Origin of the sequence: Plasticicumulans acidivorans (genome assembly GCF_003182095.1) — a bacterium.
Taxonomy (GTDB): domain Bacteria; phylum Pseudomonadota; class Gammaproteobacteria; order Competibacterales; family Competibacteraceae; genus Plasticicumulans; species Plasticicumulans acidivorans.
In genome coordinates, this window is sequence record NZ_QGTJ01000008.1 from 1 (window position 1) to 54573 (window position 54573).

A 54573-nucleotide genomic window follows, 5' to 3' on the forward strand; every position below is an offset into this window, starting at 1 on the left:
CACCTGGCGGGCATGAAGGACTCGAAGGTGATCGTGGCGGTCAACAAAGACGAAGAAGCGCCGATCTTCCAGGTGGCCGACTACGGCATCGTCGGTGACCTGTTCCAGGTCGTGCCGGAACTGTCGAAGGCCCTGGGCTGATTAGGGAAGCACGGCTCCCGTGTTGAACGGTTTTGATGTTTGACCCCCCCTTGGTCCGCATTCCCGCTGCCCCGGCGCGGGTTTGCGGATCATCTTTTTTCAGAACAATGCACCGCGCGGCACGGCAGTGTTCGTGCTCGCGACAATGAGAGAAGGAGAGGTTGATGAGCACGTATACCGCACCTATTCGTGACATGCTTTTCGTCATGACCGAGCTGGCCGGTCTCGATACCGTGGCAGCCCTGCCGGGCTTCGAAGAAGTACCTGACTTGGCCGAGGCGGTGCTCGAAGAAGCTGGCAAGCTGGCGGGCGAAGTGCTGGCACCTCTCAACAGCGACACCGGCCACACCGGCGCGCAGTGGACGGCCGACGGCGTCATCGCTGCCGAAGGCTTCAAGGATGCCTACTGGCAGTTCGTCGAAGGTGGCTGGAACGGCCTGTCCTGCCCGGCGGAGTTCGAAGGGCAGGGGCTGCCCGAGCTGCTCGGCACCGCCACGCACGAGATGTGGCAGGCGGCGAACATGTCCTTCGCGCTGTGCCCGATGCTGACGATGGGTGCCATCGAGGCGATCCACCATCACGCCAGCGATGAACTCAAGGCCGCGTATCTGCCGAAGATGGTCAGCGGCGAGTGGACCGGCACGATGAACCTGACCGAGCCGCAGGCCGGTTCCGACCTCTCGGCGGTGCGCTCCAAGGCCGTGCCCGAGGGGGATCACTATCTCGTCTCCGGGCAGAAGATCTTCATCACCTGGGGCGATCACGACATGACGGAGAACACGATTCACCTCGTGCTCGCCCGTCTGCCCGATGCGCCGGAAGGCGTCAAAGGCATCTCGCTGTTCGTCTGCCCGAAATTCCTGCTCGATGCCGACGGTGCGCCGGCCCAGCGCAACACCGTGCAGTGCGTGTCGATCGAGCACAAGCTCGGCATCCACGGCAGCCCGACCTGTGTGCTGGCCTTCGAAGACGCCGTCGGCTATCTGGTCGGCGAGCCGAACAAGGGCCTGGGCTACATGTTCACGATGATGAACGAGGCCCGCCTGAAGGTCGGTCTGCAGGGCCTGGCGATCTCCGATCGTGCCTACCAGCTGGCGCTTTCCTATGCCAAGGAGCGCGTGCAGGGGCGTCCGGCGAATGCCAAGGCCGGTGACCGCACGGCGATCATCGGCCACGCCGACATCCGTCGCATGCTGCTGACGATGAAGTCGCAGACCGAGGCGATGCGGGCGATCGCCTACACCACCGCCAGCTACATGGACATCGCCCGCCACAGCGAAGATGCGGCCACCGCCGCTGCCGCGCAGGCCCGCGTCGACCTGATGATCCCGATCGTCAAGGCCTGGAGCACCGAGGTCGGCCAGGAAGTCACCTCGCTCGGCGTGCAGGTGCACGGCGGCATGGGCTACGTCGAGGAGACTGGCGCGGCGCAGTTCCTGCGTGACGCTCGCATCACCACGATCTACGAAGGCACCACGGCGATCCAGGCCAACGACTTCGTCGGCCGCAAGGTGGCTCACGACGGCGGCGCGGCGCTCGGCGTCCTGCTCAATGAGATGAAAGCCACGCTGGAAGAGCTCGCTGCGGCCCCCGGCGACGATCTGGCGGCGATCCGCGCCTCGCTGACCGAAGGCGTGCGGGCGTTGGAAGAGCTGGGACAGTGGGTCGTTGCCAACTTCAAGCCGAACATGGTCGACGTGCTCGGTGAAGCGGTGAACGCGGTGATGCTGGCCGGTTACGTCTGCGGTGGCTGGCAGCTGGCGCGCGCTGCGCTGGTCGCCAATGCCAAGCTCGCCGCCGGTGAGGACCCGGCCTTCTACGAGGCCAAGGTGCTGACTGCGCGCTTCTACGCCGAACAGCTGCTGCCGAAGGCCAGCTCGCTGCTGACCACGGTGAAGACCGGTGCCCGCACGATGATGGCGCTGACGGAAGAGCAGTTCTGATCACGCGTGCCTGAGCCGCGGCCGGTTCTGCCGGCCGCTGTAAAATAGGTACTTTTAAAAGGCGGTTCCTTCGGGAGCCGCCTTTTTTTGTCCGAGACAGTGCGAACGGAGCTGCGCTACCGGCGATGCGGCAGATGGGTTTCCGTGTTCGGCATGCATGACGGTCCGCCGTCAGCGATGGTCGGATGGCGGCCGAACCGTTCAGAAAATTTGTCCGATTCGACTGTTGCTTTGCTGGAGCCTGACTAGACTTGCTCCAGATCAATGACGCCGCGACCGTACAGGCAGGCGCATTGTGTCGCGACCTACGACGAAGAGTGCACAGAACACTCTCGCGGCCGTATCCCCGGAATGCTCGGCACTCCGGTGGCTCGGCAACCACCGGAGGAATGGCATGAGCGAGGATTTCGTTCTCGAAACCCGCGGTCTGGTCAAGGAGTTCCGTGGCTTCGTCGCTGTCGACCACGTCGATCTGCGCATTCGCCGCGGTCACATCCATGCGCTGATCGGCCCCAACGGCGCCGGCAAGACCACGGTCTTCAACCTGCTGACCAAGTTCCTGACGCCGACGCGCGGCGAGATCCTGTTCAACGGCGACGACATCACCTATGTGCGGCCGGCGCAGATCGCGCGCCGCGGCATCGTGCGTTCGTTCCAGATCTCGGCGGTGTTCCCGCACCTGACGGCGCTGGAAAACGTGCGCGTGGCGCTGCAGCGCAAGCTTGGCACCAGTTTCCACTTCTGGCGCTCGCAGCGTTCGCTGGAAGTGCTCGATGCGCGCGCCGCGGAACTGCTGGAAGACGTCGGCCTGGCGCAGTACCGCAATACCGTCACCGTGGAAATGCCCTACGGCCGCAAGCGCGCGCTGGAGATCGCCACCACGCTGGCGCTCGAACCGGAACTGATGCTGCTCGACGAGCCGACGCAGGGCATGGGCCACGAAGACGTCGACAAGGTTGCCGAGCTGATCCGCCGGGTGTCGGCGGGTCGCACCATCCTGATGGTCGAACACAACCTGAGCGTGGTCTCGCGGCTGGCCGATCGCATCACCGTGCTGGCGCGCGGCGCGGTGCTGGCCGAGGGCGACTACGCCGAGGTGTCCCAGAACCCGCAGGTGCGCGAAGCCTACATGGGGCGCTCCGACGATCAGCCAGCCGGAGGCGTAGCCGGATGACCAGCGCATTCCGTCCCGATTTCGAGGCGCTGCAGGTCAGCAACCTGCACGCGTACTACGGCGAGTCGCACATCCTGCACGGCATCGAATTCGAAGTGCGCCGCGGCGAGCTGATCACGCTGCTCGGGCGCAACGGTGCCGGCAAGACCACCACGCTGCGCGCAATTCTCGGCCTCACCGGCCGGCGCAGCGGTTCGGTTAACCTCAATGGCCAGGAGGTCATCGACTGGCCGACGCACCGCATCGCCCATCTCGGCGTCGGTTACTGTCCGGAGGAGCGCGGCATCTTCGCCAGCCTCTCGGTCGAGGAAAACCTGGTGCTGCCGCCGCAGGTGCGCTCCGGCGGCATGAGCGTCGAGGAGCTCTACGCGATGTTCCCCAACCTCGCCGAGCGGCGCAAAAGCCAGGGCACGCGGCTGTCGGGCGGCGAACAGCAGATGCTGGCGATGGCGCGCATCCTGCGCACCGGCGCCAATCTGCTGCTGCTCGATGAAATCACCGAGGGCCTGGCGCCGGTGATCGTGCAGAAGCTCGGCGACGTGCTCGGCGCGCTCAAGACGCGCGGCTACACCGTCATCCTCGTCGAACAGAACTTCCGCTTCGCCGCACCGCTGGCCGATCGCCATTACGTGATCGAGCACGGCAAGGTCGTCGAATGCATCAGCCGTGAACAACTACCGTCCCGCATGGACGCCCTGCATCAGCGACTGGGTGTCTGAAGGCCAGACGGCGGACCACCGCCGCTCAACCACCGAGGAGAACATCCGATGAACTTTGCACGTAAGGCCGGCTACGCCGCCGTGCTCGGCGCCCTGGCAGCGGGTGCGGCACAGGCTGAGATTTCCGACGGTGCCGTCAAGATCGGCGTGCTCACCGACATGTCCGGCACCTATTCCGACCTCGCCGGCCCCGGCGTCGTCGCCGCTGCCGAGATGGCCATCGCTGACATGGGCGGCAAGGTGGCGGGCAAGCCGATCGTGATGCTCAGCGCCGACCACCAGAACAAGGCGGACATCGCTGCCAACAAGGCGCGCGAATGGGGCGATGTCGAGAAGGTCGACGCCTACGTCGATCTGGTGACCACCAGCACCGCGCTGGCAGTGATGGAGATCGCCAAGCAGACGCACAAGGTGGTGCTGATTTCCGGTGCTGGCTCCTCGCGCATCACCAATGAGGACTGCAATCCGACGGCGATCCACTGGACCTACGACACCTACGCACTGGCTAAGGGCACCGGCTCGGCGATGGTGAAGGAGGGCGGCAAGACCTGGTTCTTCCTGACCGCCGACTACGCCTTCGGCCAGAATCTGCAGAAGGACGTCACCGCCGTCGTCGAGGCCAATGGCGGCCAGGTGCTCGGTGCCGTCAAGCATCCGTTCCCGGCGACGGATTTCTCCTCGTTCATCCTGCAGGCGCAGTCCTCCGGCGCGCAGGTCATCGGCCTGGCCAACGCCGGCGCCGACACCACCAATGCGATCAAGGCCGCCAACGAGTTCGGCGTCGTGCAGAGCGGGCAGAAGCTCGCCGGCCTGCTGGTGTTCATCTCCGATGTGCACAGCCTCGGCCTGCCGGTGGCGCAGGGCCTGACGCTGACCACCGGCTTCTACTGGGACTACGACGACAAGACCCGCGCCTGGTCGAAACGCTTCTTCGAGAAGACCGGCAAGATGCCGACGATGGTGCAGGCCGGCGTGTATTCCTCGCTGATGCATTACTTCAAGGCGATCGAGGCGACCGGCTCGGATGACGGCCCGACCGTCGTCAAGCAGATGAAGGCCACGCCGGTCGAGGATTTCTTCGCCCGTCACGGCAAGATCCGCGAGGACGGCCGCATGGTCCACGACATGTACCTCGCCGAGGTCAAGAAGCCCGCCGAGAGCAAGCAGCCGTGGGATTACTACAAGATCCTGCGCGTGATCCCGGGCGACGAGGCCTATCTGCCGCTCAGCGAGAGCAAGTGCCCGCTGGTGAAGAAGTCCTGATCCAGCCGCCGGTCGGCGGCCGGCTGCATGCCGGTCGCCGGGGTCGCCTCTGCGCCGGAGCCTACGCATGGATTTCCTGAACATTCCCTTGCCCGCCATCCTCGCGCAGCTCGTCGTCGGACTGATCAACGGATCGTTCTACGCGCTGCTCAGCCTCGGCCTGGCGATCATTTTCGGCCTGCTCAACATCATCAACTTCGCGCATGGCGCGCAGTACATGCTCGGTGCCTTCGTCGCCTGGTTCGGTGTGCAGTACCTCGGCGTCAACTACTGGGCGGCGCTGATTCTGGTGCCGCTGACCGTCGGCGCCTTCGGCATGCTGCTCGAACGCACACTGCTGTCGCGCCTGTACCGCGAGGACCATCTCTACGGCCTGCTGCTGACCTTTGGCCTGGCACTGATCATCGAAGGCGTGTTCGTGCAGCTCTACGGCGTTTCCGGCAAGCCCTACGCCACGCCCGAGTCGCTGCGCGGCGCGCTCAACCTCGGCTTCATGTTCCTGCCCAAGTACCGCGCCTGGGTCATCGTCGCCTCGCTGGTGGTCTGCCTCGGTTCCTGGCTGATCATCGAGCGCACCAAGCTCGGCGCCTACCTGCGCGCCGGCACCGAGAATTCGCAGCTGCTGCAGGCCTTCGGCGTCAATGTGCCGCTGATGATCACGCTGACCTACGGCTTCGGCGTGGCGCTGGCGGCCTTTGCCGGCGTGCTGGCGGCGCCGATCTTCCAGGTCAGCCCGAAGATGGGCTCCGACTTGATCATCGTCGTCTTCGCCGTCGTCGTCATCGGCGGCATGGGCTCGATCCTCGGCTCCATCGTCACCGGTCTCGGCCTCGGCCTCGTCGAAGGGCTGACCAAGGTGATCTGGCCGCAGGCGTCGGGCACCGTCATCTTCGTCATCATGGCGATCGTGCTGCTGATCCGGCCCGCGGGCCTGTTCGGCAAGGAAAAGTGAGGGGCCGCCGCTATGTATCAACGTACCCTCTACTTCGTGCTGTGCGTCTGCCTGCTGCTGGCACCGCTGGCGATCTACCCCGTCTTCCTGATGAAGATGCTGTGCTTCGCGCTGTTTGCCTGCGCCTTCAACCTGCTGCTCGGCTACGTCGGCCTGCTGTCGTTCGGCCACGCCGCCTTCTTCGGCCTGGCCGCCTACGTCACCGGCCACGTGCTGAAAGTGCTGGAGCTGCCGACCATCGTCGGCCTGCTCGGTGGCACGCTGGCGGCCGGTCTGCTCGGGCTGGCGGTCGGCCTGCTGGCGATCCGCCGCCAGGGCATCTACTTCGCGATGATCACGCTGGCGCTGGCGCAGATGGTCTACTTCTTCTTCCTGCAGGCCGACTTCACCGGTGGTGAAAACGGGCTGCAGGGCGTGCCGCGCGGCAGCTTTCTCGGCCTCGATCTGCAGGACGACCTGAACCTGTATTACTTCGTGCTGGCGATCTGCATCGGCGGCTTCGTGCTGGTCTACCGCACCGTGCATTCGCCGTTCGGCCAAGTGCTGAAGGCCATCCGCGAGAACGAGCCGCGCGCGATCTCGCTCGGCTACGAGGTCGACCGCTACAAGCTGCTCGCCTTCGTGCTTTCGGCGAGCCTGGCCGGGCTGGCCGGGGCGCTGAAGTCCGTGGTGCTGCAGCTCGCTTCACTCAGCGACGCGCACTGGCATGCCTCCGGCGAGGTGGTGCTGATGACGCTGCTCGGTGGCATGGGCACGATGCTCGGCCCGGTGGTCGGCGCCGGTACCGTCGTCGCGCTGCAGAACTACCTGGCTTCGAGCCCGGTCGGTGTCTGGCTGCCGGCGCCGGTGGTGCTCGGTGCGATCTTCGTGGTCTGCGTGCTGGCCTTCCGCCGCGGCTTCATCGGTGAGCTGCAGGCGCTGGCGAAGAAGTCCTTCAACCTGTCCTGATCCCTGTCGGCGCCGTTCCGGAGATTCCCGTCATGCGTGCTCGTAGCCTGTGCTGGGCGCTGTTACTGCTGTTGTGCAACGGGCTGGCGCTGGCGCAGGAAGCGCCGGGGACCAAGCAGGAGGCAGTGGCGCTGGTCGGTCGCGCACTGGCGCACGTGCGCGAGGTCGGGCTCGAACAGGCGCTGCAGGACATCAACGCCCCGGACAGCGCCTTCCGTGATCGCGATCTGTACGTCTTCGTCTACGACTTCAACGGCACCAACCTCGCCAACGCCGCGCCGACCGCGACACCCGGCAGCAACCTCAAGGACTACCGCAGCGAGGACGGCAAGCTCGTCATCCAGCAGATGATCGAAATGAGCCGCACCCACGGCGGCGGCGCCTTCGAATACAGCTGGCTCAACCCGCAAACCGGCAGGCCGCAGCAGAAGATCAGCTACTTCAAGCGCATACCCGATGCCAACGCCTTCCTCGGTGTCGGCTACTACAAGCCGGAATAAGCGCCTGACTGGCTGCCCGCGGAGGCTTTGTTGTATGCTCCGCGTCCCGCTGCAGGGGCGGCCAGGCGAACCCGGCCCGCCGTCCCGAACCATCTTTAGGAAGAGTGGCAGAGCGGTTGAATGCACCGGTCTTGAAAACCGGCGATGGGCGACCATCCGTGGGTTCGAATCCCACCTCTTCCGCCAATTTTGCCAGTTTTACTGGGCTTCCCGCAGGGTTCTGATGGCGCACCCGCCTAAAAACCCGCCTATCCCGAAGTGATGGGATGCGATGGGGTAAGGCCCTGTGAGACGATGAAAAAAGCCGCCCTCGGGCGGCTTTTTCTTTCTGGCTCCCGCGTTCCGATCACAACGCGAGTTCGGCCTGCCTGCGGAAGTCCTCGATGCTCACGGACTCGCCCGCCACAATCCGGTCGTACAAGGCCTGCATCAGCTCCGGGCTCACGCTCTTGTCGAGGAAGCGGAACGACGATGCAGCGACGTACTCCGGCAATGCCTCGAAGGCCATCCAGCGCCGTCCCTCCGCCTCTGCTACCTGCCCCGTAGTGTTCGAGCCCCCGAAGATGTCCACAACGAGGTCGCCCGGGTCTGTGAGCATCCGAATGAAGAACTCAGGCAGCTTCGCCGGGAAGCGCGCGGGGTGCCCCTTGATCCCTACCGCCTTGCAGCCGGACAGGTACTGACCGTTGGACTCGGAGTTGGAAATCTGTAGCAGGTTCGGCGGGATCGCTCCGCCGTTGTCCTTGGCGAACCCCTTGCCGATGTCGTGCCCAGAGGGGCGGACCTTGGGCGTGTAGAACTTGTCCGGGTCCTCGATCAACTTCTTCATCCGGTCGCTGTACGGGGCCAGAACCTTCGTGATGTCCGACTTCGGCCACTCGGTCTTGCTGAACCACCATACGGTGTTGATCGAGTCCTTCACGCGCAGCTTGCGCTTGTTCACCCACTCAATCGGGCTCGGCAGCTTCGACGGGTTGAACCAATAGAAGTCCTCCGCGAGGAAGAAGCCCAGCTCATCGACCATGCGGATCAGGACGCGGAAGTTGTAGAGGCTCCGCGCCGGGACGCCCTTCATGTAGGCCCCGCCGAAGTCCACCACGAAGCTGCCGTCATCACGCAGCTTGCGATGGACGATGCGCCCGAACTCCAAGAACCAGTCGATGTACTCGTGCTGGTCAAGGTTCCCGTACTCCTTCTGACGTTGCAGGGCGAACGGCGGGCTGGTGATCACGAGGTTCACGCTTCCGTCCGGTAGCTCCTCCAGCAACTCCCGCGAGTCGCCAATGAACGTGGCCCCCTTGGATGTGTAGTAGGCGGGGGCGGTCTTGGATTTCATCAGCATGCGGTGCTACTCAAAGTCTGTAGATTCATTGTCATCATCTGCGCATTATCTCGCGGATGAACAAGAAGTTAAAGCCCTCAGCTACAAGAAAGCATTTCGCTCTGAACCTGAGGAAGGCGCGGGAGGGGCTCGGCCTTTCTCAAGAGGCTCTGGCCGATGCCGCGGGCCTCCATCGAACCTACGTCGGATCGGTGGAGCGTGGCGAGCGGAATATCTCCATCGACAACATCGAACGGTTGGCATTGGCACTCGGGGTTCCTCCTGCTTCACTACTGGAGGAACCGAAGAAGTGACACTTTCGCCGCACGACGATTACCAGCGCCTACTCGAAATCTGGCCCGCCGTACAGGAGTATCAGGCCCTTGCCACAAAGCACGGGATTGATGACGTATTCCAGGACAACGGCGGGAAGCTGTTGCAGGTTCTCCTGCTGCTGGGCTTGAAGATCATTCCGGGCCGCGAAGGGAATGACGCGGTGGACGCCTCCGGGCGCGAGTATGAGCTGAAGTCGGTCAACATCGAGCTGACACCCACGGATTCTCGACCCACCACCACATGAACCCGGTCATCATCGCCAAGTATCGGCAGGTGCCTTGGGTGTTCGCCGTCTATCGAGATATCGCCCTGCAAACGGTGTATCTGCTCGAACCGGCTGACCTTGAGTTCTACTTCACCAAGTGGGAACAGAAGTGGCACACGGACGGCGGGAAGGACATCAACAACCCGAAGATTCCGATCAAGTACGTGATGGCCCACGGGACGATGATCCACGGCACTGCGCCGGACCTATCCATCAAGCGGAAGAAGGTTGTCACCAACAAGCGCAAGGCCAAGACTCCGCCGGACGCGGCAGGCTTCGAGCCCGACGAGGTGTAGGCAAGGCCTGCCGCCTTCCTCCTCCGGGTCGAGGGGCGAGGTTGTACGCCTCCCGGAAGTCTCCAACGACAGGCCTTGAAGGGTGAAGCCCGCGCGCCCAATCAAGAGGACGGAAGCGTGAGGCGCACACCGCTGACGCGGGCGGCGGGCTTCATTCGGTCAGCGCCCGCGCGGCTTCGCGTTCGGGCGCTTGTAGGCGTGATTGATGAAGCCTTGAAGCTGGGTTGCGACGGTCCCGCGCTTCATCGCGGCCACGTTCGCATCCCGCTGGGCTTGCCGTACTTGGTGAATGGCTTTCGCCTTCGCTACGTTGTGCTGTGCCATGACGGCCTCCTCAGTAGATGGTGCGGACTTCTTCGGCGCACTTTGGACAGAACCTGTGCCCGGCGTGTGCGCTCCAGAAGCCAGCGCGACAGCGGATGCAGGCGCGAACCTTCACCCGCGGATCGTCAGCCCGGAGCCAGCGCGGGACATGCCCGCCCCAGCCCCGCGGTAGGGCCGGGGTGTTCTCAGGCTTCGCCACCGTCATCGCCCGCGGCCTCGTCAATTGCCTGACGGGACAACGCCAACGACAGGTTGGTGATCCCGTCCGCCTTGCCGCGGACAAACTCGCGGTCAGCCGCAACGGCGGACTTGTAGGCGAGCTGGACGCCTTCGAGCTTCGCCGTCATGCGCTTCCAGACCTCGCCCAGCATCCGTTCGGCCAAGGCCTGAACGGCGAACGGGCGGCGATCCTTCGGGCGGCGGTCGATCACGGTGGCGATGGCAGCGCCAAGCACCATGTCCCCGGTCATGATCGCGGTACGGGCGGCGGTTTCGAGTTCGACCGGGCCAGCGCCTTCGAGCTGCTGCATCAGGTGAGTGCGGCGAGCTTCGCCCAAGGCGACACGGCCCAGCATCGTCGCGGGCGAGGTGTAGACGGCTTGGATTGCGGCGGCTTCCGCTGCGTAGGCTTGCAAGCCCTTGAGCATGGCGGCGCGTTCCGCTTCGGAACTGGCGATGAGCTGGCGGTGGATGTTCGCGGCCTTGTTCGCGGCGTTCTTCTTGGCGAAGGCGCGAGCGGTGGCGCGATCCTCCGGCGAGGCGGAGGTGATGAATTCTTCGGCTTCCCGGGTGTAGTTGTTCCGGGCGTCCATGACCGTGTTTTGCAGCTTCTCAACCTTGCGGGAGAAGGCGGTGGCCGTTTCGGCGGCACGGTCGCTGAGGTATTGCGCGCGTTCCTCGTTCAGCGTCACGCCGGAGGGAACGGTGTTGAAGTCGATGGTTGCCATGTCGGGCTCCTGTCTCAGTTGTCACAACCGGGAGAGGCCCAAAGCACGTAACCAGCGGGGCTCATCCCACTATCAAGGCGCGGGCGCGAAATGCCCACACTTTCAGTAAGGATAAGGCCCCGATCCAGTCCGCGGCAAGAAATTTATCTTGTAGATCAACGGCTTACTTTACTTTTTCGGGTTCGGTCGGGGTGCAAATGATGGCCCGTTCCAGCGGTCGGCTGGGGTCCGGGCGGCACTCCATGCGCTCGAACTGGAGCGCGGCTCCTCGGGCCGTCTCCTGAACGCGGACGGGAGGCGCGAGGCGTGCCGAGAATGTGCCGACCTGCGCCCGCCGGAGCGAGTCCTGGGCAGAGTACAGGGGGCGCTCCTCCGCTGCCGCTACGGTGGCGAGAATCAACAGCGGGACGGCTACAAGGCTACGCATGGCGGGACCTCCTCAAACGTACATGACACGGTCGCCGGTATCGGGCAGACGCGGCGGCGCTCCGCCGAAGTCGCCCACGGTCACGAGGCCCGAAGCGGACCCGGCCAGCCCGTAGCTGGTCGCATCCAGCCAGTGATCCACGGCCTTCGTGTCCACGTCCTCCGGGTTGCGGGGATCGCGCGGCAAACTGGGCACGGTGCGGAGCCATCCGGCGCAGCGGCTCGCCACGTAGAACTCCCGCGCAATCATCATTTGCTTCAACGCCTCGAAGCGCGGCACGCGCGGCCCCTTGCGAGCGGGCGAGACGCGAACCCCGGCGGCGCGGAACAAGTCGCTGATGCTGTCCTCGTGACGCCCGGCGGTCTTGGCTTCGGCGGCGGCGTCGATGACGCCCCGCGCGCGGACACCGGAGCGGGCGCACATGGCATGAAGGGCGGGGGCAATCTGCGACGGCGAACGGCCCGTGCCGCGGGCGATGTTGCGCGGGTCGAACTCCGCGTGCTCGTCATACACCACAACGCTGCCCTTCGGCATCACCCGATCATCCGGGAGCCGCACGTCATAGGCGAGCGTGCCCATGAGCAAGGCGACGCACGGCGCGGCGCTGCCCCAGTCGATGGCGAGCTTGAGCGATGCGAACAGATGCGGCGGGAGGTCGTGGTGGTCGATCACCATTTCATCGGCCCGCCACGATCCGGCGAAGAAGTCCCCCGTGATCGCTGACCAGTCGCCGTGCCGGTGCGCCTTGTACAGCGCCGGGTCGGTGGTCCGCAGAACCTCGAAGTTGCGCTGGTACGCCTCCGGCAGGTGCGGGTTTGAATCGACCGTCGAAGGCGCATAGGCCCAGCTCTGCCCGGCGAACTCGAAGATTGCCCAAGGGTCGCGCGCGGTGACGTACCGCTCCGACAGGGCGGAATGGTTCGCCCCGCCGGGGTTCCCGGCAAGGATCATGCGGAGCGGGACGCCCGGAGCGCGCAGCGACAGCCCGAGTTGGTCGATGACTTCCAGCGGCGGACCTTCGCCTGCTTCGTCCACGATCACGAGGCTGTAGGTGTGGCCCTGAATCGTGTCTTGTAGGGCGCTCACGGACTCGCAATGCGTCATGAAGATCGCTGCGCCGTTCGGGAGCCGGAACACATTGTCATTCATGTTGTAGCTGACGCCCGGCCCGAAGGCGGAGCGGAGCAGGCCCCGGAGTTCTTCGGCGAACTGAAGCAGCGACTTCAACCGGCGGCGCGTCACGAGAACCCGAGCACGCGGGCCGTATTGCTGGACGTGTCGCAGGATCAGGAGCATCAGGGCGAAGGACTTGCCACCCCCGCGGCCCCCGCCAAGGAACAAGAACACGTCCTCAGGCACCGCCAACACGCGGGCCTGAAAGGCGGTCGGGCGGATCACGTTGTCAGTCGGATACATGGATCACCCTCGCGTATTCCTCGGGGCTCAGAGCCGCATTGATTTGAATGAGGACGCGGGGCGCTTCGCCGGGGCCGTCCTCGCGTCCGATCTTGTAGAGCTTGTCGCCCAGCCATTCGGCGGCGCGGGTGTCGCCTTCCTTCATCCGGGCGCGCATGACGGCGATGACCTCGCCCGCGCCCTCCGCCCGGCCTTCCTCGATTGCCAGCGCCAGCGGGGACAGCTCGCCTTCGGCGTCATCCTTCTTGAGGGCGTTCCACTGCGCGGGGGATAGCCCAAGGGTCCGGCGGATGGCGTGCTCACGGCACCCTTCGGCGGCGAGTTCGCGCACTACGTTCAGCGCGTCAGCGGGCAGGCCCTTCGTGGCGAGGTCGCGGACGATGCCCTTGGTCAGTTGAGTGTTGCGGCTCATGCTTCGGCCTCCTCGGTGGCGAGGGCAGCGGCGGCTTCCAAGTCCTTCCTGATGCGGTAGATCGCGGACTTGCCGGCGTGCGTGATCGTGCGGACACGGTCGGGCTTCACCCCGGCCTTGAGCAGCGCGGCGATCTTGTCCTCAAGGCTCCGGGACATGCGAGGCGCGCCGATCTTCACGCCCTTGGCCCTCGCCTTGCGGTGGCCCCGGCGCAGGGCTTCTACGCGCACAGCCTTGTCGAACGTGACCACGGCGGCGACGGCGCGGAGGATCGCGGCCCCGGCGGGCGTGCGGGTGTCGAGGTCGAGGTCAGCGACGTACAGGCCAGCGCCAGCCACGGACAGCTCGCGGAGCAGTTTTTCGAGGTCGCCCACACTACGGGCCAGCCGGTCGAACGAAACAGCAGCGATGCCATCCGCTGCGCCCCGGAGGGTGTCGAAGATCGCGCGGTCAAGGTACGGGCGGGGATCGCGGGCGGCGCGGGTGTCAATGTTCTCGTCAGCGTACTCAGCAACCACCTCATGCCCAGCAGCGGCGCAGAAGGCGCGGAGCGGGGCGAACTGGTCCTCAGTGGCGGGGTCGGTGTCGAGTGCCCGGCGGGCGTACAGGATGAAGCGGGCCATGATGGTCGGGTCCTATCGTGAATGCGGTTTCGATAGATTCTAGCGACCGGATCACGAGAGATAAAGGTTTTTAGGCGGGTGTATAGGCGGGTTTCTCCGCGAAACATGCGTAAATTCCAACGACTATGGAGAACTGCGGGGAGAAAGCCTCCGCCATAATCGGCGCGGCGTGATCTTGTATGCGTGCCGGTCGCTGCTGGCCCATGACGCCGGGCGGCGGCGCGGGGGTGAATCAGCCCAAGGGGCGGGAGCCGTTACGCGGTTACGGGTCGCTACGCGGCGGGACTGCTTCCACGTAACTGCCCCGAACCCCATACGCTTCTGGCTTTCCCGGCTTTCCGTTACGCGGTTACGGGGAAAGTAGGTAAAAGACTTCAGGAGGGGAGGAGAACCGGGACCGGCTCCCGCCCGACCCGTGGGCGTAGGGCGTCGCGCCGTATACGCGTAAGGGTCTAATAGGAATTGACGCGTATCGCGTAACCCGAGCGCAAAAAATACAGCCGGAAGTCCACCCGTTGATGGATTTCCGGCCGTTACGGGGAACCCGCCCATTTTCGCGTAACTCTGGCACCTCGCCCATCAGAAGGGAGCGAGGCCCGCCGGGTTTCCGTCCCCGGCCCAGACGTAGATGCGGCACAGCTCCCCGTCGATCCGCACGGGGCCTTCTGGCTTCCACCTCAGCGCCGTCATCGCCTCCTTCACCTTCCGGGGTACTCCGCCGTTGCGGTCCTTCTGCGGAATGCCCAAACGGTTGTAGACCGCCTCCGTCTTGACGATCCATTGGCCCTTCCATTGCTGGATTTCGTCGCGCATTCCTTCGAGGCATTCCATGAATCCCTCGTCAACCACGCGGCGTTGCGCTTGCGCCTGCTTCGCGCCGGTGGCGGCTTCCCCTTCGAGGGTCAGCGCGTAGTCGCCGGAGCGGTAGCGGGCCAGCGCCTCCGCGATGAGCTGGTCACGCGCGGCGTGCAGGCCTTCGAGGTCAACACGGGACACGGCGACCGGCCAGAAGCGGCGGTTCTCGGTCGGGTCTTGTAGGAAACGCTCCTCATTGGTGGTTCCCGCCAAGACAAAGCGCCGGGGGACCGTGACGGGGCTGCGCGCGTAGGCCGGGCGTCCGGTATCGGCCTGCCGGGCAATCGTCGCCTTGAGGGCTGAAACGTCCTTCTTGCTCATGCCGTCCAGCTCTGCGCATTCGAGAATCCACACGCCGGAGGACACCTCCAAGACTTCGCGGGCGTCCCGCGCACCAAGGAAGGCGGCATCAGAGAAGAACTCATCACCCGCGAGGATGCGCAGCGCGGTCGATTTCCCCACGCCTTGGCCTCCCATCAGCACCAGCATGTAATCGAACTTCAGGCCCGGCTCGAAGGCGCGAGCGATTGCCGCGGTCAGCCACACGGCCCCGGCGGCGCGCGTGTATGGGCTATCCTCCGCCCCGCAGAAGTCGATCAGCCAGGAATCAAGGCGCGGCCTCCCATCCCATGCCGGGAGGGCATGGAGGTGGTCGATCAGCGAGTCAAAGCGGTTTTCCGTACACAGCGACAGCACCGCCTTGTTCGTGTTCATGTCGCCCGGATCGAAGCCGAAGCGGCGGATGATCTCGTCACGCAAGATGCGCTCCGCGTGGTCGGAGAACTCCCCGGCGAACTCCTGCAACTCATGGGAGCCCACGAGGTGGCGGGCGCGGAACTTGTCATAGCGGCATTCCACGCCCATCAGTAGCAGCGCCGTCCGGGCGTTCCAGTAGCTGGCCCGCGGTTCGCCGTCCTTGTTCACGCGGTCCCAAGTCGGAAGCTGCGCGGCTTCGGCCACCTTCGCGCGGGCCTTCTGGATCTGGTCCGCGGCGTAGGCCTGCCAGCGGGGTTTCTCCCGCACGCTTTCCGCAATCTTGTTGTTCGGGTCCGTGATCGCGGCGAAGATCACCGCATCATCAGCCCCGGCCCGGACAAGGTCGCAGCAGACAGCAAACAACGCTTCGGAGCGGGAGGGGTACTTGGCTGGATCAAGCGGGTCCTCGCCGGTGGCGATCCGCGCAAGGGTCGATTCCTTGAGCGTTTTGCCGTTGGCCTTTGCCCACGCTAGCAGCTCCTCCGTGCCCATTCCCATACCCTCGCCCAAGGGCACGGGCGCGGATGCCTTCCCGGTGGCAGCGCGGGGCTTCGTGCTGACGGCGGGGGCGGGCTTGAACGCGGTCAGCGGATAGGTGGCACCCGTGCGGCTGTACACCTCCGCCTCGCGCGGCTCCCGGCCCTTGTCGCGCTTCTTCTTGTTCGGCCAGTTCATCGTCCCCGGCGTGCGCATGATGCGCGAAACGTCGTGGCACGAGTCAGCACCGAAGGCGAGTTCAAGCGCCCGGTTGTAGCGTTCGGCCTCGTGGGCCTTGTCGGTGTCGCCGTCGATGTTCAGCGGCTCCGCCAGACGCCAGAAGGCCTGAAAGCCTCCGCCGGAGTCGATCACCAGCGAGGGAGCCGGGACGCCCTTGGGCAGTTCGGCAGTCAGCAAGCGAAGGATGCGGGCGCGCTCCTGCTCGAAGTCCTCCCCGGTGCGCGGGTCGATGTCAACGTGCAGGTATTCAACGGCGGCAATGTCCTCCTTCTTCGCCTTCGCCGTCAGCGGTCCCCGCGTGCGATTGACGTGGAAGTAGATGTTCTTGTTTTCGTTCTGGCGAATGGCCCACGCCTCCGCCTCCTTCGAGTCGGTGAAGGTGCGCGTCTCGGTTTTCCCGTCCGGGACGATGGACGTGAGAACGAACGGCCCGCCGGGGCGGTAGTTGTCGAGGAAGTCAGCAATCATTCTGCGACCTCCTGAAACAGGTAGATTCCGCGGCGATACCCGGCCTTGTTGTCGAACCAGCCGTTGTCGGCAGGATCGGCCTTGCCGCCCATCACCTCGTTGCAGTGATCGAGGGTGCGACGGAACCAGACGGCCCGCGGCGAGCGGTCGGAGGAGCGCGCGGCCTGCTCGGTCAGTTCTTCGAGCTGGGCAAGGACCGTATCAACAAGGTGTTGATCGGCTTCGGTGTTGCACTCAGGCCCGGCGGGGAACACGCGGAGAGGGTCGAGACGGAGCAGCCAAGCGACGTAGGACGCGCGGCGGGCTTCGGTGGGCGCAGCTATTTGCGCAGTGAGGCTCGGTTTCATGGGTCCGTCTCCTCACTGCTCTTGCGCATTCAGCCACGCATCAATTTCGTTCAGGTCCCAAACGGTGGCGCGGGGACCGATCTTGCGAGCGCGGGGGAAGTCGGGGCGTTCGGCGTGCCAGCGCCAGAGGGTGGCGAGGCTGACGCCCAGATATTGAGCGGTGCCGGTGGGGCGGGCGTTGCGCCGTTCTTGGCGGCGGGCGAGTTCTTCGGCGACAGCCTGTTTCAAGGCTGGCAGCGGGATCGTTTCTTGTTTCATGGTGGCGAATCCTTGAGCGTTTAGCTCACGCCACCGGGCCGGGTAGGCTGCGCGGGCGGCGGGAGCGGCAAGCCCCGAAGGGCGGCTACTCTCACGCCACCGCTGCATCTACAGCGGATGAGGACCCCTGATGGGCCGGGGCAGAGCCCCGGAACCTGTGTCCCTGTGGAGATACCGGCAGGTCAACGCCGCTTCGTTGGCGTCGCCCCCTGTCTCCAGCGATCAATTACGGGGAATAGTAGCGAATAAGACGACAGTCGTCTAGCGGTTCGCTGCCGATAACTCCAATCAGATCAACGGCTTACTTTACTTTTTCGGGTGACAGAAGGAGGCCCAATCCTCCATAAGTGCCCGCCGTTTCTGGAGAAGATTGCCGCGCCGGTAGTGCGCTTCCACCTTGCTCTCGATGCTATGGGCCAGCGCCATTTCAGCGACTTCGCGCGGGTGGTCGGTCTGTTCTGCGGCCCAATCGCGGAAGGTCGAGCGGAACCCGTGTGGGGTGGCAACCTTCGGGTCGCCGTTCTTGTCGGCTTGCTTCGGGTCGATGTAGCCCTTGCGGCCCGCCTTCGTCTCGCTTTCGTGCATCCGCTTGATGACCGCGGCCAGCGTCATATCCGACAACTCGCCGCCACGGGACGCGGGGAATACAAGGTTGTTGTCCTCGAACCGCGGGAGGGCCTTCAACAAGGCCACCGCATCCTCGGTGAGGGGCACCTCATGTTCCTTGCCCATCTTCATTCGCCCGGCGGGGATCGTCCAGACGCGGGCCTCAAGGTCGATTTCGTCCCACGTTGCCCCGCGTACCTCGCCGGAGCGGGCAGCGGTCAGGATGGTGAACTCAAGCGCCCGCGCGCCGGTCCCGTCCATCTTGCGCAGATGCTTCATGAAGGCGGAGGCTTCGGCGAAGGGCAGCGCGGCATGGTTGCCGTTCTTCGCCACCTTCGTGGGCTCCGGGAGCATTGAATCAAGGTAGCCCTTCCAGCGGGCCGGGTTCTGGCCGTCGCGGTACTTGCGAACGGTCGCCCAATCCAAGACGGCCTCAATGCGCCCGCGCACGCGGGAGGCGGTTTCCGTTTTCACGGTCCAGATCGGTTCGAGGACTTCCAAGACATGCGGCGTGTCGATGTCGCGGACCTGTAGCTTGCCGATCTTGGGAAAGGCGTAGGTTTCCAGCGTGTTGCCCCACTGCTGGGCGTGCTTCGCGTTCTTCCACTCGGGCGACTTCGCGGCGATGTACTGCTTGGCGGCTTCCTCGAAGGTGATCTCAGTCGCCCGGCTCGCCATCAGCGCGGAGCGCGCGGCTTTGCGCTCCGCTATCGGGTCGATGCCTTGGGCTATCTTCTCCCGGACCTCGCGCGCCTTCTCCCGGACCTGCTGAAGCGTCACCGCCGGATACCCGCCCAAGCCGACCTCGCTGCGGCGCTGCTTGCCGTCCGCGGTCGCGCCGACCGTGACCCGAAGCAGCCAAGTTTTTCCTCCGCCGGGGAGGACTTGAAGATGGAGCCCAGGAACACCCCCAACGGCGTACATTCCCGGCTGTGAGAGGCGTTTCACCTCCAACGCTGATAGTTCTTTCGCAACTCGTGGCATATCTCGCACCCGCCTAAAAACCCGCCTAAGATTACGCGATCTTACGCGATAAGTCGAGACCATCCGAGACGATCACCGCGGTGGAAGTCTTGTGTTTACGCGGGGTTGCTGGCAATCTAGCGACGTTACGCGATGACGCGAGACGCTACGGTGGGGGACACCTCTTCCGCCAATGACTGACGCCCGATCGCATGTCATGCATCGGCTGGATGCTGGCTTGATGAGCCTCGTTCAGTGCAGTTCGCGGGCAGCAAAAGCGAGGCCGTTCAGCGCTTCCCCCGGCGCCTTAGCGAAAGCCCTGTCGTGGAACCATTGATGAACTCCGTTAGCAGTGCTGCGTCGAGCGCGCGGCTCGTGTCGGCGTTGGCGTGGGGCGCCGTCATCGGCGTGCTGGGCGGTCTGGTCGGTCTGGGCGGTGCTGAATTCCGCCTGCCTTTGCTGATCGGCTTGTTCGGTTTTACTGCGCTACCTGCCGTCATTTTGAACAAGGCGATGAGTCTGGTGGTCGTCGCCTCGGCGCTGCTGTTTCGCACCAAGGCGGTCCCGCTCGACGAGGTGCTGGCTCACTGGCCGATCGTCGTGAATCTGCTGGCCGGCAGCCTGTTCGGTGCCTGGCTGGGTGCCGACTGGGCCACCAGGATGCAGAGCCGGACGCTGTATCGCATCTTGGCCGTATTGCTGGTGCTGATCGCGCTGGTGTTGCTCGTTGGCCATGAGCATGCCGCGGGCAGTGTCCTGCTGAGCGGCGTCATGCAGAAGGTGGCCGGCGTGGTCGCCGGCTTTGGCATCGGCGTGGTGGCTTCGCTGATGGGGGTGGCGGGCGGTGAGCTGCTGATCCCGACCTTGATCCTGCTGTTCGGTGCCGACATCAAGCTGGCTGGCAGCCTGTCGCTGGCGGTGAGCCTGCCGACCATGATCGTCGGCTTTGCCCGCTACAGCCGGGACGGTAGCTTCGCAGTGCTGGGGCAGAACCCGTCCTTCGTGCTGCTGATGGCGGTCGGCTCCCTGATCGGGGCATGGCTCGGCGGTCAGCTGCTGGGCATCGTGCCGAGCACCGTGCTGCTGCCGGTGTTGGCGGCGATTCTCGTCATCTCCTCGGTCAAGGTGTGGAAGCACGGCTAGGCGCTGTGTGGCTGCGCTGTAACACCGGCGCTGCCGCCAACCGTGCGCACGCGACGGCGGGACGAGGTGGCAAAGCACTCAATCGTCGGACTGAGCGGAGGGCTGCCTGTGACGCGTCGAGAGCTGTTGCTGGCGGTCGCCGGGCTGCTCAGCGTGCCTGCGCCGTCGCTGCCGGCGGCCTCGTTAGCGACGCGCATCGACCTTTGGCCGGCAAGGCCGCCGGGCGGCGGTGGCCCGGACGGAGCCGTCGAGATCAGTGCGCGCGGTGCGATGCGCCACATTGCCACGCCGTTGCTGGAGGTCTTTGCGCCGGAGCAGGCCAACGGCGCAGCCGTGCTGGTTGCCGGCGGTGGCGGGTACCGACGCATCCAGATGGGCAGCGAGGCCTGGCCGGCCGCGCGCTGGCTGGCGGCCCGTGGCATCACGGCGTTCGTGTTGCGTTATCGCTTGCCGGGCGAGGGCTGGAACGCGGGGGCGCTGGCGCCGTTGCAGGATGCGCAGCGTGCCCTGCGGCTGATTCGGGCGCGCGCGACGCAATACGGGCTCGATCCGCTGCGGCTCAGCGTGCTCGGGTTTTCCGCTGGCGCGCATCTGCTGGGTCTGGCGGCGATGCGGGCCGACTTTCGCGCGTATCCGCCCGTCGACGCGCTCGATGCGCTGTCGGCGCGACCGGCGGCTGCGGCGCTGATCTATCCGGTGATGACCTTGCAGCCGCCTTACCAGCACACGGCGACGCGGCGTGTGCTGCTCGGTGCGCATGCCGATGCGGCCCGCGCGGCAGACTGGTCGGTGCAGACGCACGTGCGTGCGGGCTGCCCGCCGGTGTTTCTGGTGCAGGCGGACGACGATCCGGTCGCCGATCCGCACAACAGCGCGCTGCTGGCGCAGGCGTGCGCGGCCGCCGGGGTCGCCGTCGAGTGGCATCGCCTGCCGAGCGGCGGTCACGGCTTCGGCATGGGGCGCGCGGGTACGCCGACAGCGGACTGGCCCGCCTGGTATGCCGCCTGGCTGCGGCGGATGGGGCTGATCGCCTGAGTCTGCCGGGGAGAATTGCGCGGGTTTCATCCGGCGCCGTCGTGTCAGCCGTATGCGCCACGTGACAGGGCCGCATGTGGCCGGCTTGGGCTGCGGCCGCCGATGCGGCATGTTGGCCGTCGCCTGAAACGCACAACAAAAACATTGCCCACCCAGGAGAACAGCATGAGCAAAGCCATCTACGTCCAGCCGGGCGGCGGTTACGACAAGGTCATCGTCGGTGAGTGCGCGGCGGCCGCGCCGCAGGCCGGCGAGATCACCGTGCGCTTGCATGCCAGCTCGCTGAATTATCACGACTTCGCCGTCGTCAGCGGCATGTGGGGACCGAGCGAGCCGCGTATTCCAATGGCGGACGGTGCCGGCGAGGTGGTGGCGGTCGGTGCCGGCGTCAGCGAATTCGCCGTCGGTGATCACGTCGTCAGCACGTTTTTTCCTGACTGGCTGGACGGCGAGCCGCTGGTCGAAGGCTTCGCCACGGTGCCCGGCGACGGCATCGACGGTTACGCACGGGAGCGGGTGACGGCCAGGGCGACGGCGTTCACGCGGGCGCCGCAAAGCTGGACTCATACCGAGGCGGCGACGCTGACCACCGCCGGCCTGACGGCGTGGCGTGCGCTGATGGCCGACGATCAGCTCAAGCCCGGCGACAGCGTGCTGGTGCAGGGCAGTGGCGGCGTGTCGATCTTCGCGCTGCAGTTCGCCAAGCTCGCCGGCGCGACGGTGATTGCCACCTCGTCGAGCGACGAGAAGCTGGCGCGCATGGCGCAGATGGGCGCCGATCACCTGATCAATTACCGCGAGGACCCGCAGTGGGGCGAGACCGTGCGCCGCCTGACCGGCGGTCGCGGCGTCGATCACGTCGTCGAAGTTGGTGGCCCGGCGACGCTCGAACAATCGATGATCGCCGCGCGCATCGGCGGGCATATCTCGGTGATCGGCATCCTCAGCGGCCTCAGCGGTGAGTTGTCGGTGGTGGCGGCGCTGGTGCGCCAGCTGCGCCTGCAGGGCGTGCTGGTCGGCAATCGCAGCCAGCAGCAGGCGATGATCCGCGCGATCGACGCCAATGGCCTGCATCCGGTCATCGACCGCTGCTTCCCGCTGGAGGCGATCACCGACGCTTTCCGCTATCAGGAAAGCAATCGCCATTTCGGCAAGATCTGCCTGGAGTTCTGAGCCGGCGATGGCGGTGCGTGGCTGGCGGCCGCGGCGGCCGCTGCACTGCATCAATGGCTGGAACCTCGCCCCGTCTCGTGGCAGGCTGACACCTTCCGGCTGGTCGGGTGGTCCGACCATGTGACCGCCTGTTCCGGTCGGGGCGCGGAGCATCCGCGTGCCCCGGCCGTTCGCCGGCCGCTGCCGTCATTCGCTGTTGCAGGTTTCATGATGTCTGGATCCGATTCCCGCTCGTCATCGACGGGTGCGTCCACCGCCCCGGCGGGCAAGGTGCAGCTGACGCCCGCCGACTGGATCAGAGCGGCGACTGAAGTGCTGGTCGACAAGAGCATCGACGCCGTGCGCGTCGATGTGCTGGCCAAAGGGCTGAAAGTGACGCGCGGCAGCTTCTACTGGCATTTTCAGGACCGCGACGATCTGCTGCGTCAGCTGCTGAAGTCCTGGCGCGACGCCGCCACCGAACAGATCATCAACCGTTTCGAGCGCAGCGGTGCCGATCCCGAGGCGCTGGTGCGTGAGCTGGCCTCGCTGCCGTTCCGCGGCAAGGCGGCGGCGACCTCGGCCTCGATCGAGCTGGCGATCCGCGCCTGGGCGCGGCGTGACGAGATGGCGCGCCAGGTGGTCGACGAGGTCGACGCCAAGCGCCTGTCCTATGTCGCGCAATGCTTCGTCGCACTCGGCTTCAGTTTTCAGGATGCCGGCATGCGCGCCTTCCTGCTCTACAGCTACATGATCAGCGAGTCGCTGATGCACGGGCAGGGCACCGACAGCCAGCGCGAGCAGCGCCGCGCCTTCGTCGAGCAGCTGCTGCTGCAGCCGGTTACCGGCTGAATCCCCGTTTCGCCCGCCTTGGCGGAGTGTGCCGGCGGCGGCTCAGCCGCGGCCACGCCTGATTCATTCCCTCCCGTACTGAAAACCGTCGGCGAGCCCTGAGCATGCGGGTACGCCGCAGGCGCTCCTTTGCCTGATGCGCGCGCCGGCTGCCGGACTCGTTCCGTGGCTGTATCGCTGTCCTCCCTGATCGCACTGTCGCCTGCTGGCATCGCCTCGGCCGGGGGGCGGCATTCGTCCGCATCGCTACCGCCGGGTCATCAGCAGCGTTCCTGAAATCCGGCCGTGGCGGGCCGCCCGCCGGTGTCGTGCGGTGTTTCTCGGCACTGCCTCCGGCACGGACCGGCGTCGCTGTGGAAGTGTGTACGGATGCTGTGTTTGAGTGATTCAACTCAGTACACATGTGTATGTGTCTGTGTGTGTGGCATTAGGTTTTCTATGCATAACACAGCTAAACAACAATAAGTTATTGTTTTTTAACTTAAACAAAATCGCTAGACGGCCGATTTTATTGATCTGCATCAAAAGTTGTTGCGCTCTGAGAATTTTTCCATACCATACACATACACATGTGTACTGAAGGAGAGAGGCAATGACCCAGTACCCCGGCATCGGCGAGACCGTGCTCGCGGCCGAGCATCGAACCAACTATCTGCAGCAGGGCAGTGGCAAGCCGCTGTTCCTGTTGCACGGCTCCGGTCCGGGGGTGTCGGCCTGGACCAACTGGGCCGGCGTGATGCCGGCACTGGCGCAGCATTTCCGCGTCATCGCGCCGGACATCGCCGGCTTCGGCTTCACCGAGTTCAAGGCCGACAGCAAGTACGACATCAAGCTGTGGGTGCGGCATCTGCTCGGGATCATGGATGCGCTCGACGTCGACAAGGCGTCCTTCGTCGGCAACTCCTTCGGTGGCGCACTGGCGATCGGCCTGGCGCTGCACGCGCCGCAGCGTGTCGAGCGCCTGGTGCTGCTCGGCACGCCGGCCGGTGAGTTCGAGCAGACGCCGGGCCTGCGCTCGGCCTGGGAGTACGAGCCGACGCTGGAGAACATGGAACGCACGATGCGGCTGTTCCCGTTCGACCAGTCGATCATCAGTGAGGAGATGGTCCGCGGCCGCTACGAGGCGAGCGCCCGGCCCGGCGCGCAGGACGCGCTGCGCAAGCTGATCCCGCGGCCGAACGCCGAGGGGCCGACCATCGTCAAGGGCTTCCCGCAGGCCTCGGTGGCGAAGATCGAGGCGCCGACGCTGGTGCTGCACGGTCGCGAGGACCGCGTGGTGCCGCCGCAGTGCGGCTTCCTGCTGGCGCAGTCGATTCCGCGCGCGGAGCTGCATCTGTTCGGCCAGTGCGGGCACTGGGTGCAGACCGAGCACCGCGTCCGCTTCCTGCAGCTGGTGCGCGATTTCTGCGCCTGAGGCGGGGGAGCCAACGATGAGCCGCAATGTGCTGGAAAAACTGATGCACCAGCTGTGCGTCGATCGCACGGTCAAGCAGCGCTTCAAGGAAGACCTCGAAGGCCTGCTCGCCCGCTACGCGCTGACCGAGGACGAGCGCGACATGCTGCGCCGCTTCGACGTCGCCGCGATGCAGAAGCACGGCGTCAACCCGATGCTGACGCTCGGCTTCTGGTCCGAAAACGCCCCCGACCGCCACCCCGCCGCCTACATGAAGGCGCTGCGCGGCGCGGACAGCGGCGGCGAAGTGTTCTCTGCAGCGCTCAAGCACTGAGCCCGAATTCAGGAGCCCGTCGTGGGAAAGATCGTAGGCGGCTTTCTGGTGCCGCATGACCCGGTGATGTTCGTGGTCCCGCAGGCACCGGCGGAAGACATTCGCCAGCGCATGTGGGGCGCGTTCGAGGAATGTGCCGCACGCCTGGCCCGGCTCGAAGCCAGCAGCGTGGTGATCATCGGTGCCGACCATTACTTCAATTTCGGCACCGGCTGCCTGCCGCAGTACCTGATTGGTACCGGCGACGTCGACGGCCCGCTCGACGTGCTGCCGGGCCTCAAGCGCCAGCCGATTCCGGCCAGCGAGGCGCTGGCCGGCTTCATCGCCGAGCACGGCCATGCCAACGGCTTCGACTGGGCGGTGGCGCGCGCCTTCACCGTCGATCACGCGGTGGCGATTCCCGACCGGCTGATCGTCGACCCGGTGCGTCGTCAGGGACAGTCGATCGGCACCATCCCGGTGTATCTGGCCGCCGGCGTCGATCCCTACATCCGCATGCAGCGCGCCATCGAGCTCGGCGGTGCGATCCGCGCCGCGGTCGAGGCCGCGCCCGCCGACGAGCGCGTGGTGGTGATCGGCAGCGGTGGCATCAGCCACTGGGTCGGCACCGCCGAGATGGGCCGCGTCAACGAGGATTTCGACCGCGAAATCATGGGTTACGCCTGCCGCGGCGAGCTGTCGGCGATGGCGGCGCTGAGCGATGACTACATCCTCGAACACGGCGGCAACGGTGCCATGGAAATCCGCCAGTGGGCTTGCGCGATGGGGGCGATGCCCGGCGCGCGCGGCGAGGTCATCGACTACGCCGCGGTGCGCGAGTGGGTCACCGGCCTCGGCTTCGTTCAACTGTTTGCCTGAGAGCAGAACCATGGCTGAACCGATTTTCCTGATCAAAAAGAGCGACCTCGACGCCGGTTGCGTGCGCAGGGTCGAGTGCGGCGGGCAGGCGCTCGCCGTCTACAACCTCGGCGGCTGCTTCTACGCGACGCAGGACGGCTGTACCCACGCCACCGCCTCGCTGTCGGAAGGCGAAATCATCGACGACGACTGCATCGCCTGCCCGGTGCACGACGGCACCTTCCACATCCCCAGCGGCCAGGCGATGAGTTTTCCGTGCGAGCACGCGCTGCGCACGTTCAAGGTGATCGAGCAGGGCGACGAGGTACTGGTCGATCTCGAGCAGGAAGCAGACGAGGCGGCTGACGCCATCTGAAGAGGAGGAGAGCAGCAAGCATGTGCAACGCCAACGACACGCAGCCGCGGCTCAAGCGGCGACCGGTGGGGCGCTCGGTCGAGCACCTCGAACAGCTGATGGATCTGGAGCACGGGCGCATGTCGCGCGACGTGTTCTGGGACCGCGACATCTACGAGCAGGAGCTGGAGCGCATCTTCGCGCGCTGCTGGCTGTTCGTCGCCCACGAGTCGCAGATCCCCAAGGCCGGCGACTACGTCTCGACCTACATGGGTGAGGACAACGTGCTGATCGTGCGCCAGAAGGACGGCAGCGTGCGCGGCTTCCTCAACACCTGCCCGCACCGCGGCAACAAGGTCTGCTTCGCCGATCTCGGCAACGCCCGCCAGTTCGTCTGCAACTACCATGGCTGGGCCTTCGGCATCGACGGCGCGCTCAAGGGCATGCACGCCTCCTCGGCCTACGAGGAAAGCGGGCTCGACAAGTCGGCGCACGGCCTGCACCCGGTGGCGCAGATCGACAGCTACCGCGGGCTGATCTTCGCCACGCTCGATCCGCAGGCGCCGAGCCTGGCCGAGTACCTCGGCGACTTCCGCTACTACCTCGACGCGATCTTCGACATGGACGAGGGCGGCACCGAATTCATCGGTGGCTGCGTCAAGTCGGTGATCCAGTGCAACTGGAAGTTCGCCTCGGAGAACTTCGTCGGCGACATCCTGCACGCCGGCTGGACCCATGACTCCGGCGCCAAGGCGATGGTCGGCGGGCCGGTGGCCGAGGTGCACAAATTCCCCGAGCAGTCCTACCACGTGAACTTCAACGGCCACGGCTGGGAGTTCAACCAGGACATCGTCGGCAATGCCGCGACCCTCGGTGACAAGGAGATCATGAAGTATCTCTACGTGCTGCAGCCGAAGGTCGCCGAGCGCCTCGGCGAGCTGCGCTCGAAGATGATCGGCGCGATCTCCTCGTGCACGCTGTTTCCGAATAGCTCGTTCCTGCCCGGGCAGAACACCTTCCGCACCTGGCACCCGCGCGGCCCCGGCGCGATCGAGCTGCACACCTGGACCTTCGTCAACCGCAACGCCCCGCAGGCGGTCAAGGATGCCTGGCGCAAGGGCACGATGATGACCTTCAGCCCGTCCGGCGTGTTCGAGATGGACGACGGCGAGAACTGGGAATACTCGACCCGTACCAACAGCGGCTTCGTCACCCGCCAGCAGGATCTCTACCTCGGCCTCGGCCACGAAACCCGGCTGACCGACACCGGGCTGCCCGGCAACGTCTATCGCGGCCAGATCAACGAGGCCAATCAGCGCGCCTTCTACCAGCGCTGGTTCGATCTGATGGAAGCCCCGAGCTGGGGGTGCGTACCGCAGCGCGACGTCGCGACGATGGAGGTGAAGGCATGAGCGCCGTCGCCCGACTGCCGGAGATTCCGGTCGATGCCGAAACCCAGCGCAGGATCGAGCAGTTCCTGTACCGCGAGGCCCGCCTGCTCGATGACGAGCGCTGGGACGACTGGCTGGCGCTGATGGCCGAAGACATCCACTACTGGATGCCGACGATGGAAAACCGCCGCCGCGCCGACAAGCTCGGTGCCTACGCGCTCGATCGCGGTGCGCTCTACAACGACAACCGGCTCGACCTGACGCGCCGCGTCAGCCGCTTCAAGCAGCCCTCGGCCTGGGCCGAGGACCCGCCGACCCGCCATGCCCACGTCATCTCCGGCGTCGAGGTTTACCAGGGCGAACGCACCGGCGAGTACGTCGTGCACAGCAGCTTCGTCAACTACCGCAGCCGCGTCGAGCGCGACAACGACCTGCTGGTCGGCCGGCGCGAGGATCTGCTGCGCGCCGTCGGCGACAGCTTCCAGATCGTGCGCCGCAAGATCCTGATGACGCAGTCGGTGTTGATGGCCAAAAACCTCAACACCTTCCTTTAAAGGAGCGGCGGCAATGGGCTGGCTCGATGGGTATGTGGCGCTGGTGACCGGCGGTGGCTCCGGCATCGGCCGGGCGGTGGTGCGGCGTTTTCTCGCCGAAGGCTGCCGCGGCGTCGGCGTGATGGTGCGCAGTGCCGAGCAGGCGGCCGATCTGCTCGAAGAATTCGGCGAGCAGGTGGTGGTCAGCCGCGGTGACGTGCGCAGCGGCGCCGACAACCAGCGCGCCGTCGAGCTGACGCTCGAACGCTGGGGCCGGCTCGATACGCTGGTCGGCAACGCCGGCGTCTGGGACTTCTTCACCCGCCTGGAGAAGATGAGCCTGGAAGAACTCGACGCCGGCTTCGACGAGATCTTCGGCGTCAACGTCAAAGGCTACGCGCTGGCGGCCCGCGCCGCCGCCGCGGCGCTGCGCGAAAGCCGCGGCAGCATGATCTTCACGCTGTCGAACTCGGCCTTCTACGCCGGCGGCGGCGGCCCGCTCTACGTCGCCTCCAAGCACGCCGGCCTCGGCCTGATCCGCCAGCTCGCCTACGAGTTCGCCCCCGAGGTGCGCGTCAACGGCGTCGCCCCCGGCGGCACGGTGACGCCGCTGCGCGGCCCCGAGAGCCTCGGCAAGCAGGAGCGGCGGCTGTCGGAGATCCCGAACTTCCAGGAAAACGTCGCCGCCTCGATGCCGCTGCAGCTGATCGCACAGCCCGAGGATCACGCTGGTCATTACGTGCTGCTGGCCTCGCGCGAGAACAGCCGCGCGACCACCGCCGCGGTGATCCAGAGCGATGGCGGCTGGGAGATCCGTCCGATCCGCTGACCACCCCCGACGGCGCCGATAACAACGACCACACGCCGCCCCGACACGCCAAAGGAGATCTTGATGAGCGCCGAACGCGAGCTCACCGCCGCCCAGCGGGCCTTTCTCGACATCGTCGCGCGCAGTACGCTGCCGCTGATGGCCGCGCCGATGTTCCTGGTGTCCGGCCCGGAGCTGGTCATCGCCTGCGCCGAGGCCGGCATTGTCGGCGCCTATCCGGCCGCCAACGCCCGCAACCTCGGCGTGCTGCGCGAGTGGATGGAGCACACCCGCGATGCCATCGCGGCGCGCACCGCCGCCGCGCCGTGGGCGCTGAACATGATCGTGCACAGCAGCTACGACCGCTTCGCCGCCGAGCTGGAGCTGGTGCGCGAGTTCCAGCCGAGCATCGTCTCCACCGCGCTCGGCAGCCCGGCGCGCGTGCTCGACACGGTGCACGACTACGGCGGCATCGTCATGGCCGACGTCATCAGCCCGAGCCTGGCGCGCAAGGCCGCCGCCGCCGGTGCCGACGTGCTGGTGCTGGTGACGCAGGGCGCCGGCGGCCACACCGGCCACTATCACCCGTTCGCGCTGCTCGCCGAGGTGCGCCGCTTCTGGTCCGGGCCGCTCGGCCTGGCCGGCGGCCTCAGCCACGGTCACGAGCTGCGCGCGGCGCAGCTGCTCGGCGCCGATTTCGTGCTCGCCGGCACGCGCTTCATCGCCGCCACCGAGAGCCTGGCCGAGCCGGACTACCGCGAGCTGGTGGTGAGCAGTGCGCTGGAGGATCTGGTGGCGAGCAAGGCTGTGTCCGGCGTGCTCGCCAACTGGCTGAAGCCGACGCTGGAGCGCGCCGGCTTCAGCGCCGAGCAGCTGCGCGAGGAGAAGAAGATCGACTTCTCCGGCGACATCGTCGCCGCGCCGAAAGCCTGGAAGACCGTCTGGTCGGCCGGCCACGGCGTCGGCGGCATCGAGCGCGTCGCCAGCACCGCCGAGATCGTCGACCAGCTCTACCGCGAATACGCGCACTGCCTGGCCGCCGAAGCCGCCGGCCTCGGCGCGCTGCGCGCGCGCTACCCGCAGCGCTGAAGCGCCACGCCCCAGCCATCACCCGCTTGCCCCGCGGAGACCGACATGAGCCAGAGCCCGATCATCGCAGCGGCCGATGCCCTGCGTAACGCCCGCGCCGCGCGCCGCGCCATCCCGCGCGTATCCGAGACCTTCGGCATCGACGGCGCCGAGACCGCCTATGCCGTGGCCCGCTACAACACCGCGCTGGCGCTGGAATCCGGCCGCCGCTGCGTCGGCCGCAAGATCGGCCTGACCTCGCGGGCGGTGCAGCAGCAGCTCGGCGTCGACCAGCCCGATTACGGCGTGCTGTTCGCCGACATGGAATTCCTCAGCGGTGCCGAGCTGCCGGGCGACCGGCTGATCCAGCCCAAGGCCGAAGGCGAGATCGCCTTCGTCGTCGGCCGCGACCTCGACGACGAGGCGCTGAGCTGGGGGCGCTTCCTGCACGGTCTGGAGTACGCCCTGCCGGCGATCGAGATCGTCGACAGCGCCATCCTCGACTGGCAGCTGACGCTGGTCGACACCGTCGCCGACAACGCCTCCTGCGGCCTCTACGTGCTCGGCCTGGAGCCGCGGCCGCTCGGCGCCGTCGAGCTGGCGCTGTGCGGCATGGAGTTTCGCCGCAACGGCGCCAGCGCCTCGCTCGGCAGCGGCGCGGCCTGCCTCGGCCACCCGCTGCGTGCCGCGCACTGGCTCGCCTGCACGATGCAGCAGCTCGGCGATCCGCTGCGCGCCGGCGACGTGATTCTTTCCGGCGCGCTCGGCCCGATGTTCCCGCTGGCAGCCGGCGATCACCTGCAGCTGGCGATCGCCGGCCTCGGCACGGTCGAGTGCCGCGCCGGCTGAAGCCTTTACCGACGAGCCCCGCAGCAGACGGGGCCGTCGATTCCCGACACCCATGAGGACTGAGGAGACCTGAACCCATGAACCGCCGCCATTTCCTGGCCAGTCTGTCCGCGGCACTGCTGCTGGCGCTCGGGGCGAGTCCGCTCGCCGCGGCGCAGGGCGTGACCGTCGGCGTCAGCGTCAGCTCGACCGGCCCGGCCGCGTCGCTCGGCATCGCGCAGAAAAACACCATCGACCTGCTGCCGCCGACACTCGGCGGCCGCCCGGTCACCTACGTGCTGCTCGACGATGCCTCGGACCCGACCGCGGCCAGCCGCAACGCCCGCCGCTTCGCCGACGCCGAGCACGTCGACGCCATCATCGGCTCGACCACGGTGCCGACCTCGCTGGCGATCGCCGAAGTGGCGAACGAGGCGAAGATCCCGCAGATCGCGCTGGCGCCGTTCGCGCCGAAGCAGCTCGCCTGGGTGTTCCCGCTGCCGCACAGCGTGGCGGTGATGTCGGCGGCGCTGTTCGAGGAGATGAGCCGGCGCGGCACCAGGACGCTCGGCTTCATCGGCTTCAGCGACGCCTACGGCGAAGCCTGGCTGAAGGATGTCGAGCAGCGCGCGATGCAGCACGGCATCGAGCTGGTGGCGGTGGAACGCTACGGCCGCACCGACCAGTCGGTGACCGCGCAGGCGCTCAAGCTGCTGACGCGCAAGCCGGATGCGATTTTCATCGCCGGCAGCGGCACGCCGGCGGCGCTGCCGATGCGCACGCTGCGCGAGCGCGGCTACAAGGGCCAGTTCTACCAGACCCACGGCGCCGCCAATAACGACTTCCTGCGCGTCGCCGGCAGTGCCGACGAGGGCGTGATCCTGCCGACCGGCCTGGTGCTGGTGGCCGAGCAGCTGCCCGACGATCACCCGAGCAAGCCGGTGGCGCTGCGCTACCTGACGGCCTACGAGGGCCGCTACGGCGCCGGCTCGCGCAACAACTTCGGCGCCTATGCCCACGACGCCTACCTGCTGCTCGATCAGGCGGTGGCGCGCGTCGACGCGCAGCTGGCGCCGGGCAGCGCGGAGTTTCGCAGCGCGCTGCGCGCGGCGCTGGAGCAGACCCGCGACCAGCCGCTGACGCACGGCCTCGACACGATGTCGACGACCGATCATTCCGGTCTGGGCGAGGGTGCCCGCGTGCTGATCACCATCGAGGACAACCGCTGGAAACTGCTGCAGTAGGAGGGTGCCGACATGAGCTTTTTCGATAATCCCGGCATGCTGGCCCCGCCGCGGGTCACCCGCATCGATCTGGCGCGCGGCGGTTTCATCCTCGCCTGTTCCGAGCCGCTCGGCGAGGTCACCCGCTGCATCGGCGACTGGCTGGAGTACTGGGCCGAGCGCACGCCGAACGCGATGTTCCTCGCCGAGCGCGACGCCGACGGCGAATGGGTCAAGCTCACCTACGCGGCGGCGCGCGAGCAGGTCGGCCGCATCGCCCAGGGGCTGCTCGATCTGGGCATCGCGCCGCAGGCGCCGGTGGTGTGCCTGTCCGACAACAGCCTCGACCAGGCGCTGCTGATGCTGGCGACGATGCACCTCGGCCGGCCGTTCGCGACGGTGTCGAGCGCCTATTCGCGGCTGGCGAAGGATTACAGCAAGGTCGCCGCCATCATTCAGGAGCTGGAGCCGGGCGTGCTCTATGCCGGCGACGGTGCGGTGTACGGCTCGGCGATCCGCGCCAGCGCGGTGCGCTGCCCGGTGGTGCTCAGCTACAACGCCTACGAGGTCGAGGGCAGCCTGACGCTGGCCGAGCTGCTGCGCACCCGCGAAACGCCGGCGGTGATGGCGGAATTCGTCCGCATCACGCCCGACACCCACGCCAAGTACCTGCTCACCTCGGGCTCGACCGGGCGGCCGAAGATCGCCATCAACACCCACCGCATGCTCTGCGCCAACCAGCAGCAGATCCAGCAGAGTTGGCCGTTCCTGCGCGAGGAAAAGCCGGTCATCGTCTCCTGGCTGCCGTGGAGCCACACCTTCGGCACCAACCACAACTTCAACATGGTGCTGTGCAACGGCGGCTCGTTCTACATCGACGAGGGCCGTCCGCTGCCGGGGCTGATGGAGAAGTCGGTGCGCAATCTGCGCGAGGTGCAGCCAAACCTGTACTTCAACGTGCCGCGCGGCTTCGATGCACTGATCGCCTTCCTCGAACAGGACGAGTCCTTCGCCCGCGACTTTTTCGGCCGCCTGCGCGCGGTGTTCTACGCCGCCGCGGCGCTGCCGCAGTCGACCTGGGACCGTCTGGAGCGGGCGGCGCAAAAGGTGCTTGGCGAGAAGGTCTGGTTCACCTCGGCCTGGGGCGCGACGGAGGCCTCGCCGCTGCTGACCAACGTGCACTGGCGGCTGGACGGGCCCGGCTGCATCGGTCTGCCGGTGGCCGGCACCTCGATCAAGTTCCTGCCCAACGGCGACAAGCTGGAGATGCGCGTCAAGGGGCCGCAGGTGTTCCCGGGCTATCTCAACAACCCGGACAAGACCGCCGAGGCCTTCGATGACGACGGCTACTACAAGATCGGCGACGCCGGCCTGCTGGTCGATCCGCAGCGCCCGGAGAAAGGCATCGTCTTCAACGGCCGCGTCGCCGAGGACTTCAAGCTGACCACCGGCACCTGGGTGTCGGTCGGCACGCTGCGGGTGCGGGCGGTCACCGCGCTGGCACCGTATGCACAGGACGTGGTGGTCACCGGCCACGACCGCGACGAAGTCGGCCTGCTGATCTTCCCCAGCGCCGCGGCGAAGGACCTGCCGACCGGCGATCTGCACGCGCACATCCGCGAGGGGTTGCGCAGGCTCAAGGCCGAGGGCGGTGGCGGCTCTTCGCAGAGTCCGACACGGGCGATGCTGCTCGACGAGCCGCCGAACATGGACGCCGGCGAGATCACCGACAAGGGCTACATCAACCAGCGCGCGGTGCTGGCACGCCGCGCCGCCGAGGTCGTCAGCCTGCACAGCTCGCCCAAGCTCGACCGCGTCGTCTTTCTCAAATAGGCCGCGACGCCTAAGCCCGAACCCCCCAGCCAGTCCGTACGGGCGGCCGTTGACGGTCGCGGCGGGCGCGCTCACCCCGAATCTGCCCAGGGAGCACCCATGAGCAACAAACTGAAGGTGGCGATCATCGGTTCCGGCAACATCGGAACCGATCTGATGATCAAGATCCTGCGCCACGGCCAGGGTCTGGAAATGGGCGCGATGGTCGGCATCGACCCGCAGTCCGACGGCCTGGCGCGCGCCGCGCGCATGGGCGTGGCGATCACCCATGAAGGCGTCGAGGGCCTGGTCGGCCTGCCGGTGTTCGAGGACATCGACCTGGTGTTCGATGCCACCAGCGCCAGCGCCCATGTGCGCAACGATGCCTTTCTGCGCGAGCGCAAGCCGCAGCTGCGCATGATCGACCTGACGCCGGCGGCGATCGGCCCGTACTGCGTGCCGGTGGTCAACGGCGCGGCGCACGACGAGGCGCTCAACGTCAACATGGTCACCTGCGGCGGCCAGGCGACGATCCCGATGGTGGCGGCGGTCAACCGCGTCGCCCGCGTGCACTACGGCGAGATCATCGCCAGCATCTCCAGCCGCTCGGCCGGCCCCGGCACGCGCGCCAACATCGACGAGTTCACCGAAACCACCTCGAAAGCGATCGAGGCGGTCGGCGGCGCCGAGCGCGGCAAGGCGATCATCATCCTCAACCCGGCCGAGCCGCCGCTGATGATGCGCGACACCGTCTACTGCCTGTCCGCGCCCGCCGACGAGGACGAGATCGCCGCCTCGGTGGCGCAGATGGCGGCCGAGGTGCAGCGCTACGTGCCCGGCTACCGCCTCAAGCAGCAGGTGCAGTTCGACCTGATCCCGCCGTCGCGGCCGATCAACATCCCCGGCGTCGGCGCGCGCATGAGCGGGCTGAAGACTTCGATCTTTCTGGAGGTCGAGGGCGCCGCGCATTACCTGCCGGCCTACGCCGGCAACCTCGACATCATGACCTCGGCGGCCAAGGCCACGGCCGAGCGCATGGCTGCCCGCATCCTCGCCACCGCCTGAGGAAGACTCCGATGCAAGCCGAGAAGAAGATCTATATCTCCGACGTCACGCTGCGCGACGGCTCGCATGCCATCCGCCACCAGTACAGCGTCGAGCAGGCGGTGCAGATCGCCCGCGCGCTGGACAAGGCCCACGTCGATTCGATCGAGGTCGCCCACGGCGACGGCCTGCAGGGCAGCAGTTTCAACTACGGCTTCGGCGCGCACACCGATCTCGAATGGATCTCGGCGGTCGCCGAGGCGGTGCGTCACGCCAAGGTCGCCACGCTGCTGCTGCCGGGCATCGGCACCGTGCACGATCTCAAGGCCGCGTACGCGGCCGGCGCGCGCATCGTGCGCGTCGCCACCCACTGCACCGAGGCCGACGTTTCCCGCCAGCACATCGAGACGGCGCGCAATCTGGGCATGGAGGCGGTGGGCTTCCTGATGATGAGCCACATGACCACGCCGCAGGCGCTGGCGCAGCAGGCCAAGCTGATGGAGCGCTACGGCGCGACCTGCTGCTACGTCGTCGATTCCGGTGGTGCGCTGTCGATGAACGACGTGCGCGAGCGCTTCCGCGCCTTCAAGGACGTGCTCGATCCGGCGACCGAGACCGGCATCCACGCCCACCACAATCTGAGCCTCGGCGTCGCCAACAGCATCGTCGCCGTCGAGGAGGGCTGCGACCGCGTCGACGCCAGCCTCGCCGGCATGGGTGCCGGCGCCGGCAACGCGCCGCTCGAAGTGTTCATCGCCGCCGCCGAGCGCATGGGCTGGAACCACGGCTGCAACCTCTACACGCTGATGGATGCCGCCGACGACATCGTGCGGCCGCTGCAGGACCGCCCGGTGCGCGTCGACCGCGAGACGCTGGCGCTCGGCTACGCCGGCGTCTATTCGAGCTTCCTGCGCCATTCCGAGGTCGCCGCGCGCAAGTACGGGCTGAAGACCGTCGACATCCTCGTCGAGCTGGGGCGCCGGCGCATGGTCGGCGGGCAGGAAGACATGATCGTCGATGTCGCCCTCGACCTGCTCAAGGGCCATGAGCACGACGCCATCCGCGCCATACCAACGATGAGCGAGGCGGGCTGAGCCGATGGCCGCGAACCCGAACCACCTCATCCGTCTGGCGCCGCACGGCGGCAGCTTCGAATGCGCACCGGGGCAGACCGTGCTCGATGCGGCGATGGCCGCCGGCTACTGGCTGCCGCACAGCTGCCGCGCAGGCAGCTGCAACAGCTGCGAGCTGCCGGTCCTCGAAGGCCGTTTCCATCACCTCGAACTGCCGGCCGACGGCGGCGCAGTGGCGGCGGGGCGCTGCCGCAGCTGCCGCGCGCTGGCCGACAGCGACCTGCTGCTGGAGGCGCCCGGCGTGCCGCGCGAGCCGGGCCAGCGCGTGGTCAGCTGCGGAGCCCGCGTCAGCGCCGTCGAACGGCCTTCGGCCGACGTCGCCGTGCTGCACCTGCAGCTGCCGGAGCACAGCGGCTTTCAGTTCCGCGCCGGGCAGTACGCCGACGTGCTGCTCAAGGACGGCGCGCGGCGCAGCTACAGCATGGCCAATGCGCCGGATGAGGCCAACGTCATCGAATGGCACGTGCGGCGCATGGAGGGCGGGCGCTTTTCGACGCATGCCTACGACAAGCTCAAGGTCGGCGCGATGCTGCGCATCGAAGGGCCGTTCGGCACCTTCACGCTGCAGCCGGGCGATGCGCCGGTGGTGCTGCTCGCCTCGGGGACTGGCTATGCGCCGATCGCGGCGATGCTCAAGGCCCACGGCGCCGAGCTGGCGCGCCGCCGCGCGGTGCTGTACTGGGGCGGGCGCCAGCGCGCCGACCTCTACGCTGTCGCCGAGGTCGAGCAGTGGCAGGCCGAGCATCCGGGCATCCGCCTGATCCCGGTGCTCTCCGAGGCCGATCCGCAATGGCAGGGCCGGCGCGGCCTGGTCCACGCCGCCGTGCTCGCCGACCTGCCGGACCTCTCCGCCTATGAGGTCTACGCCTGCGGCAATCCGCTGATGATCGACGCCGCGCGCAGTCACTTCACCGCCAGCGCCGGTCTGCCGCCCGAGCGCTTCTTCGCCGACGCCTTCGTGCTGCGCCACTGAGCGTCGCCCCGCCCCAGGAGATCGGCCCAGGAGGTCGCGATGGATTTCGGAATCTTTGCCGTGCTGGCGCAGGACGGCGTGACCAACGCCGCCGTCTATGCGCTGCTGGCGATGGCGCTGGTACTGGTGTTCTCGGTCACCCGCATCATCTTTCTGCCGCAGGGCGAGTTCATCGGCTTCGGCGCGCTGACGCTCGCCGCGCTGCAGGGCGGGCAGTTCCCGCGCCTGCTGTGGCTGCTGATCGGCGTCGGCGTGCTGTGCTTTGCCGTCGATCTGCTCGCAGCGCTGCGCCAGCGCCGCTACAAGCCGCTGCCGCGCCGCCAGCTGCTGTGGAGCGCCGGCGAGAACCTGTTCTACCCGCTGCTGCTGTGGGCGCTGGCGCAGAGCTTCGACTGGTCGGCGGTGCCGATGCTCGGCCAGATCCTGTTCACGCTCGCCGTCACCGTGCCGCTCGGCGTGATGCTCTACCGCGTCGCCTTCCAGCCGCTGGCCGAGGCCTCGGTGCTGGTGCTGCTGATCGTCGCCGTCGGCGTGCATTTCGCGCTGATCGGCCTCGGCCTGTTCATCTTCGGCCCGGAAGGCTCGACGACGCAGGCCTTCACCGACTGGAGCGCGGAGTTCGGCGCGCTGCTGATGTCCGGCCAGAGTCTGGTGGTGATCGCCGTCGCCGCCGGCCTGATCGCGGCGCTCTACCTGTTCTTCGAGCGCACGCTGTTCGGCAAGGCGCTGCGCGCGACCGCGGTCAACCGCCGCGGCGCGCAGCTGGTGGGCATCGGCACGGCGCAGGCCGGGCGCATGGCTTTCGCACTGGCGGCGGCGCTCGGCTCGCTGGCCGGCATCCTCATCGGCCCGCTCAACACCGTGGGCTATGACAGCGGCTTCATCGTGGCGCTCAAGGGCTTCGTCGCGGCGATCGTCGGCGGCCTCGCCAGCTATCCGCTGGCCGCCGCCGGCGCGCTGCTGGTCGGCCTGCTGGAGAGCTACGCCTCGTTCTGGGCCAGCGCCTACAAGGAGGTGATCGTGTTCACGCTGATCATTCCGCTGCTGGCCTGGCGCTCGTTGGCCAGCGTGCATACCGACGAGGAGGGCGCATGAACACGCGCAGACTGCAGTGGCTGCTGTTCGCCTGGTTCTTCGTCTTCCCGTTCCTGCCGCTGCCGCCGTACTGGATCACCATCGGCAATTACATCGGCCTGTACGCCATCGTCGCCCTCGGCCTGGTGCTGCTGACCGGCATCGGCGGCCTGACCTCCTTCGGCCAGGCGGCCTTCGTCGGCCTCGGCGCCTACACCACGGCGTACCTGAGCGGCGTGCTCGGCGTTTCGCCGTGGCTTGGCCTGCCGGCGGGCCTGCTGGTCAGCGGCCTGAGCGCGGCGCTGATCGGCAGCGTCACCGTGCGCCTGTCCGGGCATTTCCTGCCGCTGGCGACCATCGCCTGGGGGCTGTCGCTGTATTACCTGTTTGGCACGCTCGAATTCCTCGGCAAGTACGACGGCCTCTCCGGCATCCCGCCGCTGGCGCTGTTCGGGCTCGACCTGTCGGCGCCGGAGGCGATGTACGGGCTGATCTGGCTGTGCCTCGGCGGCTGCCTGTGGCTGGTGCTGAACCTGCTCGATTCGCGCTCGGGGCGGGCGATCCGCGCGCTGGCCAGCGGTCGCACCATGCCCGAGGCGATGGGCGTCGACACCGCGCAGTACAAGATCCTGATCTTCGTGCTGGCGGCGCTGATGGCGAGTCTGTCGGGCTGGCTGTACGCGCACCTGCAGCGCTCGGTCAGCGCCACGCCGTTCGGCCTGAACATGGGCATCGAATACCTGTTCATGGCGGTGGTCGGCGGCATCGGCCAGGTCTGGGGCGCGATCCTCGGCGCGGCGGTGATGACCGGCCTGAAGAGCCAGCTGCAGGACTGGCTGCCGCGGCTGTTCGGCAGCCAGGGCAACTTCGAGCTGGTGGTGTTCGGCGTGATGATCGTGCTGCTGCTGCTGTGGGCGCGGCAGGGACTGTGGCCGTGGCTGGCCGGCGCGTGGGCGCGCTGGCAGCCGCCGGCGCCGCTGCCGCTGGCGCCGGCGAGCGCGCCCGCGGGCTATGCCGGGCTGGCGCGGCGGAGCAAACCGGCGCCCGGTTCGCTGCTCCTCGACGTCGACGCCGCGCGCAAGGCCTTCGGTGGCCTGCTGGCGGTCAAGGACATGAGCTTCGCGCTGCGCGCCGGTGATGTGGTCGGCCTGATCGGTCCGAACGGCGCCGGCAAGTCGACGATGTTCAATCTGCTGAGCGGCGTGCTGCCGCCGAGCGGCGGCGCGATCCGCTTCTGCGGCGAGCGCATCGACGGGCTCGGTGCCCGCCGCATCATGGAGCTGGGCATCGGTCGCAGCTTCCAGCATGTGCACCTGCTGGCGCAGCGCTCGGTGCTGGAGAACGTCGCCCTCGGCGCCCACCGGCGCGGCCATGCCGGGCCGCTGGCCGCGGCGCTGCACCTGGAGCGCCACGAGGAGGCGCGGCTGCTGCACCTCGCCGCCGAGCAGATCCGCCGCTGCGGGCTGGCCGAGCACATGTACACGCCGGCCGGCAGCCTCGCGCTCGGTCAGCAGCGCATCGTCGAGATCGCCCGCGCGCTGTGCTCCGACCCGCTGCTGCTGCTGCTCGACGAACCGGCCGCCGGCCTGCGCCTGCAGGAAAAACAGGCACTGGCCGGGCTGATCCGCCAGCTCAAGGCCGAGGGCATGGCGGTGCTGCTGGTCGAGCACGACATGGACTTCGTCATGGACCTGACCGATCGCCTGGTGGTGATGGAGTTCGGCAGCAAACTCGCCGAGGGCCTGCCCGAGGTGGTGCGCAACGATGCCGCGGTGCTCGCGGCCTATCTCGGAGGCATCGAATGAGCGCCGTCGTGCTCGAAACCCGTCAGCTCAGCGTGCGCTACGGCAAGATGGAGGCCGTGCGCAGCGCCTCGATCCGCCTGCGCGCCGGCGAAATCGTCACCGTCATCGGCCCCAACGGCGCCGGCAAGTCCTCGCTGCTCAACGCCATCATGGGGGCGCTGCCGAGCAACGGCCAGGCGGACGGCGAGGTGCTCTACGAAGCCCGCGACATCGGCCATCACGCCGTCGAACAGCGCCTCGGCAAAGGGCTGGCGCTGGTGCCGGAAAAGCGCGAACTGTTCACCAGCATGAGCGTCGAGGACAACCTGCTGCTCGGTGCCTACCGCCGGCGCCGGCGCGGCCGCTCGCACCGCGAGGCGCTGGACAGCGTCTACGCCATCTTCCCGCGGCTCCGGGAACGCCGCGGGCAGCTGGCCGGCACCATGTCCGGCGGCGAGCGGCAGATGGTGGCGATCGGCCGCGCGCTGATGAGCGACCCGAAGGTGCTGATGCTCGACGAGCCTTCGCTCGGTCTGGCGCCGCGGGTGATGGCCGAGGTGTTCCATGTCATCGCCCGGCTGCGCGACAGCGGCGTGGCGACGCTGCTGATCGAGCAGAACTCGCGCGCCGCCCTGCAGGTCGCCGACTACGGCTACGTGCTCGAAGTCGGCGACGTCACGCTGGAGGGCCCGGCCGCCGAGCTGGCTCATCATCCGCGGGTGATCGAAGCTTATCTCGGCGCCCGCCACTGAGGCCGGGCACGCCCGGCGGCGGCGCGATCAGGCCGCCGCTGCCGGGCGCAGATCGCGGGCGAGGAGCACGGCGCCGCCGAGTGCACAGGCCGCCGAAAAGGCAAAAGCGCTGCCCGACCCCAGGTGCTGCCAGAGCACGCCGAACAGCAGCGAGGCTGGCAGCAGCATCGCCCCGGCGACCAGGTTGAACCAGCCATAGGCGGTGCCGATGCGCTCGCGCTCGGCGAGGTCGGCGACCAGCGCCTTTTCGACGCCTTCGGTGGCGGCGAGGAACAGGCCGTAGCTGGCGAACAGCGCGAACAGCCAGCCGCTCGACAGCGCCCCGCCGAGGCGGCCGAGCACCAGATAGAACACGGCATAGGCGATCCAGCCGGCCAGCAGCAGGCGGCGGCGGTCGATGTGATCGGACAGTGCCGACAGCGGCGTCGAGGCGAGGGTGGCGACCAGCGACACGGTCGCCCACAGCAGCGGCACCGTCGCCTCGCCGAGGCCGAGCTCGCGGGCGCGCAGCAGCAGGAACATGTTCGAGGAATTGCCCAGCGTGAACAGCGCCAGCGCCAGCAGGTAGCGGCGCAGCGGCGCCGGCAGTTGCCCGAAGCGCCAGTCGAAGGAGCGGTGCTGCGCCGGCCGCGGCAGCTCGGGTTCGTCGAGGCGCAGCGTCAGCATCAGCGTCAGCAGCGCCGGCAGCAGCGAGCAGAGGAACACCGTGCGCAGCTCATAGCCGAGCCCGAGCAGCGCGGCGGCGAGCAGCGGGCCGACGACGGCGCCGGCATTGTCCATCGCCCGGTGAAAACCGAAGGCCAGGCCGCGATCAGCCGGGCTGACGCTGGCGGCGAGCAGCGCATCACGCGGCGAGGTGCGCAGCCCCTTGCCGATACGGTCGGCAAAGCGGATCAGCAATACCCACGGCCAGCTGCTGGCAAACGCGAGCAGCGGCCGGCCGAAGCCGGCCAGCGCATAGCCGCAGACGATCCACGGCCGGGTCCGCTGCAGGCGGTCGGTGAGTACGCCGGAGACCAGCTTGAGCAGACTGGCAGTGGCCTCGGCGATCCCTTCGATCAGCCCCAGCGCCTGCGGCCCGGCCATCAGCACCGAAGCCAGATACAGCGGCACCAGCGGATAGATCATGTCGCTGGCGGCATCGTTGAGCAGGCTGATCAGACCAATCAGAAACACGCTGCGCGGCAGATCGCGCACGCGGTTGAATGCAAACATGGGCGGGCTCCATAGCGGGTCGCCGCCATCTTAGGCTTGCTGGCTTGTGGGAAGGTTATGGCGTGTGATCTGCACTTTCGGTGCGGAATCTGCACAAACTACCGAACCTGATTCCCGATGGGCTGGTGCAAAAGAATTCGCTGCCAATCAAAGATAAGTTTTAAAAAAGACAATTATATGTGCGGCGCCTGCAGCAGTGCTTTTCGTATAAAAACTAAGGCATGCCACTTCTGGTAAGGGTATTTTAGACAGCTTCCTGTTACTTACCCGGCACGGTGCGATTCGAGGCATTTGAATGAAACTGACATCGGCTGAGCCAGATCCCAGTACTGACTTGGAATGGCCAGAGGAAGCATATGGGGATGAGCGCTTTATGTTTTATGCGGCATTGCTGCGCAGCCTCGGGCCTGCCGAATGGGTCGTTGTCGTTCCGACGCCGGCTCCTCTTGGGGCTGTGCGCCGCGCCATAGAAGCCGATTGCAATGGCGTGCTGCAGCCAGTGGAATTGGCGTACGACGGAGTCGCATGGCTCTGTCCGTGGTCCCAAATACCGCAAGCGTTACCTGGCCTTTTTCTGGCACGGCGGCCGGAGCTGGTTTTTCTTGCTTTCGATGCGCATCCCGACGTAACGGAGCTGACTGCCGCGTTGCAATCAGCTGATGCAAAGCCTGCTGCGCGTCTCTTGCTTTTTGAGGATGGCGAGCTGGTCGAAAAAAGAGAGGCCGCAGGCTGATTACCTGTATCGCGTGGATTAGGCCGGCGCCGTTGCCTGAAAAACAGGACTCGGGCTTTTTATTGCACCAATGCTGCATAACCTTCTGTACGCATTCTCGGATGCGGCAGCTGAGGGGGGCACGGGTGTCATTGCACTCCCGTGTATGTCTTGGCCCGATACATAGCGGTACGTGCTTAATACATTCAACAAAAGCGCCTCGTTTTTTGCCATTGAACTGAAGGCGCACGCGCGTGGCAGAAACGTCTGGCAGATAATCGCTGAGGTGCTTGCGCATTTACCACGTTGGGGGGGGCGTTCCAGAAGATACACAGATTCCGGTCTCTCTCGTGGTCGTGAGTAGCGAGTTTAATAAATGAATCAAAGCAAGCATTGCCAAGTCGAGCCAAGATCAGAGTTTATGATAAAGGACGCAATGCAAGGGGCGCTGGATAACTTCGCCCGTGCTGCCGTTGCACGGGCGGTTGAGCTGGCCCGCCTGTATTAAAGGGGGGCAAAATGCCGGAAATAAGCGGAATTACATTGATGATGGCCATACAGGCCGTTGATTCAAAAACAAATGAAATTGTGAAACAGCTTGAGACGAACGATAGTCCGGAATCAGGAGAAATGGAATTGCTCCTGCTCAGCTACGAAAAGGCGTTGTCGGCACTCAGGGCCGGTTATGCGGAGGCATTGAAAACTTCAGGAAATCTGCCGCCCTACGAGCAGCTTGTCAGGGAATAGAGGGGCTTTGGCAGTGGCTTGATCTGTTCTCCCGCATGGCAGGCGCGTGGCATCGAGCGCTGGTTCCGCTGATGCATTGCATTTCGTATTACACGTGGTTTCATGCTCCCGGCAGATTCAAGGCAAGCGCAGTTGATGATTGCTCTAAATACCGCGGCCGCCCGCCAGATCACTGACGGGCGGCCGCGTTCAGGCGCTGAAGGCGCAAGCGCTATTCTGTGCCGTTGCCGTTGCCGTTGCCGTTGCCGTTGCGTGCTTCCTGTGCCTCGCACCACATGGCGTTGACGATCGCGAGCAGCAGGGCGAAGCCGAGGCCGAGCATCCAGGTGAAGTACCACATGATCGAATCTCCCGTGCTCAGTAGGCGGAGTGGTCGTGTTCGCGCACGTAGGCGACGGTGACTTTGCCGCGCAGCACGCTGTAGGCCCAGCTGGTGTAGGCGATGATGATCGGCGTGAAGATCAGCGCCGCCCAGAACATCACTTCGAGCGTCAGCGGGCTGGAGACGCTGTCCCACACGGTCAGGCTCGAACGCGGATCACTGCTCGACGGCATGATGAAGGGGAACATCGCCGCGCCGGCAGTGCCGATGACGCCGAGTTCGGCGATGCTGCTGGCGATGAAGGCCAGCAGCGGCTTGCGCAGCCAGGCGAACAGCAGGCCGAGCAGCGCACCGGCAAAGCCGAGCGTTGGCAGGGCCAGCGTCCACGGCATGCGCGAGTAGTTGGCCATCCAGGCGCCGGGGGCGATTTCGACCGATTTGGCCAGCGGGTCGGGCATGGCCGCCGGGTCGATGCTGCCGCTGATCGCGTAGCCGTCGATGCCGTAGGTGACCCACAGGCCGGCGAGGCTGAAACCGGCGATCAGCAGTGCGCCAAACATCAGGGCCGCGCGGCGCGAGCGCTCGAAGATCTGCTCCTCGGTGCGGATCATCAGGTAGTGCGCGCCGTGCGCGGTGAGCATCGCCAGGCTGACCACGCCGCACAGCAGTGCAAACGGGTTGAGCAACGCGAAGAAGCTGCCGGTGTAGACCGGGCGCAGGTCCGGCTCGAAGTGGAAGGGCACGCCCTGCAGCAGGTTGCCGAAGGCGACGCCGAAGATCAGCGCCGGCACCGCGCCGCCGATGAACAGGCCGATGTCCCATAGCTGGCGCCAGCGCGGATCAGCGACCTTGCTGCGGTAGTCGAAACCGACCGGGCGGAAGAACAGCGCCCACAGCACGGCCAGCATCGCCCAGTAAAAACCCGAGAAGGCGGTCGCGTAGACCAGCGGCCAGGCGGCGAAGATCGCGCCGCCGCCGGTGATGAACCAGACCTGATTGCCTTCCCAGTGCGGGCCGATGGTGTTGAGGACGACGCGGCGCTCGTCGTCGGTCTTGCCGACGAAGGGCAGCAGCGTGCCGACGCCCATGTCGTGACCGTCCATGATCGCGAAGCCGAGCAGCAGGATGCCGACCAGGGCCCACCAGATGAGTTTCAGCGTGACGTAGTCGAACATCTCAGCGACCCTCCGGGGCGATGGCCGGGCAGGCCGGAGCGTGTGCGGGCAGGGCGCCGCCGCCTGAGGTTTCGCCGTAGTAGCGGCCGGTGCCGAGGCTGCCGGGGCCGAGGCGGGCGAACTTGATCATCAGGTACATCTCGGCGACCAGCAGGCCGGTGTAGAACAGCACGAAGCCGGCGAGCGACATCCAGATGCTGGCCAGGCTGAGCGTCGACACCGACAGGTGTGTCGGTAGCACGCCGAAGATGGTCCACGGCTGGCGGCCGTATTCGGCGACGAACCAGCCGACCTCGCAGGCGATCCACGGTAGCGGCAGCGAATACAGCGCCCAGCGCAGCATGCCGCGGTGGTGCTGCCAGTCCCAGTTGGCATGCGCCGAGCGCCAGGTGGCGACCAGGAACAGCGCGAACATGGCAAAGCCGCAGGCGACCATGATGCGGAAGCTCCAGAACATCGGCGCGACGTTCGGGCGGGTGTCGCGACCGGCCTGGCGGATCATCTCCGGCGTCGCCTTGGAAACGTCCTGCGTGTACTTCTTCAGCAGCAGGCCGTAGCCGAGATCGGCCTTGTGCGCCTCGAAGGTGGCGCGGGCTTCAGCATCGCTGCGATCGGCGCGCAGCCGCTCCAGGGCGCTGACGGCAATCGCGCCGCTGGCGATGCGCTGTTCGGCTTCGGCTTCGAGCTGATTGAGGCCGGGCAGCACGGTGTCGACCGAGCGGGTGGCGATCAGGCCGAGCACCCAGGGGATTTCGACGGCGAAGCGGTTGCTGCGGGTTTCCTCGTCGGGCAGCGCGAACAGCACGAACGGCGCCGGCGCCGGTTCGGTCTCCCACATCGCCTCGATCGCCGCGAGCTTGGTCTTCTGTGCTTCGGAGACGGCATAGCCGGACTCGTCGCCGAGCACGATCACCGAGGCCGCCGAGGCCAGACCGAAGGCTGCGGCGATGCGGAAGGAGCGGCGGGCGAATTCGGTGTCGCGGTTCTTCAGCAGATACCAGGCGCTGATCGCCAGCACGAAGATCGAGGCGGTGACGTAGCCGGCGCTGACGGTGTGCACGAACTTCGCCTGGGCGTCCGGGTTGAAGAACACCGCCTTGAGGCTGGAGAGCTCCATGCGCATCGTCGTGTAGTTGAACTCGGCGCCGACCGGATTCTGCATCCAGCCGTTGGCGACCAGGATCCACAGCGCCGAGAGGTTCGAGCCGATCGCCATCAGGTAGGTCACCAGCAGGTGCTGGCGCTTCGACAGCCGTTCCCAGCCGAAGAAGAACAGGCCGATGAACGTCGATTCGAGGAAGAAGGCCATCAGGCCCTCGATCGCCAGCGGCACGCCGAAGATGTCACCGACATAGTGCGAGTAGTAGGCCCAGTTGGTGCCGAACTCGAACTCCATGGTGATGCCGGTGGTGACGCCGAGCGCGAAGTTGATGCCGAACAGCTTGCCCCAGAAGCGGACCATGTCCTTGTAGATGACCTTGCCGGTCATCACGTAGACGCTTTCCATGATCGCCAGGATGAAGGTCAGCCCGAGCGTCAGGGGTACGAACAGGAAGTGGTAGAGCGCCGTGATGGCGAACTGCAGTCGTGAGAGATCGACGACTTCCGTGGAGATCATCGCGGTTCCTCGTGGTGGGTCGAGGCGGCGGACTGCGGACCGCGCTCGAACAGGGCTGCGCCGACGGCGTCGGCGTCAAGGTGTTCATCGATCGGCTGGCTGAAGAAGGCGAACCAAAGCAGCCCGATGGCGGCAAACTTCAGCAGCAGCATTAGCGTCAGTTCGCGGCCGAGGCCGCGGCGGGGCAGTGGCCAGTGCATGGCGCGGGCGGCTTCAGGCATCGGCCTGCTCATCGTGGCCGTGCCCGCAGCAGGGATGATCGTCGTGATGCTCGTGATGCGGGCCATGGCCGTGGCCTTGGCCGTGACGGTGCTGATGACGGTGTTGGTGATGATCGTGGTGGTGGTGATCGTCTTCCTGAGACAGCCCTGCCGGTACCGGCAGGGCTTGCAGCGAGCCGGCCAGCCAGGCGCTGGCGGCGGCCAGCGGCGTGGTTTCGGCATCGACCATGCACACGCGGATGCCACGCTTGGCGATGTTGTGCACGAAGTTCTCGCTGCAGCCAGAGGTGATCAGCACGCTGCTGCCATCGAGTGGGTGCGGCGCGCCGCGCAGCTCGTGAAAGCTTTGCTCCATCGGCAGGTCGAGGCGTTCGAGCTCGACCGGGGCGCCGTCCTGCTCGCCGTAGACGATGAAGCGGCGGGTTTTGCCGGCGTGGCCGGTGACGGTGCGGAAATTCTGACTGGTGACGGCGATGCGTTGCATGGCGGTACTCCTCAGGACAGACATAGGCCTTGATGCAGGAAGCAGAGCAAATTCAAGGCCAGACACTTTCCGATATTTTATTTCTATCTTAATCAATGAGATGTGATTGCTTTTGATCGTCGAGCCGCCTATGGCTGGCGTGCCTTATGCCGCATCAGGCAGTCATGTGCCATAGTGACTGCCATATACGGCAGGAGACCTTAGCGTTGAATGAAGTGAGTCCCGCGCCCGATGTCGAGGTCGTGCATCTGCTCGACAGCCTGCCTGAGCCGCGCGTATGCATCGATGCCGACTACCGCATCGTCGCGGTCAACGCTGCCTATCGCCGTGAGTTCGGTGATGCCGATCCGGTGGGACGGACCTGCTACGAGGTTTCGCATCATTTCCACGAGCCCTGCGACCTGAGCGGTGAGAGCTGCCCGCTGCACGCCTGTCGCAGTGCCGGTGAGGCGCGGCGCGTGCTGCATGTGCATCACACCCGGCTCGGCCCCGAGCACGTCGAAGTGGAGACGGTGCCGATCCGCGGCGCCGACGGCAGCGTGCGCTATTTCCTGGAGACGCTGCGCACGCTGCGTCACGCCGGGCGCGGCGCGCAGGCTCGCGAGCTGGTGGGACATTCGCGCGTGCTGCGCGCTGTGCTGGAACTGGGGCGGCGGGTGGCGGAAACCGAGGCTGCGGTGCTGCTGCTCGGCGAATCCGGCACCGGCAAGGAACTGCTCGCGCACGCCATCCATGACCTCAGCGCGCGTTCGCCGCAGCCTTTCGTCGCGCTCGACTGTGCCGGCCTGTCGGAGAACCTGTTCGAGAGCGAACTGTTCGGCCACGAGCGCGGGGCGTTCACCGGCGCGTTGTCACGCAAGACCGGCCTGGTCGAAGCCGCCGGCGGCGGCACGCTGTTCCTCGATGAGATCGGTGACGTGCCGCCGGGTCTGCAGGTCAAGCTGCTGCGCCTGATCGAGGCCGGCACCTACCGGCGGGTCGGCGGCGTCGAGGCGCTGCGCGCAGATTTTCGCCTGATCTGCGCCACGCACCGCGATCTGCGCGCCATGGTTGGCCGCGGGGAATTCCGCCGCGACCTCTACCACCGCATCAATGTGTTCCCGATCCGCCTGCCGGCGCTGCGCGAGCGGCGCGAGGACATTCCGCTGCTGGTCGCCTCGCTGTTGGCACGGCTGCATCCGCAGCGGCCGCTGCGCATCAGCAGCGGGGCGCTGGAGAAACTCGCCGCCTACGACTATCCGGGCAACGTGCGCGAGCTGCGCAATCTGGTCGAGCGTGCCTGCATTCTCGCCGATGGTGATCTGCTGCAGGCCGAGCACATCCGTTTCGACGATGGTGTCGAAACCTCGGCAGCGCCCGCCGCAGCCGCCGAAGGTGAACCGGTGGCCGGGCCGTGGTCACCGGCGGGCGAGGTGCTGCCGCTGGCGGATGTCGAACAGCGCTATCTGCGCTGGGCCAGCGAGCGCTTTGCGGGCGATCGTCGCGGTCTGGCGCAGGCGCTGGGTATCTCCGAGCGCACGCTGTATCGGCGCCTGGCCGAGGTGCCGGCGGCGGGCGACGGCGGCTGACGGCGGCCGGCTTCAGCGTTCCTCGCCGGCTTCGTCGGCGCTGAGGATTTCGGTTTCCTGCAGCGCGGCGGCGATCCATGCCTGCATCGGTGCACAGCCGATCAGCGTGTCGCAGTAAGCCGCGAGCGGCGGTGACAGCGCTACGCCGTACGTGCGCAGACGCAGTACCACCGGCGCGAACATCGCGTCGGCCGCGCAGAACTCACCGAACAGCCAGGGGCCGTCCGCGGCGTGGGCGCTGCGGGCATCGGTCCATAACGCCTGTATGCGGGCGATGTCGGCGAGGCAGTCGGCGGAGGGTTGCACGCGGCGGCGGGCGCGGATGTTCATCGGCATCTCGTTGCGCAGCGCGAAGAAGCCGGAGTGCATCTCAGCGGCGTAGCAGCGGGCCTGGGCACGGCTGCCGGCCTCCTGCGGCCAGGCGCGGCCGGGGGCGAGCACGTCATTGACATATTCGATGATCGCCAGCGAATCCCAGATCACGCGCCCGGCATGCTGCAGCACCGGCACGCGGCCGCTCGGGCTCAGCGCTTTGATGCGCTCATCGAATTCAGCAGTGTCGAGCGGCAGGCGCAGCTCGTCGAAGCTCAGGCCGAGCTGGCGCAGCAGCAGCCACGGCCGCAGCGACCACGACGAGTAGTTCTTGTTGCCGATCACCAGGGTCATCGCAGACATGGCAGCGGGTTCCTTGCAGGGGGTTATTCGACGGGGTCGGAGTCGAGGCGGACGCGGCCGGCGGCCAACACGGCATCGAAGCGCGCTTCGAGCGCGGCATTGACACCGCGGCAGCCGGCGACGACGGCAGCGGCCCAGTCCAGATATTCGCGGCGGCGCGCCAGCGGCCAGTTCGGCGGCCGCTGTGCGACATCATCGACGTTGCAGATCTTGTCAGCGAGCTTGATCAGCTGTGCGGCAGGGGGCAGCTGCGGGGCGTGTTCGATCTGCAGGCGCTTGCGTTCGGCTTTGTCGAGGTGCTTGTCGTCGCTGACCGCCAACACCAGCTCGGCGACCCGGGCGGAGAAGTGCTCGACCAGTTCCTCGGCGCGGGTCTCGGTGTCTTCGATGGTGTCGTGCAGCAGCGCGGCGGCGAGCACTTCGACGTCTTCGACGCCGCCGACGGTGGCGAGCAGCGTGGCGACGCTCAGCGGGTGGTTGATGTAAGGCTCGGCGTGGCTGCCTTTGCGGCGCTGGTCGCGGTGGCGTTCAGCGGCGAACTGGGCTGCACGCAGCAGAAATGCCGGATCGGTGTCGGGCACGGTCAGACCTCTCGGGTAAGCGGGCGCGGTGCCCGGCGACGGCGGCGCGACTGGCACGATATTCATACGATCGCGCTGATGCCAGTCAGTGTTGCCGCGTGCGCAAGCGGTGAAAATAATTAAAATCAATACATTTTTCAGGGGATCATGGCGACGGCCATGGCCCTGAGGCAGCAAAAGCCTGCCGGCGGCGCATTGTGCGCCCGTCCTAAATAAGAATCAGGAGCCCCGCAGATCATGAACCAAGCCCTCAGCGAGCCGATCGACTACGCCGACGATACCAATGACGAACTGCCGCTGTTCAGCGTGGTCGTCGATGCCTCCTCGGCGATGGCGGAAGGGCTGGTGTCGATGGTGCGTCTGCGCCATGACCTGCAGGGCATCAACAATCGCGGTCAGGGTATTGCCGCCGGCGCTGAGGAAATGGCGGCGACGGTGGCTTCGGTGGCGGAGGTCAGTGCGTCGGTCGAACAGTCGGTGACGCGAGCTCACACGCTGATGGCGGAAGCGCGCGAGTCCACCGGCGGGGCGACGCAGGCGATGGCCGGCATCGTCGATGCCGTGCGCGACATCGGTGCACGCGGCCGGGATCTCGCGCAGGCGACACAGCAGATCGGCGAGATCCTGCGCCAGATCGAGCACATCGCCGCACAGACGCGGCTGCTCGCACTCAATGCCACCATCGAGGCGGCTCGCGCCGGGGCTGCCGGGCGCGGATTCGCCGTCGTCGCACACGAGGTCAAGGAGCTGGCGCTGCAGACGCAGCATTCGACCGAAGACATCCGCGCGCGCATCGAAGCCGTGCAGAGCAGCACCGCGGCGATTTCCTCGGCCGTGGCGGTCGGGCTCGATGCGGTCGAGCACGGCGAGAGCGCCGTGGCCCACACCACCAGCGCGCTGCTGGCGACGGCCGAATGCGTCGATGAAGTGACGCAGCGCATCCATGACGTGTCATCGCTGACCGGCGAGCAGCGCCAGGCTTCGCAGGAGGTCGCGCGTCACGTCGCCGGGCTGGTGGCGACCATCGACGAGAGCACGCATGTGCTCGACACCAGTGTCGCACGCGCCGACGCCGCGGAAAGTGCCCTGCGCTCGACGCTGACGCGCTGGGACGAGCTCGACGGCTTTGCCGCCCGCTGCCTGCGCGGCAAGGCCGACCACGTGGCCTTCAAGCGGCGCATCGTCGGCGCTCTGTGCGGACTCGGTTCGGTGCGGCTCGAAGAGCTGCCGGATCACCACAGCTGCCGCTTCGGACGCTGGTACGACACCCTGAGTGCTGCGGACTGCCCGGATCAGCGCCTGTTCCGGGCGCTGGTCGAACCGCACGCGCGGGTGCACCGGCATGGGATCGAGGTGTTGCGCCGGCGTACGGCGGGCGATGCCGACGGCGTCATGCACGAGCTGGTCGAGCTTGAAAAGGCTTCGAACGAGGTCGTTGAGCTGCTCGACCGGATGGCACACGCCGCGCAGCAGTGGGGGCACTGAGGTGCGACTGACAATTCGCATGGCTGAATCTGCAATTTGAGGCTGTAGGCAGGTTTCGTTTACCGCGTGGTCTGTGTATAAGCACGCGACCATGCCCTACATCCCGATACAGAACGCCTGGAACGGCGAGGCTGACTGCCGCAACTGCAGTTTGCGCGGTTCGGTACTGTTCGCCGGACTCGAACGTGGCGACTTCGACCTGATCCATCAGCCGATCCACGACATCGCCGTGCCGGTCCAGGGGCGTGTCTATCGGGTTGGCGAACCCGGCGAGCGCGTGTTCACGCTGCGCAACGGCATCGTCAAGCTGGTGCAATACCTGCCCGACGGCAGTCAGCGCATCGTGCGTCTGCTGCAGTCGACCGATGTCTTCGGCCTGGAGGCCCTGCTCGGTCACAGCTATCAGCACGATGCGATCGCGTTGACCGCCGCCGAGCTGTGCGCGATCCCGTGCGAGGTGGTCAGCCGCCTGTCGCGCGAACAGCCGGCGCTGCATACCGAACTGCTGCGGCGCTGGCAGCAGGCGCTGGCCGAGGCCGACAGCTGGCTGACCGAGCTTGCCACCGGCACCGCCCGCGCCCGCGTCGCCCGGCTGTTGCTGCGCCTGTCCGCCGGGCGCGAAGAACCGTTCCGGCTGCTCGGGCGCGAGGACATCGGTGCGATGCTCGGCCTGACGCCGGAGACCGTCAGCCGTACCATCGCCGAGCTGCGCCGGCAGGGCTGCCTGCACGAGCTGCGCAGCAACGTCTTCACCGTTGACGAGCCGGCACTGCGCCAGATCGCCGACGGCGCCTGAGCTCAGGCGGGCTCGGGCGGGGGCGGGTTGACTTCGACGGTGACGTGCACCAGCTCCGGGTAAGCCGCGAGCCGGTGGCGGTAGTGCTCTGGCGACTGGGCGTGCGGGTCGCGCACAGCGATGATGCAGGCGTAGCGCTGGCGGCCGACGCGCCATAAGTGCAGGTCTTCGACGCAGGCATCGCCGGCTTCGATGGCACGGCGTACGCAGCCGACCAGCGGATCGTCCATCTCGCGATCGAGCAGTACCTTGGCCGATTCGCGCAGCAGGCCGACGGCCCAGATGGCGATGACGGCACCGCCGACGATGCCCATCAGCGGATCGAGCCACCACCAGCCGAAGAACTTGCCGCACAGCAGCGCCGCGATCGCCGTCACCGAGGTCAGCGCATCGGCCAGCACGTGCATGTAGGCGGCACGGTGATTGAGATCGTGGTGCTGGTGGCCATGATGGTCGTGATCGTGATCGGTGTGGTGATCATGCGCGTCAGGGTGCACATGGCCGGGATGCGCATGATGGTCGTGGTCGTGGCTGGCGTGCAGCATGCGCGCGCTCGCCAGATTGACGGCAAGGCCGATGACGGCGACGGCGATGGCCTCGTTGAAACCGATCGCCACCGGCGAAAACAGGCGGTCTAGCGATTCCAGAGCCATCAGGACCGCGACGACGAGCAGCAGCACGGCGCTGGCGAAGCCGCCGAGGATCTCGATCTTCCAAGTACCGAAGGCATAGCGCGCATCGCGCGCGTGCTCACGGGCGAACCAGTAGGCCAGCGCCGCCAGGCCGATGGCGACGACGTGCGAGGCCATGTGCCAGCCATCGGCGAGCAGCGCCATCGAGCCGTACCACCAACCGGCGAGGATCTCGATGACCATCATCACGGCGGTCAGGCCGACGACGCGCCAAGCGCTGCGTTCGGCGCTCGCGTCGCTGTGGTGGAAGTCATGCCGGTAACGGCAGGGGATGGCGTCGGTATTCATGGCGGGCGTCCTGCTGCGATGGGCGCAGCCAGTCTAGCGCCGTCGGCCTATCATGCCGACCTCACCTTCGACCTTGGAGTCCGCATGCAACCTGGCTTCTGGCATGACAAATGGGAACGCCGTGATATCGGTTTTCACCAGTCCGTTCCCAATGAACTGCTGCGCGCGCACTGGCCGGCCCTGGGGCTGAAGTCGGGCGAGCGCGTGTTCGTGCCGCTGGCCGGCAAGAGCCTCGACATGCTGTGGCTGGCCGGCGAAGGGCTGCGCGTGCTCGGCGTCGAGCTCTCGTCGCTGGCCTGCGAAGCGTTCTTCGCGGAAAACGGTCTGACACCGACACGCCGTGAGGAGGGGGCCTTCACCCGCTGGAGTTGCGCGGAAATCGAGCTGCTGTGCGGTGACGTGTTCGCACTTGAGTCCGCGCAGCTCGCCGATGTGCAGGGCATTTACGACCGCGCTGCGCTGATCGCACTGCCGCCGGAGATGCGCCGGCGCTATGTCGAGCACCTCAGTGGTGCGCTGCCGGCCGCAGTGCGCATGCTGTTGATCACGCTCGATTACGAGCAGTCCGAACGGCAGGGGCCGCCGTTCGCCGTCAGCGCCGATGAAGTGCGTGCCTTGTACGCCGGCTGGGACCTCAGCTGCCTGCAGACCGTCGATCTGCTGGAGCGTGATCCGCGCTATCGCGAGCGCGGCCTGAGTCGCATCAGTGACTGCGCCTGGCGTGTGTGCCGCAGCTGACGCCGCGGCTCACTCGTCCGTCAGGTTGGCGGTGTGCGATGTGGAATCGCCGGTGTCGACCTTGTAGAAGCCGTTGCGGTCATAGCCGCGATCGTCACAGTTCTTGTCACCAACGATGGTGAAAGACTTTGCCGAGGTGCAGAAGTAGTAGTCACCGCCCCAGCCGCCGCCGATCTCGTGCGTGGCATACAGGTAGTAATTGTGGTAACGGAGCTTGCCCTGGACGACGACGGCGCATTTGCCGCCATCGATGTTCCACCAGCCTTCCGAGACCCATTTCTTGCCGTCCTGGTAACCGACGGCGACCGAGGCTTGGTAGCCGGTTTTGTTGCAGACGCGCAGTTCAGCCTGGGCGCTGGCGCAGAGCAGGGTGCAGAGGGCGATGCCGAGGGTGGAGCGCAGAAGCGTCATTGTGGATTCCCGTAATCGGTGGCGGCGAGAAGTAAGGTAGCTGACCGCGTAGCCGGCTACCGTGGCGTGCAGTCGGCGTCAGATGATTACAGGAGTACAAGCTCCTGCGTGACCGCGAAACGCATCGGCATGGCGATTGTTGCGATTGTTGACGCTGCCGGCGTTGGCCGGCAGCGTCGCAGTGACCTCACAGGCCGAGCAGTTCCAGTGGTTCGGCCCAGTCGTAGCCGAGGTCATCAGCCACCGCACGGTAGGTGATGCGGCCGCGATGCACGTTGAGCCCGGCGAGCAGACCGGCATCGTCGGCGACGGCGCGCGGAAAGCCCTTGCTGGCCAGCGCCAGC

General features: G+C 66.7%; 58 protein-coding genes, 1 tRNA gene and 1 pseudogene (1 of these 60 only partly in view). 39 read left to right on the forward strand and 21 right to left on the reverse strand.

What is annotated here, in order from left to right:
• The 9 genes and pseudogenes from C7443_RS13695 to C7443_RS13735 all read left to right on the forward strand — a co-directional run.
• Positions 1-141 (forward strand): annotated as a pseudogene (locus C7443_RS13695) (electron transfer flavoprotein subunit alpha/FixB family protein); the annotation flags it as partial.
• A gap of 164 nt (positions 142-305) precedes the next feature.
• Complete coding sequence (locus C7443_RS13700; RefSeq protein ID WP_110019190.1) at positions 306-2084, forward strand: acyl-CoA dehydrogenase C-terminal domain-containing protein; 1779 nt, start codon at positions 306-308, stop codon at positions 2082-2084.
• A 394-nt stretch (positions 2085-2478) separates the two neighbouring features.
• Positions 2479-3258, forward strand: a complete 780-nt coding sequence (locus C7443_RS13705; RefSeq protein WP_110019191.1) for an ABC transporter ATP-binding protein — start codon at positions 2479-2481, stop codon at positions 3256-3258.
• Complete coding sequence (locus C7443_RS13710) at positions 3255-3977, forward strand: ABC transporter ATP-binding protein (protein ID WP_110019192.1); 723 nt, start codon at positions 3255-3257, stop codon at positions 3975-3977. Before C7443_RS13705 ends, C7443_RS13710 begins: the two co-directional genes overlap by 4 nt.
• A 48-nt stretch (positions 3978-4025) precedes the next feature.
• Positions 4026-5240: an ABC transporter substrate-binding protein gene (locus C7443_RS13715; RefSeq protein ID WP_110019193.1), complete on the forward strand. Its 1215-nt coding sequence runs from the start codon at positions 4026-4028 to the stop codon at positions 5238-5240.
• Positions 5241-5307: 67 nt separating this feature from the next.
• On the forward strand, positions 5308-6192 hold the full coding sequence (locus C7443_RS13720; protein ID WP_110019194.1) for a branched-chain amino acid ABC transporter permease: 885 nt from the start codon (positions 5308-5310) through the stop codon (positions 6190-6192).
• Between the two features lie 12 nt (positions 6193-6204).
• Positions 6205-7140, forward strand: a complete 936-nt coding sequence (locus C7443_RS13725) for a branched-chain amino acid ABC transporter permease (RefSeq protein ID WP_110019195.1) — start codon at positions 6205-6207, stop codon at positions 7138-7140.
• A 32-nt stretch (positions 7141-7172) separates the two neighbouring features.
• Positions 7173-7640, forward strand: coding sequence for a cache domain-containing protein (locus tag C7443_RS13730; RefSeq protein WP_110019196.1), 468 nt, complete (start codon positions 7173-7175; stop codon positions 7638-7640).
• Positions 7641-7738: 98 nt separating this feature from the next.
• Positions 7739-7826, forward strand: a tRNA-Ser gene (locus C7443_RS13735).
• 160 nt (positions 7827-7986) lie between these two features.
• On the opposite strand, the gene C7443_RS13740 is transcribed toward C7443_RS13735, so the two are convergent.
• Positions 7987-8982, reverse strand: a complete 996-nt coding sequence (locus C7443_RS13740) for a DNA-methyltransferase (protein WP_110019197.1) — start codon at positions 8980-8982, stop codon at positions 7987-7989.
• 56 nt (positions 8983-9038) lie between these two features.
• Between C7443_RS13740 and C7443_RS13745 the strand changes: the two genes are divergently transcribed.
• Genes C7443_RS13745 through C7443_RS20545 form a run of 3 tightly spaced genes read left to right on the forward strand, consistent with a single transcriptional unit; the run spans position 9039 to position 9858 of the window.
• Positions 9039-9275 (forward strand): helix-turn-helix domain-containing protein, encoded by a 237-nt coding sequence (locus tag C7443_RS13745; RefSeq protein ID WP_110019198.1) that lies wholly within the window; start codon positions 9039-9041, stop codon positions 9273-9275.
• Positions 9272-9541: a PDDEXK family nuclease gene (locus tag C7443_RS20540; RefSeq protein ID WP_281279410.1), complete on the forward strand. Its 270-nt coding sequence runs from the start codon at positions 9272-9274 to the stop codon at positions 9539-9541. Before C7443_RS13745 ends, C7443_RS20540 begins: the two co-directional genes overlap by 4 nt.
• Positions 9538-9858 carry a PDDEXK family nuclease gene (locus tag C7443_RS20545; protein WP_281279411.1) on the forward strand — a complete coding sequence of 107 codons (321 nt, stop codon included), beginning with the start codon at positions 9538-9540 and terminating at the stop codon, positions 9856-9858. The genes C7443_RS20540 and C7443_RS20545 overlap by 4 nt, the downstream gene beginning before the upstream one ends.
• A gap of 159 nt (positions 9859-10017) precedes the next feature.
• Here the strand turns inward: C7443_RS20545 and C7443_RS20145 are convergent, their stop codons facing one another.
• From C7443_RS20145 to C7443_RS13795, 9 genes are all read right to left on the reverse strand, one after another.
• Complete coding sequence (locus tag C7443_RS20145) at positions 10018-10182, reverse strand: hypothetical protein (protein ID WP_170123617.1); 165 nt, start codon at positions 10180-10182, stop codon at positions 10018-10020.
• Positions 10183-10367: 185 nt separating this feature from the next.
• Entirely contained in the window at positions 10368-11129 is a 762-nt protein-coding gene (locus C7443_RS13755; protein ID WP_110019199.1) for a hypothetical protein, read from the reverse strand.
• A 439-nt stretch (positions 11130-11568) separates the two neighbouring features.
• Positions 11569-12972, reverse strand: coding sequence for a phage terminase large subunit (locus C7443_RS13765; RefSeq protein WP_110019201.1), 1404 nt, complete (start codon positions 12970-12972; stop codon positions 11569-11571).
• Positions 12959-13384, reverse strand: a complete 426-nt coding sequence (locus C7443_RS13770) for a hypothetical protein (protein WP_110019202.1) — start codon at positions 13382-13384, stop codon at positions 12959-12961. Before C7443_RS13770 ends, C7443_RS13765 begins: the two co-directional genes overlap by 14 nt.
• Complete coding sequence (locus C7443_RS13775) at positions 13381-14007, reverse strand: recombinase family protein (RefSeq protein ID WP_109919053.1); 627 nt, start codon at positions 14005-14007, stop codon at positions 13381-13383. Before C7443_RS13775 ends, C7443_RS13770 begins: the two co-directional genes overlap by 4 nt.
• A gap of 579 nt (positions 14008-14586) precedes the next feature.
• Positions 14587-16803, reverse strand: a complete 2217-nt coding sequence (locus tag C7443_RS13780; protein ID WP_110019203.1) for a VapE domain-containing protein — start codon at positions 16801-16803, stop codon at positions 14587-14589.
• Entirely contained in the window at positions 16800-17150 is a 351-nt protein-coding gene (locus C7443_RS13785) for a hypothetical protein (RefSeq protein ID WP_110019204.1), read from the reverse strand. Before C7443_RS13785 ends, C7443_RS13780 begins: the two co-directional genes overlap by 4 nt.
• Positions 17151-17162: 12 nt before the next feature.
• Positions 17163-17408: a helix-turn-helix transcriptional regulator gene (locus tag C7443_RS13790; RefSeq protein ID WP_109919057.1), complete on the reverse strand. Its 246-nt coding sequence runs from the start codon at positions 17406-17408 to the stop codon at positions 17163-17165.
• Between the two features lie 306 nt (positions 17409-17714).
• Complete coding sequence (locus C7443_RS13795) at positions 17715-18998, reverse strand: tyrosine-type recombinase/integrase (protein WP_110019206.1); 1284 nt, start codon at positions 18996-18998, stop codon at positions 17715-17717.
• Positions 18999-19313: 315 nt separating this feature from the next.
• On the opposite strand from C7443_RS13795, the gene C7443_RS13800 reads away from it, so the two are divergent.
• From C7443_RS13800 to C7443_RS13900, 21 genes are all read left to right on the forward strand, one after another.
• Positions 19314-20120 carry a sulfite exporter TauE/SafE family protein gene (locus tag C7443_RS13800; protein WP_110019207.1) on the forward strand — a complete coding sequence of 269 codons (807 nt, stop codon included), beginning with the start codon at positions 19314-19316 and terminating at the stop codon, positions 20118-20120.
• 108 nt (positions 20121-20228) lie between these two features.
• A complete protein-coding gene (locus C7443_RS13805; protein WP_110019208.1) occupies positions 20229-21155 on the forward strand; it encodes an alpha/beta hydrolase in 927 nt (308 codons plus the stop codon).
• A 165-nt stretch (positions 21156-21320) separates the two neighbouring features.
• On the forward strand, positions 21321-22328 hold the full coding sequence (locus C7443_RS13810; protein WP_110019209.1) for a zinc-dependent alcohol dehydrogenase family protein: 1008 nt from the start codon (positions 21321-21323) through the stop codon (positions 22326-22328).
• Positions 22329-22598: 270 nt separating this feature from the next.
• A complete protein-coding gene (locus C7443_RS13815) occupies positions 22599-23159 on the forward strand; it encodes a TetR/AcrR family transcriptional regulator (protein ID WP_246004669.1) in 561 nt (186 codons plus the stop codon).
• 592 nt (positions 23160-23751) lie between these two features.
• Positions 23752-24573, forward strand: coding sequence for an alpha/beta fold hydrolase (locus tag C7443_RS13820; RefSeq protein ID WP_110019211.1), 822 nt, complete (start codon positions 23752-23754; stop codon positions 24571-24573).
• A gap of 16 nt (positions 24574-24589) precedes the next feature.
• Complete coding sequence (locus tag C7443_RS13825; protein WP_246004670.1) at positions 24590-24886, forward strand: extradiol ring-cleavage dioxygenase; 297 nt, start codon at positions 24590-24592, stop codon at positions 24884-24886.
• A 21-nt stretch (positions 24887-24907) separates the two neighbouring features.
• Complete coding sequence (locus tag C7443_RS13830) at positions 24908-25744, forward strand: DODA-type extradiol aromatic ring-opening family dioxygenase (protein WP_110019212.1); 837 nt, start codon at positions 24908-24910, stop codon at positions 25742-25744.
• 10 nt (positions 25745-25754) lie between these two features.
• The gene (locus C7443_RS13835; RefSeq protein WP_110019213.1) at positions 25755-26099 is read left to right on the forward strand and encodes a non-heme iron oxygenase ferredoxin subunit; all 345 of its coding nucleotides are present in this window, start codon (positions 25755-25757) and stop codon (positions 26097-26099) included.
• 20 nt (positions 26100-26119) lie between these two features.
• Positions 26120-27490, forward strand: coding sequence for an aromatic ring-hydroxylating dioxygenase subunit alpha (locus tag C7443_RS13840; RefSeq protein ID WP_110019214.1), 1371 nt, complete (start codon positions 26120-26122; stop codon positions 27488-27490).
• On the forward strand, positions 27487-28023 hold the full coding sequence (locus tag C7443_RS13845) for a 3-phenylpropionate/cinnamic acid dioxygenase subunit beta (protein ID WP_110019215.1): 537 nt from the start codon (positions 27487-27489) through the stop codon (positions 28021-28023). Before C7443_RS13840 ends, C7443_RS13845 begins: the two co-directional genes overlap by 4 nt.
• A gap of 13 nt (positions 28024-28036) precedes the next feature.
• Positions 28037-28831 carry a 3-(cis-5,6-dihydroxycyclohexa-1,3-dien-1-yl)propanoate dehydrogenase gene (gene hcaB, locus C7443_RS13850; protein WP_110019216.1) on the forward strand — a complete coding sequence of 265 codons (795 nt, stop codon included), beginning with the start codon at positions 28037-28039 and terminating at the stop codon, positions 28829-28831.
• A 63-nt stretch (positions 28832-28894) separates the two neighbouring features.
• Positions 28895-29899, forward strand: coding sequence for an NAD(P)H-dependent flavin oxidoreductase (locus C7443_RS13855; RefSeq protein ID WP_110019217.1), 1005 nt, complete (start codon positions 28895-28897; stop codon positions 29897-29899).
• A gap of 45 nt (positions 29900-29944) precedes the next feature.
• Positions 29945-30727, forward strand: coding sequence for a 2-keto-4-pentenoate hydratase (locus C7443_RS13860; protein ID WP_110019218.1), 783 nt, complete (start codon positions 29945-29947; stop codon positions 30725-30727).
• 77 nt (positions 30728-30804) lie between these two features.
• Complete coding sequence (locus C7443_RS13865; protein ID WP_110019219.1) at positions 30805-31950, forward strand: ABC transporter substrate-binding protein; 1146 nt, start codon at positions 30805-30807, stop codon at positions 31948-31950.
• Positions 31951-31962: 12 nt separating this feature from the next.
• Positions 31963-33762 (forward strand): feruloyl-CoA synthase, encoded by a 1800-nt coding sequence (locus C7443_RS13870; RefSeq protein ID WP_110019220.1) that lies wholly within the window; start codon positions 31963-31965, stop codon positions 33760-33762.
• 99 nt (positions 33763-33861) lie between these two features.
• On the forward strand, positions 33862-34806 hold the full coding sequence (locus C7443_RS13875; protein ID WP_110019221.1) for an acetaldehyde dehydrogenase (acetylating): 945 nt from the start codon (positions 33862-33864) through the stop codon (positions 34804-34806).
• 11 nt (positions 34807-34817) lie between these two features.
• On the forward strand, positions 34818-35879 hold the full coding sequence (gene dmpG, locus C7443_RS13880) for a 4-hydroxy-2-oxovalerate aldolase (RefSeq protein ID WP_110019222.1): 1062 nt from the start codon (positions 34818-34820) through the stop codon (positions 35877-35879).
• 4 nt (positions 35880-35883) lie between these two features.
• Positions 35884-36891, forward strand: a complete 1008-nt coding sequence (locus tag C7443_RS13885) for an FAD-binding oxidoreductase (RefSeq protein ID WP_110019223.1) — start codon at positions 35884-35886, stop codon at positions 36889-36891.
• Between the two features lie 39 nt (positions 36892-36930).
• Positions 36931-37986, forward strand: a complete 1056-nt coding sequence (locus tag C7443_RS13890) for a branched-chain amino acid ABC transporter permease (protein WP_110019224.1) — start codon at positions 36931-36933, stop codon at positions 37984-37986.
• Positions 37983-39770 carry a branched-chain amino acid ABC transporter ATP-binding protein/permease gene (locus C7443_RS13895; protein ID WP_110019225.1) on the forward strand — a complete coding sequence of 596 codons (1788 nt, stop codon included), beginning with the start codon at positions 37983-37985 and terminating at the stop codon, positions 39768-39770. The genes C7443_RS13890 and C7443_RS13895 overlap by 4 nt, the downstream gene beginning before the upstream one ends.
• Positions 39767-40501: an ABC transporter ATP-binding protein gene (locus tag C7443_RS13900; protein WP_110019226.1), complete on the forward strand. Its 735-nt coding sequence runs from the start codon at positions 39767-39769 to the stop codon at positions 40499-40501. Before C7443_RS13895 ends, C7443_RS13900 begins: the two co-directional genes overlap by 4 nt.
• A 27-nt stretch (positions 40502-40528) precedes the next feature.
• Here C7443_RS13900 and C7443_RS13905 read toward each other — a convergent pair whose 3' ends face one another.
• Positions 40529-41716, reverse strand: coding sequence for an MFS transporter (locus tag C7443_RS13905; RefSeq protein WP_110019227.1), 1188 nt, complete (start codon positions 41714-41716; stop codon positions 40529-40531).
• A gap of 295 nt (positions 41717-42011) precedes the next feature.
• Between C7443_RS13905 and C7443_RS19930 the strand changes: the two genes are divergently transcribed.
• Positions 42012-42449 carry a hypothetical protein gene (locus tag C7443_RS19930; protein ID WP_146213309.1) on the forward strand — a complete coding sequence of 146 codons (438 nt, stop codon included), beginning with the start codon at positions 42012-42014 and terminating at the stop codon, positions 42447-42449.
• Between the two features lie 498 nt (positions 42450-42947).
• Positions 42948-43175, forward strand: coding sequence for a Tsi2 family anti-toxin (locus tag C7443_RS13910; RefSeq protein ID WP_110019228.1), 228 nt, complete (start codon positions 42948-42950; stop codon positions 43173-43175).
• A 211-nt stretch (positions 43176-43386) separates the two neighbouring features.
• Here the strand turns inward: C7443_RS13910 and cydX are convergent, their stop codons facing one another.
• From cydX to C7443_RS13935, 5 genes are read right to left on the reverse strand one after another with little or no spacing between them, the layout of a single operon-like run.
• Entirely contained in the window at positions 43387-43515 is a 129-nt protein-coding gene (gene cydX / locus C7443_RS13915) for a cytochrome bd-I oxidase subunit CydX (RefSeq protein WP_110019229.1), read from the reverse strand.
• Between the two features lie 17 nt (positions 43516-43532).
• Positions 43533-44672, reverse strand: a complete 1140-nt coding sequence (cydB, locus tag C7443_RS13920; RefSeq protein WP_110019230.1) for a cytochrome d ubiquinol oxidase subunit II — start codon at positions 44670-44672, stop codon at positions 43533-43535.
• 1 nt (position 44673) lies between these two features.
• The gene (locus C7443_RS13925) at positions 44674-46290 is read right to left on the reverse strand and encodes a cytochrome ubiquinol oxidase subunit I (protein WP_110019231.1); all 1617 of its coding nucleotides are present in this window, start codon (positions 46288-46290) and stop codon (positions 44674-44676) included.
• Positions 46287-46511: a cytochrome oxidase putative small subunit CydP gene (gene cydP / locus C7443_RS13930; RefSeq protein WP_110019232.1), complete on the reverse strand. Its 225-nt coding sequence runs from the start codon at positions 46509-46511 to the stop codon at positions 46287-46289. Before cydP ends, C7443_RS13925 begins: the two co-directional genes overlap by 4 nt.
• Entirely contained in the window at positions 46504-46995 is a 492-nt protein-coding gene (locus C7443_RS13935; RefSeq protein ID WP_110019233.1) for a NifB/NifX family molybdenum-iron cluster-binding protein, read from the reverse strand. The genes cydP and C7443_RS13935 overlap by 8 nt, the downstream gene beginning before the upstream one ends.
• Positions 46996-47210: 215 nt before the next feature.
• Between C7443_RS13935 and C7443_RS13940 the strand changes: the two genes are divergently transcribed.
• Positions 47211-48563 (forward strand): sigma-54 interaction domain-containing protein, encoded by a 1353-nt coding sequence (locus C7443_RS13940; RefSeq protein ID WP_246004675.1) that lies wholly within the window; start codon positions 47211-47213, stop codon positions 48561-48563.
• Between the two features lie 12 nt (positions 48564-48575).
• Here C7443_RS13940 and C7443_RS13945 read toward each other — a convergent pair whose 3' ends face one another.
• Complete coding sequence (locus C7443_RS13945; protein WP_110019355.1) at positions 48576-49229, reverse strand: glutathione S-transferase family protein; 654 nt, start codon at positions 49227-49229, stop codon at positions 48576-48578.
• Between the two features lie 32 nt (positions 49230-49261).
• Positions 49262-49819 (reverse strand): HD domain-containing protein, encoded by a 558-nt coding sequence (locus C7443_RS13950; protein WP_246004672.1) that lies wholly within the window; start codon positions 49817-49819, stop codon positions 49262-49264.
• Positions 49820-50056: 237 nt separating this feature from the next.
• Between C7443_RS13950 and C7443_RS20550 the strand changes: the two genes are divergently transcribed.
• Both C7443_RS20550 and C7443_RS13960 read left to right on the forward strand, forming a co-directional pair.
• The gene (locus C7443_RS20550) at positions 50057-51304 is read left to right on the forward strand and encodes a methyl-accepting chemotaxis protein (protein ID WP_110019236.1); all 1248 of its coding nucleotides are present in this window, start codon (positions 50057-50059) and stop codon (positions 51302-51304) included.
• Between the two features lie 91 nt (positions 51305-51395).
• Positions 51396-52100 carry a Crp/Fnr family transcriptional regulator gene (locus tag C7443_RS13960; RefSeq protein WP_110019237.1) on the forward strand — a complete coding sequence of 235 codons (705 nt, stop codon included), beginning with the start codon at positions 51396-51398 and terminating at the stop codon, positions 52098-52100.
• A 2-nt stretch (positions 52101-52102) separates the two neighbouring features.
• On the opposite strand, the gene dmeF is transcribed toward C7443_RS13960, so the two are convergent.
• The gene (gene dmeF / locus C7443_RS13965) at positions 52103-53080 is read right to left on the reverse strand and encodes a CDF family Co(II)/Ni(II) efflux transporter DmeF (protein ID WP_110019238.1); all 978 of its coding nucleotides are present in this window, start codon (positions 53078-53080) and stop codon (positions 52103-52105) included.
• Between the two features lie 84 nt (positions 53081-53164).
• Between dmeF and C7443_RS13970 the strand changes: the two genes are divergently transcribed.
• Positions 53165-53818, forward strand: a complete 654-nt coding sequence (locus C7443_RS13970) for a thiopurine S-methyltransferase (protein ID WP_110019239.1) — start codon at positions 53165-53167, stop codon at positions 53816-53818.
• Between the two features lie 9 nt (positions 53819-53827).
• On the opposite strand, the gene C7443_RS13975 is transcribed toward C7443_RS13970, so the two are convergent.
• Both C7443_RS13975 and ald read right to left on the reverse strand, forming a co-directional pair.
• Entirely contained in the window at positions 53828-54229 is a 402-nt protein-coding gene (locus C7443_RS13975) for a DUF1036 domain-containing protein (RefSeq protein ID WP_110019240.1), read from the reverse strand.
• 187 nt (positions 54230-54416) lie between these two features.
• Positions 54417-54573, reverse strand: the end of a protein-coding gene (ald, locus tag C7443_RS13980) for an alanine dehydrogenase (protein WP_110019241.1). Its footprint extends 962 nt past the window's final position; only the last 157 of its 1119 coding nucleotides appear in the window; its start codon lies beyond the right edge, outside the window; the stop codon is at positions 54417-54419.

What these genes read in the sequence shown, in the direction of transcription:
- cydP (WP_110019232.1), bottom strand. Translation starts at nt 46,511, where the DNA reads ATGCCTGAAGCCGCCCGCGCCATGCACTGGCCACTGCCCCGCCGCGGC.
- C7443_RS13780 (WP_110019203.1), bottom strand. Translation starts at nt 16,803, where the DNA reads ATGATTGCTGACTTCCTCGACAACTACCGCCCCGGCGGGCCGTTCGTT.
- C7443_RS13745 (WP_110019198.1), top strand. Translation starts at nt 9,039, where the DNA reads ATGAACAAGAAGTTAAAGCCCTCAGCTACAAGAAAGCATTTCGCTCTG.
- C7443_RS13895 (WP_110019225.1), top strand. Translation starts at nt 37,983, where the DNA reads ATGAACACGCGCAGACTGCAGTGGCTGCTGTTCGCCTGGTTCTTCGTC.
- C7443_RS13910 (WP_110019228.1), top strand. Translation starts at nt 42,948, where the DNA reads ATGCCGGAAATAAGCGGAATTACATTGATGATGGCCATACAGGCCGTT.
- C7443_RS13820 (WP_110019211.1), top strand. Translation starts at nt 23,752, where the DNA reads ATGACCCAGTACCCCGGCATCGGCGAGACCGTGCTCGCGGCCGAGCAT.
- C7443_RS13890 (WP_110019224.1), top strand. Translation starts at nt 36,931, where the DNA reads ATGGATTTCGGAATCTTTGCCGTGCTGGCGCAGGACGGCGTGACCAAC.
- C7443_RS13700 (WP_110019190.1), top strand. Translation starts at nt 306, where the DNA reads ATGAGCACGTATACCGCACCTATTCGTGACATGCTTTTCGTCATGACC.
- C7443_RS13840 (WP_110019214.1), top strand. Translation starts at nt 26,120, where the DNA reads ATGTGCAACGCCAACGACACGCAGCCGCGGCTCAAGCGGCGACCGGTG.
- C7443_RS13925 (WP_110019231.1), bottom strand. Translation starts at nt 46,290, where the DNA reads ATGATCTCCACGGAAGTCGTCGATCTCTCACGACTGCAGTTCGCCATC.
- C7443_RS13870 (WP_110019220.1), top strand. Translation starts at nt 31,963, where the DNA reads ATGAGCTTTTTCGATAATCCCGGCATGCTGGCCCCGCCGCGGGTCACC.
- C7443_RS13905 (WP_110019227.1), bottom strand. Translation starts at nt 41,716, where the DNA reads ATGTTTGCATTCAACCGCGTGCGCGATCTGCCGCGCAGCGTGTTTCTG.
- C7443_RS13885 (WP_110019223.1), top strand. Translation starts at nt 35,884, where the DNA reads ATGGCCGCGAACCCGAACCACCTCATCCGTCTGGCGCCGCACGGCGGC.
- C7443_RS20145 (WP_170123617.1), bottom strand. Translation starts at nt 10,182, where the DNA reads ATGGCACAGCACAACGTAGCGAAGGCGAAAGCCATTCACCAAGTACGG.
- C7443_RS13755 (WP_110019199.1), bottom strand. Translation starts at nt 11,129, where the DNA reads ATGGCAACCATCGACTTCAACACCGTTCCCTCCGGCGTGACGCTGAAC.
- hcaB (WP_110019216.1), top strand. Translation starts at nt 28,037, where the DNA reads ATGGGCTGGCTCGATGGGTATGTGGCGCTGGTGACCGGCGGTGGCTCC.
- C7443_RS13865 (WP_110019219.1), top strand. Translation starts at nt 30,805, where the DNA reads ATGAACCGCCGCCATTTCCTGGCCAGTCTGTCCGCGGCACTGCTGCTG.
- cydB (WP_110019230.1), bottom strand. Translation starts at nt 44,672, where the DNA reads ATGTTCGACTACGTCACGCTGAAACTCATCTGGTGGGCCCTGGTCGGC.
- C7443_RS19930 (WP_146213309.1), top strand. Translation starts at nt 42,012, where the DNA reads ATGAAACTGACATCGGCTGAGCCAGATCCCAGTACTGACTTGGAATGG.
- C7443_RS13720 (WP_110019194.1), top strand. Translation starts at nt 5,308, where the DNA reads ATGGATTTCCTGAACATTCCCTTGCCCGCCATCCTCGCGCAGCTCGTC.
- C7443_RS13800 (WP_110019207.1), top strand. Translation starts at nt 19,314, where the DNA reads ATGAACTCCGTTAGCAGTGCTGCGTCGAGCGCGCGGCTCGTGTCGGCG.
- C7443_RS13725 (WP_110019195.1), top strand. Translation starts at nt 6,205, where the DNA reads ATGTATCAACGTACCCTCTACTTCGTGCTGTGCGTCTGCCTGCTGCTG.
- C7443_RS13875 (WP_110019221.1), top strand. Translation starts at nt 33,862, where the DNA reads ATGAGCAACAAACTGAAGGTGGCGATCATCGGTTCCGGCAACATCGGA.
- C7443_RS13740 (WP_110019197.1), bottom strand. Translation starts at nt 8,982, where the DNA reads ATGCTGATGAAATCCAAGACCGCCCCCGCCTACTACACATCCAAGGGG.
- C7443_RS13770 (WP_110019202.1), bottom strand. Translation starts at nt 13,384, where the DNA reads ATGAGCCGCAACACTCAACTGACCAAGGGCATCGTCCGCGACCTCGCC.
- C7443_RS13825 (WP_246004670.1), top strand. Translation starts at nt 24,590, where the DNA reads ATGAGCCGCAATGTGCTGGAAAAACTGATGCACCAGCTGTGCGTCGAT.
- C7443_RS13710 (WP_110019192.1), top strand. Translation starts at nt 3,255, where the DNA reads ATGACCAGCGCATTCCGTCCCGATTTCGAGGCGCTGCAGGTCAGCAAC.
- C7443_RS13900 (WP_110019226.1), top strand. Translation starts at nt 39,767, where the DNA reads ATGAGCGCCGTCGTGCTCGAAACCCGTCAGCTCAGCGTGCGCTACGGC.
- C7443_RS13835 (WP_110019213.1), top strand. Translation starts at nt 25,755, where the DNA reads ATGGCTGAACCGATTTTCCTGATCAAAAAGAGCGACCTCGACGCCGGT.
- C7443_RS13935 (WP_110019233.1), bottom strand. Translation starts at nt 46,995, where the DNA reads ATGCAACGCATCGCCGTCACCAGTCAGAATTTCCGCACCGTCACCGGC.
- C7443_RS13705 (WP_110019191.1), top strand. Translation starts at nt 2,479, where the DNA reads ATGAGCGAGGATTTCGTTCTCGAAACCCGCGGTCTGGTCAAGGAGTTC.
- C7443_RS13765 (WP_110019201.1), bottom strand. Translation starts at nt 12,972, where the DNA reads ATGTATCCGACTGACAACGTGATCCGCCCGACCGCCTTTCAGGCCCGC.
- C7443_RS13960 (WP_110019237.1), top strand. Translation starts at nt 51,396, where the DNA reads ATGCCCTACATCCCGATACAGAACGCCTGGAACGGCGAGGCTGACTGC.
- C7443_RS13730 (WP_110019196.1), top strand. Translation starts at nt 7,173, where the DNA reads ATGCGTGCTCGTAGCCTGTGCTGGGCGCTGTTACTGCTGTTGTGCAAC.
- C7443_RS13795 (WP_110019206.1), bottom strand. Translation starts at nt 18,998, where the DNA reads ATGCCACGAGTTGCGAAAGAACTATCAGCGTTGGAGGTGAAACGCCTC.
- C7443_RS20545 (WP_281279411.1), top strand. Translation starts at nt 9,538, where the DNA reads ATGAACCCGGTCATCATCGCCAAGTATCGGCAGGTGCCTTGGGTGTTC.
- dmpG (WP_110019222.1), top strand. Translation starts at nt 34,818, where the DNA reads ATGCAAGCCGAGAAGAAGATCTATATCTCCGACGTCACGCTGCGCGAC.
- C7443_RS13855 (WP_110019217.1), top strand. Translation starts at nt 28,895, where the DNA reads ATGAGCGCCGAACGCGAGCTCACCGCCGCCCAGCGGGCCTTTCTCGAC.
- C7443_RS13970 (WP_110019239.1), top strand. Translation starts at nt 53,165, where the DNA reads ATGCAACCTGGCTTCTGGCATGACAAATGGGAACGCCGTGATATCGGT.
- cydX (WP_110019229.1), bottom strand. Translation starts at nt 43,515, where the DNA reads ATGTGGTACTTCACCTGGATGCTCGGCCTCGGCTTCGCCCTGCTGCTC.
- C7443_RS13790 (WP_109919057.1), bottom strand. Translation starts at nt 17,408, where the DNA reads ATGAAACAAGAAACGATCCCGCTGCCAGCCTTGAAACAGGCTGTCGCC.
- C7443_RS13945 (WP_110019355.1), bottom strand. Translation starts at nt 49,229, where the DNA reads ATGACCCTGGTGATCGGCAACAAGAACTACTCGTCGTGGTCGCTGCGG.
- C7443_RS13845 (WP_110019215.1), top strand. Translation starts at nt 27,487, where the DNA reads ATGAGCGCCGTCGCCCGACTGCCGGAGATTCCGGTCGATGCCGAAACC.
- dmeF (WP_110019238.1), bottom strand. Translation starts at nt 53,080, where the DNA reads ATGAATACCGACGCCATCCCCTGCCGTTACCGGCATGACTTCCACCAC.
- C7443_RS13785 (WP_110019204.1), bottom strand. Translation starts at nt 17,150, where the DNA reads ATGAAACCGAGCCTCACTGCGCAAATAGCTGCGCCCACCGAAGCCCGC.
- C7443_RS13860 (WP_110019218.1), top strand. Translation starts at nt 29,945, where the DNA reads ATGAGCCAGAGCCCGATCATCGCAGCGGCCGATGCCCTGCGTAACGCC.
- C7443_RS13715 (WP_110019193.1), top strand. Translation starts at nt 4,026, where the DNA reads ATGAACTTTGCACGTAAGGCCGGCTACGCCGCCGTGCTCGGCGCCCTG.
- C7443_RS13975 (WP_110019240.1), bottom strand. Translation starts at nt 54,229, where the DNA reads ATGACGCTTCTGCGCTCCACCCTCGGCATCGCCCTCTGCACCCTGCTC.
- C7443_RS20550 (WP_110019236.1), top strand. Translation starts at nt 50,057, where the DNA reads ATGAACCAAGCCCTCAGCGAGCCGATCGACTACGCCGACGATACCAAT.
- C7443_RS13810 (WP_110019209.1), top strand. Translation starts at nt 21,321, where the DNA reads ATGAGCAAAGCCATCTACGTCCAGCCGGGCGGCGGTTACGACAAGGTC.
- C7443_RS13775 (WP_109919053.1), bottom strand. Translation starts at nt 14,007, where the DNA reads ATGGCCCGCTTCATCCTGTACGCCCGCCGGGCACTCGACACCGACCCC.